The sequence below is a fragment of the Rothia sp. HMSC068F09 genome, from assembly GCF_001812775.1.
GTDB lineage: Bacteria > Actinomycetota > Actinomycetes > Actinomycetales > Micrococcaceae > Rothia > Rothia mucilaginosa_A.
This window is the reverse complement of record NZ_KV810430.1, coordinates 74,223-119,085: the sequence shown is the minus strand read 5'-3', so window position 1 is coordinate 119,085 and position 44,863 is coordinate 74,223. Positions and strand designations below refer to the sequence as shown.

Genomic DNA, 44,863 nt, shown 5'->3' with positions numbered 1-44,863 from the left:
GTAGTCGCGGTAGGGGTTGTCCTTGGAGGAACGGGACTCCTTGAACCAGGGGTGCTGGTCGGAGGTGTGGTTAGCGACCAGGTCCATCAGGATCTTGATGCCGTGCTTGTGAGCGGTTTCGAGCATCTCGTCAAAGTCTTCCATGGTGCCGAAGTCACTCATGATGGCGAAGTAATCGGAAATGTCGTAGCCGTTATCCACGTTCGGCGAATCGAACACGGGGGAGAGCCAGATGACGTTGATGCCCAGCTTAGCCAGGTAGGGCAGCTTCTCGGTGATACCCTTCAGGTCACCGATGCCGTCGCCGTTAGCGTCGTTGAAGGAACGGGGGTACACCTGGTACACCACGGCTTCCTTCCACCACTGGCGGCCTTCGTAGGAGGGAACCTCGTATGCTTCGGAGTTGCTCATAATTGCCTTTCTGTACCGGCGGGTTACGCCGAAGAGAAAAAAGGAGTCTGTGATTGAAGTATAGGGCGAGGGGGACCGGAATGTCTGTGCCGGATCCCCCTCGCGCATTACATTTTTGGGGCGTGCCTACTTAGCGTTGCCGAAGAGGTAAACCTTCGCCTCGTAGGGGCGCAGCAGGGTGCCCTCGTCGGTGAACTCGCGGTTCTCATCGCGGTAGTTCGAGCTAATCAGCTTCGGAGCGTTCTCGATAGCCTTCAGCTCGGTCGGGGAGAGGGCCTGCGAGTTGGTCAGCACCACCGAATCCAGGTTGCCGCCCGCGTAGTTCAGCTGCACGGTGTCGTCGGTGAAGTTGGCGACGACCAGCAGGGCGCGCTCGCCGGTTGCGGCTGCGTCCTCGTCGGAGTTCACGCGCAGGTAGGCGTAGACCTGGTCGTCCTCTTCATCCAGCAGGCGGTACTCGCCGGTCAGGATAATCGGGTGCTCGTGACGTAGCTTAATCAGGTCGCGGTAGTGGTAGAACACCGAATCCGGATCTGCCAGCTCGGACTCCGCGTTGATCTCGGGGTAACGCGGGTTCAGCTTCAGCCACGGGGTGCCGGTGGTGAAACCTGCGTTCTCGCCGGCGTTCCACTGCATGGGGGTGCGTGCGTTGTCGCGGCCGGAGGCGCTGATGTAGCGCAGCATGTCCTCGGGGGAGACGCGGCCCGACTCCTCAACGTACTTGCGCCAGGAGTCGTGAATCTCCAGGTCGTTGTAGTCCTTCACATCGTCGAAGAAGACGTTGGTCATGCCCAACTCTTCGCCCTGGTAGATGTAGGGGGTGCCCTGCATCATGTGCAGCACGGTACCCAGCATCTTGGCGCTGACGGTGCGGTACTCGGGGGAGTCGTTACCGAAGCGGGAGACGGTGCGCGGCTGGTCGTGGTTGTTCCAGTACAGGGAGTTCCAACCGCGGCCGTACAGGCCCTCCTGCCAGTGGGTGAGGACCTTCTTCAGGTCAACCAGGTCGAAGCGGCGGTCGGACCACTTACCGGTCACGCCGCCCTCGGAGGCGTCCACATCCATGTGCTCGAACTGGAAGACCATCTGCAGCTCGTTGCGGTCGAAGCCGGTGTAGAGAGCGGCGTCGTCCACGGTCACGCAGGGGGTTTCGCCCACGGTCATGACCGGGTACTTGCTGAGGACCTCGCGGTTCATCTCCTGCAGGAACTCGTGCACGCGCGGGCCGTTAGCGGCGACAGCCAGGGAGTTGTCCAGACCGCCAGCCAGGACTGCCGGGTCATCGGGGAAGGAGAGATCCTTGGAGATCAGGTTGATGACGTCCATGCGGAAGCCGTCCACACCCTTGTCCAGCCAGAAGCGCATGATGTCGTAGACCTCTTCGCGGACCTTCGGGTTCTCCCAGTTCAGGTCGGGCTGCTTGATGGAGAAGTAGTGCAGGTAGAACTGGCCGGTCGCCTCGTCCCACTCCCACACGGAGGGGCTGAAGCAGGAAATCCAGTTGTTCGGCGGGATCGGGTTGCCGTCCTCGTCGAAGCCCTTCGGGTCGCGCCAGATGTAGTAGTCGCGGTAGGGGTTGTCCTTGGAGGAGCGTGCCTGCTTGAACCATTCGTGCTCATCGGAGGTGTGGTTGACGACGAGGTCCATCATGAGCTTGATGCCGTGCTCGTGCGCGGTTTCGAGCAGCTTGTCGAAGTCTTCCATGGTGCCGAACTCGGTCATGATGGCACGGTAGTCGGAGATGTCGTAGCCGTTGTCGTCGTTCGGGGAGGCGTAGATGGGGGAGAGCCACAGCACCTGAATGCCCAGGTCGGCGAGGTACGGAATCTTCTCGGTGATACCGGGCAGGTCGCCGATGCCGTCGCCGTTGGAATCATTGAAGGAGCGGGGGTAAATCTGGTAGACAACGGGTTCCTGCCACCACTGGGTCTGGGTCGTCATTGTTCTTCCTTCCCTTGGGGTCTCGTAACTGAGTAGTTGCTATTTTCGCCGCCGGGGCGGTTAGGTTTTTGTCGTTTAGTGCAGCTGGTCGAGGGGCTTCAGGACGCTCTGCGGGGCCCAGCTTGCGGGGTCAATTTCCAGGAGTAGGCCGCTGTGATCGGAGATCGCCTCGGGGGAGTTATCCCGGAAGACCACCGCGTGGGAGGCCACGTCGACGAGACGGTCTGTGAACACGAAATCGATGCGCTTGGCGTCCGAGGAGCCCTCCCAGCCGGCAATCTCGCGGTGCACGGTGTTTTCACCCTTGGTGTGCTTCGCGATGGTGCGGGTATCGATTAGGCCGGTAGAGGTTACGAAGGCGTAGCCCTCGTCGGGCAGGTGCGCGGCGGAGTTGAAGTCGCCGCCGAGCAGTACGGGGGCGGTTTCGGCACATTCGGCCAGGGCCTGCGAGAGGCGGGTGAATTCCTGAGCGAAGAGGGGCTCACCGTCGAAGTCCCACCAGGACATGTGGGTGGTTGCGCACCAGAAAGGACCGGAGGGGGTCTCGATGAGGGCGGCCTGCGCGGCGCGGTGCTGCACCTGGAAGTAGGTGTAGTCGGGGGACATATCGATGGGCCTAATGCCGCGGATCGGCATGCGCGAGAGGATGGCCATGCACTCGTCGTAGCGCTCCCACCCGAGGTGAGTCTCGGTGAGGGTCCACTCGTAGCGGGCGCCGAGCGCCCCCAGCGCGCGCACGAGGAGTAGGGCGTAGTTGTCTTCGCGAACCGGGATGCCCGCGCCGCCGCGGAAGTGGAGGGGATGTTCCACCACGGGGGTGGAGGTCAGCTGGTTGACCTCCTGGAGGGCGATAACGTCCACCTGCTGATCAACGATGAACTGCGCGAGGGTGCGGATCTTGTCAATCTGATGGATTTCGCACCAGCTGTGGGTGTTGAGGGTGAGGAAACGCATATATATAAGTTCCGATTGGGTTTCGGGTAGGGGTACGGGGTGGGCACGTCGGATGGCTCTCCCTGTGGAAGCTCTGAGTGGTGGAGGGCGGTCTCCGGCCGCGCAAGTATGTTCATGCTATCGAGTCTGAGCCCCGGCAGACAGGGGAAAAGCTTGATTATTCTCCAGTATTTTTACCCGGTGCCGGGATATGTTTCAGGTTGTGAAAAACTCTTTCAGAACTGTCCTTCGGGTGCCTATGGGTCGGAATGAAGTGGCATTATTATTTCTGTCTAAAACACATTCGGCATTTAGCGCGCGCAGGTCGTGTGGTGTGCATCTCATACACTTTCAAGGGTGTTTATAAAGATGCGTTAGCCCAGGCGGGCAAAGACCGCCCGCCCCTTGCGCCCGCTCACTCGATACCCGAAAGGGCGTATAGCCTCATGATGGAAAAAGTACAGAGGTTCGGCTCTGCCATGCTGGCACCCGTTCTTCTCTTCGCATTCGCTGGCCTCGCGGTCGGTATTTCAATTATCGCGCAGAACGACCAGCTGATTGGTCTGGCTGCCGATAAGAACAACCTCTGGTCGCAGTTCTGGGCCGTGTGGGAGTCCGGCGCATGGACCGTCTTCAACCAGATGGAACTGCTCTTCGTGATCGGTCTGCCCATTGCACTGGCAAAGACCGCTAACGCACGTGCAGTGATGGAAGCTGCAATGGTCTACCTGACCTTCAACTACTTCGTCGGCACCATGCTCAAGGTATGGGGCAAGGGCGGCACCGGTTTCTTCGACCTGGACTACACCACCGACATCTCTGAGAGCGCGGCAGGTACCGGTCTGAAGATGATCGCCGGTATCAAGACCATGGACACCGGTATCTTCGGTGCAATCATCATCTCCGCAATCGTGGTGTGGGCACACAACCGCTGGTTCGACAAGAAGCTGCCCGACTTCCTCGGCATCTTCCAGGGTTCCCAGTACGTCTACGGCGTCTGCTTCTTCCTGATGATGCCCATCGCCTTCCTGTTCTCCTGGCTGTGGCCCTACGCTCAGCACGGCATCTCCTCCCTGCAGGGCTTCTTCATCGCATCCGGCGCACTCGGCGTGTGGGTTTACACCTTCCTCGAGCGCTTCCTGATTCCGACCGGTCTGCACCACTTCATCTACTCCCCGTTCGTCTTCGGTAACGTTGTTACCCCGAACGGTATTGCTAAGGACTGGCCGACCCACCTGACCGAGTTCGCAAAGAGCGACAAGCCCCTCAAGGAACTGTTCCCCGGCGGCGGCTTCGCACTGCACGGTAACTCCAAGGTCTTTGCACCCATCGGTATCGCAGCGGCGTTCTACACCACTGCTCGTCCCGAGAAGCGCAAGGAAGTTCTCGCTCTGATGATTCCCGTCTGCCTTACCGCAATCCTGATTGGTATCACCGAGCCCCTCGAATTCACCTTCCTGTTCCTGGCACCCCCGCTGTTCCTGGTCCACGCAATCCTGGCAGCATCCATGGCAGCAATCATGTACCAGCTGGGTCTGGTTGGTTACATGGGTGGCGGTTTGCTGGACTTCCTGTTCCAGAACTGGATCCCGCTGTGGGCAAACCACTCCGGCACCTACCTCATGCAGATTGGTGTGGGCCTGTGCTTCACCGTCCTGTACTTCGTAATCTTCCGCTTCATGATTCTGAAGTTCGACTTCAAGACCCCCGGTCGTGAAGAAGACGGCGGCGAGACCAAGCTCTACAGCAAGGCAGAGTACAAGGCTGCCAAGGCCGCTGAGAAGAACGGCGGCGCAGCCGCTGCCGGTGACGCAGAAGGCGCCGACCTCTACGCACCCCGTGCGGCTGGCTTCCTCGAGCTGCTCGGTGGCGCAGACAACATCACCACCGTGAACAACTGCGCAACCCGCCTGCGTGTCTCTGTGGCCGATGAGTCTCTGGTCAGCACCTCGGACGCAGAGTTCAAGAGCGCTGGCGCCCTGGGTGTTGTCCGTAAGGGCAAGGCCTTCCAGGTGATCGTCGGTATGGACGTTCCCCAGGTCCGCGAGCGTTTCGAGACCATGGTGAACAGCTCCAAGACCAACGTCTAGAGCCATCGCATTTGCTCGCCGCGTAGTTCGCGCATCGGGCAGTGAATAATCCGCTTCGCCGGCGGTACCGGATACATCCGGTGCCGCCGGCGAAGCTGTATCTTGGGTATCCTTGGCCCCGGTTGTGGGCCTCTCTCGAAAGGTTCTGCGTGAGCGGGAACAATATGGCAGAACCGGGCTGTGGAATCCGAAGCGTGTAATATTTATATATTGCTCACCATCGGATTCAGGAGCTCTGAGTGGATTTACAAGACGTCGTGAATGCGAATCAGCACCGGTTCAGCGAAACTGAACGGGAAATTTTGGCCTTCATGCTGGAGAACGAGGAATTCGTCGCGGAGTCGACGATTAATTCTTTGGCGCACAAAACCTACACCTCGACCAGTTCGATTATTCGACTGACGAAGAAGCTGAACTTTTCAGGATTCGCTGAGCTGAAGTACTTCATCAAGTCTTCCCTTAGCCGTAGTGAGCCCTTCAACCCCCGCTTCATCGAGAGCGGCCGCGAGGATATTCAGCGCACCTACGACTACCTCGACCACATGGAGTTGAGCGGTCTGCTTAAACGCATCTACGAGGCGCGCACCGTCTACTGCTTTGGCACCGGTTACGCTCAGCGCAACGCGGTGCAGGAGTTCGCCAAGTCCATGCAGGCCTGCGGCAAATTCTGCCACGTTATTCCGGCTCGCAACGAGTTCGAGAGCGCCATGAACACCATGACCCAGGACGATGTGGTGATTATCGTGTCGTTCTCGGGCCAGACCGAGAACATGCGCGAGCACATCAAGATGCTGTCGCTGCGCCGTATTCCCATGGTTGCGGTGACCGCGATTGGCGTGAACTACATGTCCTCGCACGCCGAGTACTCCCTGCACTACCAGGCGACCCCCACCCACATCAGCACCCAGCGCAAGCCCTACCACTCGTTCGTGGCTCTCTGGGTGGTGCTGGACTACGTGGTGCGTCGCTACATTGAGTACTCGGAAACCGCGCGCCGAGAATCCCTCAGCAAGCAGGTTGAGGATGCCCTCGACGGAGGCACCGAAACCACCCCGTAGTTGCGGGCGCTCCTGCCCGGAGCCAATTTATTCCCGCTGCCCTGAATCTACCTCCTGAACAGAACCCGAAAGAGACACCTTCGTGACCGCAATCCTGGCGCTGATTGATAACTCCGAGAAGATGCGTAAGTACCTTTTCTGGTACCTCATGATTATTCCGGCCCTCCTCTTCTTGTGGATTGCCGTGGGTGCGGCAAACTCCCAGATGAGCTTCCAGGACGCCATGAAGATTCCCTTCTTTACGGTTGCTTTCATGAACGGATGCTTGAGCCTGCTGCTGGGCGGTACCCTTAAGCTTGCGGGAATCGAGAATGAGCGCACCGAACGAGCCTATGCTCTGTATTTGATTATCTTGCTGGCCGTCATCGGTAACCTGCCCGGCGCGCTCCTGTCCTTCTTCCTCTTCCGTTCCCTGCGCTTCGGTAACCTGGAGGGTGAACTGGCCCCCAGGTACCGCCGGGTCCTGCTGGCGGCCGTGGCGTTTTATGTCATGGTGGCTTTGGTGCTCACCGTGGCTAATCTCTCGATGACGCTGGGCTAGGACGCTATCGTAGATTGAAGAACGCCTGAGCGCGAGGACCGCTCACGAAGCACCACCGGATTGCACGCCGTGCATCACACTGACATACAAGGATAGTCGAGACGTGAATCATACTCCTGATTCTGTTCACATGCAGAACACCGACGGAACCCCGAGCGATACCGCCGAGGTGCCCGTCGCATCGGCGACCCCCGAAGAACAGGCGCAGCTTGCCGAAACGACCGAACCCGAGATGAGCATCGCCGAGCTTCCCCCGCACCTGAACCCCGCCCACGAGGACTTCGACCCCTCGGCGGGGCTTGAGCGTTGGGCCGAACAGATGGACGTCTACACCGGCCCCGACGCGATGCTTGACTTCAACCAGGTCGACTACGTGCACATCGACCTGTCGGAGGCGAATCCCTCCGGCCTGGCTCAGCTACTTGCCGGACGTAAGACCCGCCTCTCCACCATCCTGCGCGAAAAGTCGCAGCTGGAGGCGGGCATGCGCTCCGCCCGCACCCTGCGCACCAAGATTTACGAGCTTGCCACCGACCATGGTCTGGACTCCGGCTACTTCGTGGCGGGCACCGCATCCTGGCTTTCGCACGACACCCGCGAGGCCGCCGCAGCCTACGAGAAGCGCTTCATCGCGCCGATCCTCATGGCGCCGCTGAGCATCACCCCGCACCCGAAGGATGACGACTTCGAGCTGCGCCTGGCCGGCTCCGCGCGCCTGAACCCCGCCATGGTCCGCCAGATCAAGCAGGAGTACGGCATCGACCTGGGCACCATGGACGTGGCCCAGCTGGCGAACTCCATGTCTCGTCTGGATCCGGAGCCGGTCATCGAGCGCATGCGCGCCTCGGCCGGCCGTATCCCGGGCATGACCATCGAGTCGAAGTACTTCATCTCGACCTTTGCCGACCTGAAGGAAAGCCTGGGCGAGCTGCCCCACACCGCCATCACCCCGCTCGTGCGTGACGTGGCGGCGCTGAAGGTGCCGGGCGTGAAGCCGCGCGAGCTGAACGCCCACAACCTGCAGCAGCCCCTGGACCAGCGCGACCCCGCCGAGGAGATGCTCCTGCTCGACGCGGACGCAAACGCCCAGGATATTATCGACACCGCGGTGAGCGGTTTCTCCTTCACCGTGACCGCGGCCCCCGGCACCGAGCCGCTGCGCACCGCCGTGAATATTGCCTCCGCCCTCATCGGCCGCGGCAAATCCGTGCTGGTTGTGGGCGAGAAGCGTTCGACGCTCGCCGAGTTCTCGGCCCTGCTCAAGCGCACCGGCATCGACAGCCTGCGCTACGACCTGCTGGCCGAACACGATTCGGAGGCGCAGCGAGCCGAATTTATCCGCGCCATCGTACGCAACGAAAGTGCCGAGGAGCCGAACTCCGAGGACCTCAACGAGGAACTGTGCGCCACCCGCCAGACCCTCATCGACCACACCCGCGCTCTGCTCACGAAGGACCCGCACTGGCAGATTTCGGTGTACGCCGCCCTGCAGCGTCTGGCCGAGCTGACCGCATCCGAGGACGGCCCGGCCACCCGCGTACGCTTCGACCGCCCCATGCTGGACTCCCTCCTGGAACGCGATCAGGTACGCGCCGAGCTCGTGCGCCTGGGCGAGATTGACGGATTCGCCGCGGCCTCGCGCACCTCGCCGTGGTACCGCGCCCGCCTGGTCAATGACGAGGAGGCCGCGGAGGCCTACGCCCTGGTCATTACCCTGAAGTCCTCCCTGCTGAATCTGCGCGAGGCCATGAACCGTATGGCCGCCATGCTGGGCCTGCGCCCGGGCCGCACGATTGCCGAGTGGGAGTCGCAGCTGGCGATCCTGATGCGCATTCGCGAGACGCTTAAGCGTTTCCGCGCCGATGTGTACGACCGCCCCGTGACCGATCTGATTGCCGCAACCGCCTCCGGTGCGTGGCGTCGCGAGAACGGCATCGAGATGAGCAGTATGCAGCGCTCCCGCCTGCGTCGCGCGGCGAAGGAGTACATCCTGCCCGGCGTGAACATCGGGGATTTGCACGAACAGCTCAAGATTGTGCAGACCGAACGTGCCGAGTGGATTCGCCATATCGAGGCACCCCGCACCCCGCAGATTCCGCAGAACCTGGATCAGCTGGCCGACGCCCTGAACTCCCTGGTGTCCGAGCTGGCGGGCTTGGGTATCGTGCTTGCCGATACGATCGACGGCACCGACTTTGTGCGCACCGACCTGGACGTTTTGGACGCCCGCCTGGACGCCCTCATGGACGACCGCGTCCTGCTCATGACCCTGCCCGAACGTGACGCACTCCAGCAGAAGCTTCACGAACGCGGCCTGTCCGAGCTGCTGGATGACCTGTACGCCCGTCAGGTACCGACCGAAGTTGTCGCGGCCGAGCTGGAGCTTGCCTGGTGGCAGTCCGCGCTGGAGTTCCTGCTGGAACGCCACGAGGGTAAACTGCTGGACGGTGACCGCCTGCGAGACACCGAATCCCGCTTCCGTCGCGCCGACTACGCCCACATGACCAGCGCTCCGGCCCGCCTTCTGGCAAAGGTCGCGCGCGTGTGGACCGACCGCATCGAATCCGAGCACGACCAGGCGGCCTACCTGAAGAGCCAGCTGCGCGGCTACGAGTTCGTGCTGGAGGAGCTGCTGACGCACGCGCCCGTCATGGCGCGCACCCTGCTGCCCCTGTGGACCGCCAGCCCCTTCGCCCTGGCCCGCAAGGTGCCGGCCTCGATGCGTTTTGACACGGCCATCCTGCTGGACTCTGAATCCACCCCGCTGGCGGCCAATCTGCCGGCTATCACCCGCGCCGACCAGGTGATCGCCCTGGGCGACCCGCACTCGGGATACCCCTCGCCGTTCATCGTGTCCGCACCGACCTTCGGAGCGCCGGACCCCGCCGATGAACAGCTGGACAGCACCTTCGACGTGCTCGCCACGGTACTGCCGAACCGCACCCTGGCCATGCTGCACCGCAGCATGGACCCGGTGATTCTCGACTACCTGAATCGCGAGTTCTACGATTCGCAGCTGCACGCCGCCCCGGTGAGCCGCGCCTCCTCGCAGCCGGCCGCAACCCTGACCGTGGAGTACATCGACACTCGCGGCAAGGTGAGCGATAACGCGAACCTTGATTCGCCCGGCGTTGAGGTCGAGCGCGTCACGAACCTGGTGCTGGAGCACGCCTACCGCACCCCCGACCGCTCCCTCGCGGTCGTGACGGCCAGCCCCAAGCATGCTCAGCGCGTGGCCGAATCGGTGCGTCACGCCCTGAACCTGTACCCGCAGCTCGCCCCGTTCTTTGCCGCCGGCGAGGAGTCTTTCCGCGTGGTCGACCTGACACGCGCCGAGACCCTCGAACGCGACACCGTAATCTTCTCGCTGGGTGTGGGACGCGCCCGCCTGGGCCAGGCCTCCTATGACCTGGGTCAGCTCTCCACCGAGCACGGCCGTCAGGGCTTTGTCGTGGCGCTAACTCGCGCCCGCCGGGCCCTGCGTATCGTCTCGTGTATCGACCCGACCGAGCTGGACCCGCAGAAGCTACACCACGGCGCGGTCGACTTCTACCACCTGCTGCGTGAGCACGCGGAACGCCAGGCCCGCGAAGAGGCCGAGGCGAAGGCACAGCGCGTGCCCGAGACTCTGCCGCGCAATGCCTTCCTAGCTACCGACGAGCAGGAAACCCCCGACCTGGGCGATTGGCTGCTCAACGATCTGGTGGCGCGTTTGCAGGCCCGCGGCGTACGCGTGACGCAGGGTGAAGGTGACATCGCGCTGATTGCGCACGCCCCCGAAAAGCTCGTGGCCGAGCCCGTGCCCGCCCTGGGCGTGGCTCCCGTGGTTTCCTCCGGCCCGAGCGCTCCCGCCGCGATGCCTCTGGTGGCTTGCTCCGACGGCGAGCAGAACTACGCGCGGGCCTCGGTGCGCGAGCGTACGCGCCTGCTACCCGAGCGCCTGAGTCGCACCGGCTGGAACTACATCACGCTGGGCACCCTGGAGGTCTTCTCCGACCCGGACGGCGTGGTGGCGCGCATCCTGCACTACCTGGACATGGACGAGGATGCTGAGGACCGTGGCTAACTATTCGCCCGTGCCCAAACCCCGACGCGGTAACCGCCGGGTGAGCGGGGGCGGAACCGTGGGAGGTGCCGAACCCCGTCTTGCGGGTCTGGACCCGTCGTCGGGGACCCCCGCTGCCGCGGTGCCCGGCGACCGGTCGGCCGCGCCAAAAACTGCCGATTCCGGCGGTGGCTCCGGCAGTAGCTCGCGGAAGAAGCGCACCGCCCACGGCGCCTCGAAGCCCCTCACCCCCGAGGAGAAGGAGCGCCTGGAGTGGATGCGCCAGCAGCGTCCCCCGCACTGGGGTAACAACATCGTCTAGGCTTCGGTGGCATGAGGCCGCGAGCCATCATCCAATACACGCTAGGGCGGCGGGTACCTGTTCGGTACCCGCCGCCCTAGCGTGTTATCGAACGCCGAGCCGGTCGGCGCTATCCATCCGTCGCGTTCTGCGACAGCTGGTTTGAATTCTTATTAGTTTGAGTTCTTATCGGTGCTGTAGAAGCCGGAGCCCTTGAAGGTAATGCCCACGGTGTTGTAGCGCTTGCGCAGGGTCTCCTGACCGCACTGGGGGCAGACGCGCAGGGCATCGTCGCTAAAGGACTGGCGCTGTTCAAATACGTGATTGCAATTCTTACACTGGTAAACGTAAACCGGCATAACTTCCTTCGCCCATTGATATTTCGTTGATTACGGTTAATTGCGTGGTTTGAGTGTACCGCTTTTGAATCGTGAGGGGTATTTTGTTTTCTTCCCACGACTAAAAGTAACGCGGCGTATTCGTTATGAGGGGTTCTGCGCGGTGCGTTCTGCCGGGCGGTAGGTTCCTTCTTCGGTCAGAATAACCGGCAGGATACTGTCCCAGCGGTCGTAGGGGACGGTTTCGTAGATTTCCTCGGCGAAGACGATGCCGAGGGTCTTCTCACGCAGTTGTTCCTCGCTCAGCAGGGGGATGATTCGGTCGTAGTAACCGCCTCCCTGGCCGAGGCGATGCCCGGTCGCATCGTAGGCGAGGGCGGGGATGAGGCGCACATCGGCCTCGACGAATGCCTGTACGTCGCGTTCTTCGCCCTCGGGTTCGGGGATTCCCATGGGGCTGCAGGGGTGGTCAATGGTGGGATCCCACTCAACCCAGGCGAGGGTTCGACGGGGACGGACGACCGGCACGATGATGCGGTGTCCGGCCTCGTGCAGGCGGGTAAGTGCCTCGGTGATGGGAGGTTCCGAAGGCGTGGGCAGGTACGCGGCAACCGTGCCGGGGGAGTGCAGACGCTCCCGCACCTCGCGCAGAATATTCTCGGTGAAGAGGTCCTGCACTCGCCGCTGTCCGGCGGGCCCACGCTCGCTGCGAGCGATGAGGCGTCGGGGACGAATCTGCGAGCGGAGGATGTTCTTATCCAGGGAGATATCCTCGGCGCTGGCGCCCGAATCGGAGGTGCTGGTGGCTACTGCGGTGTTGAAGTGCATGGGGGTCCCATCGTCGTTGCGGGGTGAGCGGTGTCTTGGACGTGAGGTACAGACTCGCGGCGTAGGCCCCAAATCTCGCGAATGGTGGAGATTTGTGAAGGGGCACACTTCCCTTAGTATAGGACGATTTAAAGAAAGAGCGGCGTGCCGATCTTTTGATATTTTCGGTATCTGCACGAGCCTGTATGCAGTTCATCACGTTAGGGATTTTTCACGTCATAGTTTCATCGATTCGACCTAAGTACTTTACAACTTAGGGTATTCTTGTGGCATGGCTACTGAAATTAAGTCTGTTACTAAGGCGGTTATTCCTGCCGCCGGTTTGGGCACCCGATTCCTGCCCGCCACGAAGGCCACCCCGAAGGAAATGCTCCCCGTCGTTGATCGCCCCGCGATTCAGTACGTGGTGGAGGAAGCTGTTCGTGCCGGCCTGCACGATGTTCTGATGATTACCGGTCGCAACAAGCGCGCTCTTGAGGATCACTTCGACCGTGTTCCCGTTCTGGAGCGTCAGCTCGCCGAGCAGGGTAAGGATGCTCTGCTGGCTTCGGTTCTTGAGACCAACGAGCTTGGCGGCGACCTGCATTACGTGCGTCAGGGTGACCCGAAGGGTCTGGGCCACGCCGTGTTGCGTGCAAAGCGCCACGTGGGTGACGAGGCTTTCGCCGTTCTGCTCGGTGACGACCTGATTGATGAGAAGGAAGACCTGCTCTCTCGTATGGTGGAGGTTCAGGAGCGTACCGGCGGTTCCGTCGTCGCTCTGATGGAGGTTCCCCGCGAGGCAATCTCGGCTTATGGCGCTGCCGCCATTGAGACCGTTGAGGGCGAAGATGGCTTCGTCAAGATTACCGGTCTGGTGGAGAAGCCTGCAGCTGATGAGGCTCCCTCGAACTACGCGGTGATTGGCCGTTACGTTCTGAGCCCGAAGGTGTTCGAGGTTCTGGAGAATACCGCTCCGGGCCGCGGCAACGAGATTCAGCTGACCGACGCCCTGCAGACCCTGGCTCAGGGTGACGGTGAGGGCGAGGGCGTCTACGGCGTGGTCTTCTCCGGCCGCCGTTTCGACACCGGCGATAAGCTCTCCTACCTGAAGGCTAACGTGATTCTTGCTTCCGAGCGTCCCGAGTTCGGCGATGACCTGCGCGTCTGGCTGAAGGAATTTGTGGCCGAGAACTGCTAAGGCCGTTCTTTCGTAACACCACCCCGGTTACGGGGTATCAATCACCTGATACGCTGAGGGAGGCGTTCCTTGTCGGCTTGCCGAGCGGGGGCGCCTTCCTCAATTTATTTGGTCGTTCCGTCCGTTGGGGAGACGGAGTGACTAATATGCGCGCGATATTGCGCATAACGTTGTGTATGCCGTCCGGGGTATATGCGCTCATCCATCCCATTTCTACCTTTTATGGAAAGAAATGGGAATATAAGGGTATGATTAAAGTCTAGGGATTTAGGGACGATAGAGGGCGACCTAACATGACGTTGTTGAACACCTCGGGTGTATTGGTAATTCTGACCGTGATTTTGCTGCTGTGGTTTGTGCCCAGGAGCCTGCGTCGCGCGCCCGCCGGCCACACGGTTGAGCCCGAACGACCCCTGATTAGCGCCGAACGCACCGCTGAGGATATTCTCGCCTCCGCCGGCGTGCTGCTGAATGAATCGGAAGCCTATCAGTCTTCTGATCACGCCGTGGCGCCGGGTACCCCCCTGCCCTCTTCTGCTCTTCCGCGTTCCTCTTCCTCCTCGCACGCGGTGGGGGACGGCGCGGCACCGCAGACGGCGTCCATTTCGCAGATTCGTGATTCCTCCCCGGTGGCCCCGTACACGGATGAGATTCCCGTGGTGGAAGAGCCCAAGCAGTCCCTGCTCTCCTCCCTCGATACTTCAACCCCCTCTGGTGTGGCTTACCTGGTCGCCGCCGGAGCAGGCGTTGCCGCCGTGCTGTGCCTGCTTCTGGCCCTCTTTGGTCTGTTCTCCTGGGCATGGTTCGTGATTTTCGCCGTGCTGGGTGGCCTGGCCGGGGCCGCAGGCCGCTTTGGCCTGGCAGATACCTTGAGCCAGCGTCTCGCTCACCGCGAGGGCGACGATGACGAAGACGAGCGCTCCGAGGTCGACTTCGATGATGAGCAGCTTGACCGTGAAGCCGAAGAGTCTGCTTCGGCTGCTGAGGCTCACCCCGCGCCGGCTCCCGCCCCCAAGTCTCCCGTCGCACAGCCCGTCCGACGTGAGGGTTCCACTGAGGCTTCGTCCCCGAAGACTTCGGTGCCTGCAGCCGAGCGTCGTGACGCTGAACCCCGTACACCCGAGCCCCGAGTGCATGAGTCTCGAGTACATGAGTCCCGTGCCGCTGAGAATGTCGATTCTGTGCAGGAGGCGCCGGCCCACCGACGAGCAGAGGGCCGTCCCGCGGCTTCGCGCCACGCACAGCATCCGCAGCGCCGCCCCCAGCGCCCGAGCCGATTCCAGCCTATCCGCCGCGGTAGCGTGCTCTTCGATCAGGAGAGCGGTGGTGGGGCGACCCCTCAGCCCGCACCTCGAGCTGCTGAACCCCAGCCTTCGGCCGAGCGAGCGGTAGCGGCTCAGCACACGCAGCCCGTGCAATCCGCTCAGCCCCACCCCGCACAGCAGGTTCCGCAGGCGGCGCCTCAGCATACGGCCTCTCAGCAGACCCCGCGCGTTGCTCCCCGGGCCGACTCCGCGGAGCAGTCGGCTGTGCACCAGGCTGCCCCCGCTCGCGAGCCCGCGCCGCGTGTGTCGACCGAGTTCTCCGCACCTCGCCCGGCCGCCACTTCGCAGGAGCGCCCTGCGGCTCAGCAGGCTCCGCAGACGGCGCGCCCGAACCAGTCGAACCAGGGTCAGCCGCGTCCGGCCCTGCGCGACGGTTCCCCGGTGCGTCAGGCACCTCAGCCGGCGCCCGCACCGATTCCGGAGGAGATCCCCCTGCCGGACGTTCTGGACGATTCTGAGTTCGACGCCCTGGATATCGCCTCGTTGAACAACCCCGCAACCCAGCCTGGTTCGTCGCTCGGCGCATCCCGTCGCGCGGGAAGCCGTCATCCCGGTGGTGGTTCCTCGTTTGAGGCGGTCAGCAACACCTGGAACCCCGTGCAGTTGCCCAAGCCTCTGAGCGCCCTGCACCGCGAGAACGACGAGAAGAACTCCAAGAAGTAACTGGGCAGGAACCTGCGGGATACCGCCGGTTGCGTGCATTGCCTTGATGCTCCCATGAACGAATGTCCCGAAGGATAGAGTCCTTCGGGACATTCTGCGTATTCGGCGGCGTATCACCGTGATTATTCGGCGGGGGAGTAGCGGAGACAAAAAAGAAAGGGAGCCCCGTCAATGGGGCTCCCTTTCCAGCATCACACACAGGAAGAAAGTCTTCTAGACCGATCGGGGAGGCCTTCCCACAAGGCCAGCCCCATTCGGTAATAAAAATATAACCTAATTCGAGAGGGTGCACAAACTGAAAATAGCGACGGTCTGTCACTAAACTAAGGTTGCCCTAAATAAAATCCGCGCCATTGCTGGGAAGAGCGAGGCATCGAGGGTGCATAAAAATCTTTAAAAAAATTTTCGGGAGGCCGCTCGAAGCTCGTTGGGCCATATCAGAAAGGTATACACCGTCGGAAAACGTTGCTCGCCGAATCGCCCTTGGGCACTCGTCTGAGCTTCGCGAGGCTCATCCCCGATGCGTGTCACGGAATAGGCATATTCGCGCTCGGGGAGGACTGGCGAATCTGTTCGTGAGAGAATAGCCGGGTGAAAGAATGGATTAACTCTCTACCGATTGAGGTTGCCCTACTCTTCATGTGGATTGTGGGAATCGTCCGCACCAGCCTGGTCTACTGGGTGGCGGCCCTGGCCGCGAAGGGGAGCGCGCGCCTCCACCGCATCCGCGAGGCAATGGAACGTCCCCTCTACCGCAAGGCCCGCGCCTTCATTAACCGATGGGGCGTTATCGCCGTGCCCCTGTGCTTTCTGACCGTGGGTTTTCAGACCGCAGTCATCGTCACCACCGGCTTTACCCGCATGCCCCTACGCCGCTGGATTCCCGCAATGCTGGTTGGCACCCTCATGTGGGCCGGCATCTACACCACGATTGGTTTTGCCATTCTCGCCGCCCTGGGCCTGGAACCCTGGATGTTCCCCGTAGCCCTGGCCTTTGTGGTGGCCGGGGCGGTTATCATCTCTGCGGTGCGCGAGAAGCGCCTAGACCGCGCGGCCGAGAACCTCAACGACACCGACGCTTAGCCTCGGACCCTCACCCAGCGCGACTAGTTTCGCCAGACGAATGTGTTAGCGTGGAGGGATGAGTTCAACCGACACCTCCACCGCAGGCACCCCCGAGCAGCCTCTCGCAGCTCCCGCAGAGCACCGCGAGAATCATGCAGAGCAGACGGCACCCCTTGAGGCGGCCAGCGCCGAAGCGCCCTCCGAGGCTCCCACCCGCGTGTACCTGCACCCCGAGCAGCTGGCCACGATTCAGACCCCGGAGGCTCTACCCGTGCCGGTTCTGCAGCGCTCGGCCCTGCGCGTGAGCTACGTGCCCGGCATTATGCCCGGCAAGTGGTTCAACCGCTGGCACGAACGCTACGGCGACCGCGTGCCCCTGGCCGAGGTGCCCGTGCGCGAGGCGCGCGGACTGGACTCCCTTCACCAGAACCTGCAGCTGATCGACCCGGAGTCTGCGGAAGGCTCCGAAACGGCAAGCCCCGCAGAAAACGCAGAGCCCGCACCTATCGAGCGAGTGGAGGTTCCCGAGAACCCCTTCGCCCACATGAGCATCCTGCGCCCCTACCGCGAGCCGGCCAGCACCGACGGCGAGAAGTACCACAGCATCCGCCTTTACGAGGAGCTGCCCGTGGTCATCCTGCCGACGGACCACGTTCTCACCGTGCTCGACGAAGTGCCCGTGGCCGAACTGGCCGAGGAGTTCCTGCTTCAGCCCGCCTCCGATATTCCCGCCTACGAGGAGGTTTCCCGCTCCTGGCGTGAAAGCTCCGGCCGCATTGTGCCCGAGGGGTTGAATGACCAGGAGACTATCGATTTGGTGGCCGCCGGCGTGGGCCTGTACATCGTGCCCATGTCCATCGCGCGTTTCTACCACCGCAAGGACCTCACCTACCGCCCTGTGCCCGATCTGGACACCTACCCGGTGCACCTGGTCTGGCCGCGCGCGCCCAAGGGGGAGCCGCGCCCCGAGGAGCTCGAGGCTCTCCTGCAGGACTTTATCGGCATCGTGCGCGGGCGTACCGCCAGCAGTGACCGCGGCACCGAAACTCGCCAGGCACGCGCCGAACGCGTTGCCGCGGAAAAGGCCAAGGCCAAGGCGAAGGCCCGCGCCGCTAACGCACGCCGCGAGGCACGCGATAAGAAGCGCGCCAACGCCAAGAAAAACGGCAACGCCCGACAGCACGCCCGCCAGACCTCCAAGGCGGCCTCGGCGCGCCGGGGCAAGAAGCGCTAGGCGGTAAAATCGAACCATGGCATTATCAATGGAAACCCGACCCGCGGCCTACGCGGTCATCATCGAGCAGGGTAAGCTGCTCATGACCCACTGGGTGCCCGAAGACCGGAACCTCAGCCCCCTCTGGTCGCTGCCCGGCGGCGGCATGGAACCTGGCGAACAGGCCGACGAAACGGCGCTGCGCGAGACCCTCGAAGAGACCGGATACAGCGTCGCTATTGAGGACATCCTGGGCGTGCACGCCGGTCATTTCCCCGTGCGCTCGGCTCAGGCTCAAAAAGACCCGGAGGCGCTACCCTTCTGCGCCCTGCGGGTGGTTTTCCGTGCCCACATCGTCACCGGCGAACTGCGCCACGAGGTGAACGGCTCCTCCGACACCGCGCGCTGGGTGCCCATCGCCGAGCTCGACACGATTCGCTACGGCACGCTCATCGACGAGGTGGCCTCCATGATGGGGTACACCAACGCCGCAAGCTGGGCCCGAGAATACCGCGAATTTCTCGCCGATGAGAACGCTAGGAAGCTCACCTCATGACCCGCCGCACCCTAACCCGCCGCGCCCTGCTGGGCTCCGCGGCGCTTGCCCCGCTACTGGTCGCCTGCGCCACCCACGACGCGATGCCGCAGGTCGACCCCTCCGCCCCCACCTACGGCACCCTGCGCATCGGCTACGGTGCCCTGCGCGAAATACACGCCGTGGCCCACGTGTATGCTCAGGCCCTGCGGAGGGTCGGCTACACCGTCGAATTGGTTGAAACGGGCCACAGCCGCAGCCTGGCCCTGCGCGCTCTCCTCGCGCCCTCGGGACGCCAGGAAAGCACCGGAACCGAATCGACCACCCCCGAGGTGAGCGAGGCCGAAGCCACCGCCGCCTACGAGGCGCTACCCGTGGACCGCGGGGCCGCCTCCGTCGAAGCCCAGGACGTTGACCCGCTGGATATCGTCATCGACTACAGCGGCGACCTGCTGCTCTACCTGACCGATGATGGCAAGCTCAGCCCCGCCGCCGTACAGAACGAGCGCGTGGCGGCCTCGGTGACCGCCTCCGCGGCCGCCGCCGGCGTGACCCTGCCCCCGGCTCCTACGCAGAGCCCCACCCCGAGCGATACGGCCTCCGGTAGCGGAGCGACCGGAGAGGCCTCCGGCACCGCAAGCCCTTCCGCGGATTCCTCGGCCGACCCGACGGCCAGCGCCTCCGCGACCCGTTCGGCGGATCCCATCAATCTGCGCGCCATGACCACCACCGACATGACTAACGCCATCTCGCGCATCCTACCCGAGGGGCTGAACCTGCTGAACGGCGCCAGCGCCACCAACAAGGATGTGCTGGTCACCACCCGCGCCGTCAGCGCCCGCTACAAGCTCACCTCGCTGGTCGGCCTGCGCGATGTGCAATCCACCCTGGGCTTCTCCATTCCCGATAGCTACTCGGTCGGGACCTACGGCATTGAGTCGTTGCGCAGCCTCTACCGCTTCACGGCCCGCGCCGTCACGCAGCAGAATGACCCCGCCGAGCGCGTGCGTGCCCTCACCGACGACAGCGTGCAGGTGACCCTGCTGCACAGCGTGAACCCGGCCATCGACGACAACCGCCTGGTCGTGCTGGAGGACCCCTCCAGTGCCATGTTGCAACAACAATTGGTGCCGATTATTCGTCGCACCCTGCCAGATAGCGCTCGCAACGCGGTTAACCGCGTATCATCTACATTAGACACGGGTAACCTCTCGTTCCTGCTGCAGCTCACCAGCGGATCCAACCCCATCGCCGATGACGACGCAGCGCAATTCATTTTGGATCACCCTAGAAAGTAAATCATCATGACGAAGTACCGCCAGTCCTCCCGACTGAACAACGTCCACTACGATATTCGCGGACCGATTCTGGATGAGGCGAACCGCATGGAAGCGATGGGCTACCGCATCCTTAAGCTGAACATCGGTAACCCGGCCCCCTTCGGTTTTGAGGCGCCGGACGCGATCATGATGGATATTATTCGTCACCTGCCCGAAACCCAGGGCTACTCCGATTCCCACGGCCTGTACTCCGCACGTACCGCCATTGTGCAGCACTACCAGAACCACGGCATCATGAACCTGGACACCGAGTCTATCTACTTGGGTAACGGTGTGTCTGAGCTGATCCCGATGACCCTGCAGGCACTATGCGAGACCGGCGACGAAATCCTGGTCCCCATGCCCGACTACCCGCTGTGGACCGCATCCACCGCGCTGGTGGGCGGCAAGCCCGTGCACTACCTCTGCGACGAGGAAAACAACTGGTACCCCGACATCGAAGACATTAAGTCGAAGATTACCGAGCGCACCAAGGGCATCGTGGTGATTAACCCGAATAACCCGACCGGTGCCGTCTACCCGCGCTCGATTCTGAAGCAGATCGTGGATTTGGCTCGCGAGCACGGTCTGGTCGTGTTCTCCGACGAGATTTACGAAAAGATCACCTACGACGGTGCTGAAGCCATCAACATGGCAACCCTCACCGGCGACGACGTGCTCTGCCTGACCTTCTCCGGCCTGTCTAAGGCCTACCGCGTGTGCGGTTACCGTGCGGGTTGGGTCGCAATCACCGGCCCGAAGAAGGACGCCGCAAGCTACCTCGAGGGCATCCACCTGCTCGCCTCCATGCGCCTGTGCTCCAACGTCCCGGCACAGCACGCAATCCAGACAGCGCTTGGCGGCTACCAGTCCATCAACGAGCTGGTTGCTCCTGGCGGCCGCCTGTACGAGCAGCGCACCCTGGCCCACAAGATGCTCAACGAGATTGACGGCATCAGCTGCACCCCCGCCGACGGTGCGCTGTACCTGTTCCCGAAGATTGATATTGAGCGCTTCGACATTACCGATGACGAGCAGTTCGCTCTCGACCTGCTCAAGAGCCAGAAGATTCTCTTCAGCCACGGCCGCGCCTTCAACTGGAAGGACCCCGACCACTTCCGCCTGGTGTACCTGCCCGATACGCAGACCCTCACCAGCGCCCTGGAGCGTCTGGGTAACTTCATGGCCGACTACAAGCAGAAGCACTAGCGAGGGATATCTCGCCGGCCGCTTAGCGAACCCTACCGGAATATAAACGGCCTGCCCCGCAGTTCTGATGAGCTGCGGGGCAGGCCGTTTGTAGTTAGTCGCTATAGCTAGCCGGACAAGCCGGGGAGGGGCGCGCTAGTTGGCCGTGGGTTCCTGACCGCCCTGCTCGCCGCGCACCGCGTTCAGGCGCTCCTGCGCGCCCTTCAGCCACGCCTCGCAGCGGGCGGCCAGGGCCTCGCCGCGTTCCCACAGGGCAATAGAGGTTTCCAGATCGCTGGTGCCGGACTCCAGCTGACGCACGACCTGCTCCAGCTCGGCGCGGGCCTGCTCGTAGCCGAGGGTTTCGACGGGTGCGCCCAGCTCGGCGCTGTTGAAGCTAATGTTCTCGCTCATTGAGGAACCTTTCAGGGGTAAAAACTGGGGGTGAAACTTAGGGGTATCGAGGTTTAGGAGATGTTCGAGGGATTCGTGGAGATCACGGCCGCCTGCGCCGAACCGGTCGCCGCGCGCACCGTAATCTGCTCGCCCTCGTGCAGCACCGAGGCGTCACGCACAATAGCGCCCGCAGAATTCTGAACGATGGAATAGCCGCGGCTGAGGGTCTGGGCGGGGGAGAGGGACCGCACGCGCGCAATCGTGTGTTCCAACGTTCCCGACTCTCGCTCGATGCGGTGCTCGGTGGCCCGCAGGGCGCGTTCGCGCAGGCGATTCACCTCGTCGGCACGCATGAGCAGCGCCGAATCGGGATGGGTGAACACCGGGCGGCTCCGCAGCTGCGCGATGTAGCTCATCTGCATGCCCACATAGCCGAGTACCGCGCGGTCCAGGCGGGCTCGGGCCTCGGCGATGCGGGCCGCCTCCTCGGAGATATCGGGCACGATGCGCTTGCCCGCATCCGTGGGCGTGGAGGCGCGCAAATCGGCCACCGCATCGAGGATGGGGGAGTCCGCCTCGTGGCCAATCGCCGAGACCACCGGGGTGACGGCAGCCGCGACGGCTCGGATGAGGGATTCTTCAGAGAAGGGGAGCAGGTCCTCGAAGGAGCCGCCGCCTCGGGCGATGACGATGACGTCCACCTCGGGGTGGGCATCCAGCTCCGCGAGCGCGGCGATGACCTCCTGAGCCGCACCCTCACCCTGCACGCGGGTGTTGCGCACCTCGAAGGACACGCCGGGCCAGCGCAGGGAGGCGTTGCGGATGACGTCCTTCTCAGCATCGGAGTCGCGACCGGTAATCAGGCCCACGCGGTTGGGAAGCATGGGCAGCGGCTTCTTGCGGGTGTCGGCGAACAGCCCCTCGGTGGCAAGCTGCTCACGCAGACGCTGTAGCTGCTCGTGCAGGTTGCCGGTGCCGACCGCGTACACCTCCTTGCCGATGAGGGAGAGCTTACCGTTCTTCCACAGGCTCGGCTTGGCGCGGGTAACGATGCGCGAGCCCACGGTCACGTCGGCGGCGAGGCCGCTACCGGCGCGGCCGAAGAGCGCGAGGGTGAAGGAAAAATCCTCCTGAACGTCCTTGAGCTCCATGAAGACGTTGCCTCCGCGGCCGTTGAGCGAGGCGACCTGCGCCTCAACCCACAGCTCGGGAACCTTGTCCACATAGTTTTTGAGGTTCTGCGCGAGCAAAGCCAGCGGCCAGGGGTTGGTGGCGGTGGTTTCCTGCGATTTCGCGGGAAGCTGCCGCTCGTGCACGGGCGGCACCACGAGCGTCGGCCGTGCTGCGGAGGGGTTGTAGAAGTTCATGTTCCTATTGTCGCCGATACGCCGAATTTCTGCCCGCCGAACGGTGACGGGCTCCGGGCGAGCGGAACGGGGAGCCGGCGAATCCCTCAGCTGATGGCACATTCTCATCGAGTCGCCTCGTGACCTTAAGGTTGAGGCGGTACGCTAGGCTCATGCGTTCACCAGATCATCACAACGCCACCCGCAACCTGGACGAGGAAGAGACCTCGCTCCTGCAGCCCACGCGCGCGATGCCGGCATCGGGCTATCCGGCCGGCGGCTTGCCGAGCCCCGCCGCACAGTCCGCGGCGGCCCCTCCCGCGCACGCACCCGTTGCGGCGGGTTTGCGTACGGTTATTGCCCTCCTGTTGAGCCTGCTCTCGGTGCTGTGCGCCCTGGGCGCCACGGGCGGCGCCTGGGTGAGGGCAAATATCGCCTCCGAGACCGGCTTTTCGGAGATTTCAGCGAACCTGGCCAGCGACCAGCAGCTGGCCACCCGCATCGCTGACGGCGCGGTCGAAGACCTCATGAAGAGCGAAGCTATGACAACCTTCCTCGACGGAACCAAAGCAAGCGGCCTATACTCCATTCTGGTGAAGCCCACCGAAGATGGGATCCGCTCCATGCTCAACCGAGCCGCCGGTGAGCTCTCAAAAACTGACGAATACCGGAGCCTCTGGCGCGAGATCGCGGAAGAGACTCGGCGGTACAACCTGAGCCACGACGGGCCCGCCGTTATCGTGCTCACGCCCTTCTACCGGGCCCTGGACGAGAAGGTCGGCTCGATCGGCCCCTTCGACCCGGACCTGACGAAGCTCGGCCCCGAAACCCTGAACATTGACAGGGTCCGGGACGGCGCGGCCCAGGGGAGCGCAACGCAGGATAGCGATTGGGTGGTCCACTCGGCGATTAAACGCGTCGCCGCAATTGGGCAGGCCACCGGAACCCTGATTGTTCTGGCGGCAGTTCTGCTCTTCGTAGCCGTCCTGGTTGCGCCTCGCCGCCGCGTGCTGGTGCCGGCCCTCTCCGCCCTGCTGTACGCCCTGTCCTGCTGGGGCGCCGCCTCCTGGCTGGGGGCCCAGACCCCCGCCTCCCTGGGGATTACCAGCCGTAGCGCCGCCGGAACCGCGTTTATCGATGGGGCGTGGAACGTAACCCGGCCCTTGGCGACGTCCCACCTGGGAGCTGCGGCAAGCTACGGTCTCGCCGCGGCGGTCATCCTGTTGCTGGTGGGGATTCTCGTGCACCTGGTCCACCTGGGCCGCGCCACTGCGAGCGATGCCACAGTCATCACACACTAGAAGTCCGAATAACCTAGGATAGTAACCATGTCCACTGAAACTATTGCCCTGGGCCTGCCGCCCGTTCCTCGCGAACGTCGCAGCCGCGCCGACATCGAAGCCGCCGCGCCCGTGAACGGCGAGAAGAAAGTCCTGCTGGCCACTCCCCGTGGTTACTGCGCCGGCGTTGACCGCGCCGTGATTGCCGTTGAGAAGGCGCTGGAGCACTACGGCGCGCCCGTGTACGTGCGCAAGCAGATTGTGCACAACCGCCACGTGGTGGAGACCCTCGAGAAGCAGGGCGCCATCTTCGTGGATGAGGTGGACGAGGTTCCCGAAGGCTCCGTGACCGTTTTCTCCGCCCACGGCGTGTCCCCCGCGGTGGTTTCTGCTGCCGGCGAGCGCTCGCTGAACACGATTGATGCGACCTGCCCGCTGGTGAACAAGGTGCACCGCGAGGCTGTGCGCTTCGCCAAGCAGGACTACGACATTCTGCTCATCGGCCACACCGGCCACGAAGAGGTCGAGGGTACCGCCGGCGAGGCGCCCGAGCACATCCAGATTGTGAACTCGCCCGATGAGGTGGATCAGGTGACCGTCCGCGACCCCGAGAAGGTCGTGTGGATTTCCCAGACCACCCTGTCGGTGGACGAGACCCTGGAGACCGTGGCGCGTCTGCGTGAGCGTTTCCCCTCCCTGCAGGACCCGCCCTCGGATGACATCTGCTACGCAACCTCCAACCGCCAGGGCGCCATCAAGGAGATCGCTCCGCGCGCCGACCTGGTGATCGTGGTGGGTTCAGCGAACTCTTCGAACTCCGTGCGACTGAAGGAAGTTGCCCTCGAGTACGGTGCGAAGCGCGCCGAGCGCGTGGACTTCGCGCACCAGGTGGACGAGTCCTGGTTCGAGGGCGTGGCGACCGTGGGCCTGACCTCCGGCGCGTCGGTGCCCGAGGTGCTGGTTCAGGAGGTGCTGGCTCTGCTGGCCGAGTACGGTTACACCACCATTGAAGAGGTGGAGACCGCGAAGGAAGACATTCTCTTCTCCCTGCCGAAGGAGCTGCGTTCCGCCCTGAAGAACGACGAGAACGTGGGCCGTCAGCTCGGTGGCCGCGGCGCTAAGCCCAACCGCTAAAGGCTTGCTCAAGAACTTATTAATCCCCGTATCTTCTCCCGCTTGGGAGCGGATACGGGGATTTTTGTATCTGCTGTGCGGGATACATGGGTAGGGTAGCTACGCAGCTTCACGGTCACGCTATGCGGGGTCTTTCGCGCCTGAGGATGCACGGGTAGAGACGCTTGTGCAGCTTCGCGGTCACGCTACGCGGGGGAGTGCCCCCTCTTCAGCGCCTGGGGGCGCTTCGAGGACGGAGCCCCCGCTGCGCGTGACCGCCTCCGCAGCTTCGCAGTTTCCGCTCGTGGGGGAGTGCCCCCACCGCGGCGCCCCAACAACGATTGACACCGGCGCCTTGAGGACGGAGCCCCCGCTGCGCGTGACCGCCTCCGCTACTGAAATTACCGCGTCGTAACAGCCCCTCCGCGAACTCATGACATTTGTCATGTGCAGGTCATGACACTCTGTACCGCAGCGGCGCGAAAACCGGCGGTGTAATAGAAACATGAACACCGCAGCACTTCAGAACAGCAAGCCCAGCACCGCAGAAACCGTCATTTCCGCCCGCTCCCTCAGCCAGGTTTTCACCACCCGCGCCGCCGGTAAAGTCGTAGCCGTCAACTCGATTGACCTGACCGTCAAGCGCGGCGAAATCATCGCCCTGCTCGGCCCCAACGGTGCAGGCAAGACCACCCTCATCGACATGATTCTTGGTCTGACCCAGCCCAGCGGCGGCGAGTTGAGCGTCTTCGGTCGCAACGCCTCCGAGGCGGCACGCGCCGGTCTGCTCGGTGCGGTGCAGCAGACCGGTGGCCTGCTCAAGGACCTCACGATCCGCGCTACGGTCGAGATGATTGCGGCGCTGTACCCCAAGCCCATTGACGTGGATGAGGTACTCGCCGGCGCCGATCTGACCGATATCGCCAAGCGTAAGGTTGGCAAGTGCTCGGGCGGTCAGCAGCAGCGTTTGCGTTACGCCCTGGCGACCATGCACTCGCCGGAACTGCTGATCCTGGACGAGCCGACCGCCGGCATGGACGTGAATGCGCGCCGCACCTTCTGGGAGCGTATGGAAGCCATCGCAGAACGAGGAACGACCATTCTTTTTGCGACGCACTACCTGGAAGAAGCACAGAACTTCGCCCAGCGTATCGTGCTCATGGAATCCGGCTCCATCATCGCTGACGGCTCCTCCGATGAGATTCGCGCCCTGACCGGCCACCGCCACCTTTCCTTCCTCGCAACCGCACCCATCACCGACCTGGATGTGCCGGTCGAGGTGACCGAAGAGTCCGGAGGGTACCGCCACCGCATCTCCGTGCTGGAGATTGAGCAGGTACTGCGCACTCTGCTGAACAACTACAGCATCAGCGACCTGGAGGTCACCAAGCCCTCCCTGGACGAGTCCTTCACCCTGCTGACCGAGCAGGCCGCCGCCTCCAAGGCATCCGACGCCTAAACATCAGACCGCCTAAACACCACACCATCTAAACGCTACGCCGCCGCTACACACCTCAAGGAAAACATCATGCTCCGCTACGCACTCTACGACATCCGCGCTTCTATCCTCTCGACCGACCGTTTCTTCTTCGGCGTGGCACTGCCCATCGTCTTCTTCCTGCTCTTCGGCGCGATGCAGGACTACTCGTCCCAGCCGATGGGCGACGGCAACGTAGCGGCCTACGTCATGATTGGCATGGCGCTCTACGGTGCGGTTCAGAACACCGTGGCGATTAGCGGCAGCACCGTCACCGAGCTCTCCAGCGGCTGGAACCGCCAGCTGGCGCTGACCCCGCTGACCACCGGCAAGTACCTGGGCGCGAAGGCGCTGACCGCCCTGGTGATTTCTGCGGTGCCGGTGATTGCGGTGAACATTGTGGGCATGTTCACCGGTGTTGAAATCCCCGTGAACCAGCAGCTTGCAGCCGGCGCGCTGACGGTGCTGTGCGGTCTGGTGTTCGCCTTCTACGGCATCATGATGGGTCTGCTGATTCGTAACGAGAACGCCGTGTCCATTGCGAACGGTCTGCTGGTGATTATGAGCTTCTTCGGTACCGTGTTCTCCCCATTGAGCACCGACCTGCTGAAGTACGCACGCTTCACCCCGCTGTACGGTGCCGCCGAGATTGCCCGCTACCCCTTCAGTGCAGGTCAGACCATTATTTCGGGCGGTGAGAACTGGTTCGTCACCGAGCCGCTCTGGTACGCCGTGGTGAGCCTGGCAGTGTGGGCGGCTATCTTCCTGGGTGTTTCTGCCCTGCTGATGCGCCGCGCAACCCGCCGCTAAATGATTCTTCCCGCCGCAGTCTCAAGGGTTCCGTAGTATCGGGGGCTCCCGAGGCTGCGGCGGAAGCCGTATCCACTCACACTGCTCCTACTAACACTGCCGCTACTGACACCGCCGCACCGGTGGCATCTGCACCCGCGGCACTCGCACGTTAGGCTAGAACCATGACCGAAACCCACACCCATACCCATTCCTACGAGAACGAACACCCCCACACGGAGAACGAGGCGGCACCCTCCGCCGCGAAGCGCACCCTGGGCAAGCACCGCTTCCGCTTCCTCTACCGTGAACGCCGCGGCAACGTGAACTGGCTGGCGCTGGGCTTTAGCGCCCCGTGGCTGGTGTTTCTGCTCATGCCGCTGGACAGCTTCCTCACCACCCCGGAGTTGGGGCCGGTGCGCTGGGCCGGTGTGGCGCTGGTGGCACTGTTTGCGGTGGTGAACTGCTCGGCGTACGCGGTGCCGTGGCTGGTGCCGGTCGCCTCCACGGTGCGTCGAAGCGTCATCTGGACGCTACTGATGGCGCTGCCTGTGGCTGGCCTGACGGCGCTGCGGTTGGAATCGGCGTATATGGTGTTCTTGTCGTTCAGCATGTACTTTGTGGCGTTCTGGATTTTTGGCACAATCGCCCCGTACCGCCTGCGCTTGGGCGTAGCGGCGACGATTGCCCTGGCCTGCTGGCTAATTTTTATGGCGAGCATCGGCTTTGATGTCACCGCGCGCGGTGGTATGGCCCTCTTTATTGGTGCGCCGATGGTGGGCATGCTGGGCTTCTCCTACCTGATTGAGCTGGGCGAACGCGCGGACGTGGCGCGTGCCTCCCTGGCGCTCTCCGAGGAACGTGAAGAGATTGCCCGCGACGTGCACGACGTGCTCGGACACTCCCTGACCGTCATCACCCTCAAAGCGGAGCTGGCCCAGCGCCTGCTGGAGATTGACCCCGCCCGCGCCGGCGCCGAGATGGAGGCTATCGCGCAGCTGTCCCGCGCATCCCTGGCGGAGGTTCGTTCAACCGTGACGCGCCTGCGCGTGCCCGACTTCTCGGGTGAGATTGAGGGTGCGGGTCGTGCCCTGCAGACCGCCGGTATTCGCGCCGAACTGCCGGAAGCTCAGAACGCGCTCGCGGTGGCCGGTGTGAACGCGAAGCTGTTCTCCTGGGTTCTGCGTGAGGCGGTCACGAACATGGTGCGCCACTCGGGCGCGAACGCGGCGCGAGTGCGTCTGAGCGCAACCGGCCTGGACATCCTCGATAACGGTGTGGGTGTGGGCGATGCGCGCGGTAACGGCCTGACGGGTATGGCTCAGCGTGTGGCGGCGTCCGGCGGTAGCGTGGTGATTGAGGCGGCGCCCGAGCAGTGGCTGGCGGAGAACCCTGGCGGTGGGGTGGGTACGCGCATCCGTGTGAGCATGGACGGTGACACCTCACTGCTGTAAATAGGTGCTGTAGATTGTGGAACTTGGCGCCGCGCCCTGGACGGGGGAGCTACCCGCCCCTGTATGGTGGTGGTAGACAACCTCACGCGGTTGTTCCGCCCGCCGTTATCACCCCGTCTTCGCCCTTTGGGAGGTTCCCATGATTCGTGTTCTGCTCGCTGACGACCAGCAGCTCATCCGTGAGGCTCTTGCCGCTCTGCTGGGTCTGGAGGTTGACCTGGAGATTGTGGGTCAGGTCGGTAGCGGTGACGAGGTGTTGGGCGCTGTCGCTCTGTTGAAGCCGGATGTGGTGCTGCTGGATGTGCAGATGCCCGGCACCCTGCTGACCGACGGCATTGAGGCGGCCGCCGCGATTCGCGACGCGGGCGCGCTGAGCGAGTCGGGTGAGCCGGTGCGCACCCTGATTGTGACGACGTTTGGTCGCCCCGGGTATGTGCGCCGCGCCCTGGAGGCTGGTGCGAGCGGTTTCGTGGTGAAGGATACGGGTGCTCGCCAGTTGGCGGAGGCGATTCGTCGTGTGCATGCGGGGTTGCGTGTGGTGGATCCGTCGTTGGCGGCGGATTCTTTGGTGACGGGTGCTTCTCCGTTGACGGAGCGTGAGGCGCAGGTGCTGCGTGAGGCGGCGTCGGGTGGTACGGCTCAGCAGATTGCGTCGGCGTTGTTTTTGTCGGCGGGTACGGTGCGTAATTATTTGTCGGCGGCGATGGCGAAGACGGGTGCGTCGACGCGTCAGGATGCGGTGCGTATCGCCACGGAAAACGGCTGGCTCTAGCCCCCTGCTTCTCATCTCTTTCTCATTGACCCCGGCGGGGGAGCGGTGGCGCTTCCTCGCCTCATTTTTCGCCTCCACTTTCTCCTTTTCAGCGCCCCGGGCAGTGCCGCTCTTGTGCCTTCGGCGGTGTCTAGCATGCACTCAGGGCGGCTCCTGCCCGAACACGGTAGAATGATAGTGTCTATGCCCGCAGGCGCCCCGCACCCGTTTCTTCCCGAGACCGACGGTGTTGCGCTTGGAAGCGGGCACCATTTTCGCCCTGTGCCCGCCCGCACCCGCCGCATCACGTACGCGGCGCATCCTGAACGTATGGCGGCACATGATTCGAAGGAAAACTTGTGGCTCTAACTATCGGCATTGTTGGCCTGCCTAACGTGGGCAAGTCCACCCTGTTCAACGCTCTGACCGGCAACACTGTGCTGGCGGCTAACTACCCGTTCGCGACCATTGACCCGAACGTGGGCGTGGTGAGCCTGCCGGATGCGCGTCTGAACCGTCTGGCTGAGATTTTTGGTTCGGAGCGTATTCTGCCTGCGACTGTTTCGTTCGTTGATATTGCGGGTATTGTGAAGGGCGCTTCTGAGGGTGAGGGCTTGGGTAACAAGTTCCTCGCGAACATTCGTGAGGCGCACGCTATCGCCCAGGTGGTGCGTGCGTTTGATGACCCGGACGTCATTCACGTGGACGGCAAGGTAGACCCCGCCTCCGATATGGAGACCATCAATACCGAGCTGATTCTGGCTGACCTGCAGACTCTGGAGAACGCTATTCCGCGCCTGGAGAAGGCCGTGAAGATTAAGAAGGGTGACGCCGCTCAGCTGGAGACTTATAAGGCTGCGCAGAAGATCCTGGAGGATGGTGAAACCATCATTTCTCGTGCGAAGGACGCGAAGCTGGAGCTGGCTCACTTGAAGGAGCTGAACCTGCTGACTGCTAAGCCGTTCATTTACGTGTTCAACGCGGATGAGGGCATTCTGGCGTCTGAGGAGAAGCAGCAGGAGTTGCGCGACATGGTGGCGCCGGCTGAGGCTGTGTTCTTGGATGCGAAGCTGGAGGCTGATCTGGTGGAGCTGTCTGAGGAGGAGGCTCGCGAGATGCTGGAGATGAACGGTCAGGATGAGTCCGGTCTGGACCAGCTGGCTCGCGTGGGCTTCTCGACTCTGGGCCTGCAGACTTATCTGACTGCTGGCCCGAAGGAGGCTCGCGCCTGGACCATTTACAAGGGTGATACTGCGCCGCAGGCTGCTGGCGTGATTCACTCTGATTTTGAGCGCGGCTTCATTAAGGCTGAGGTTGTGTCGTTCAAGGACCTGGATGAGGCCGGCTCCATGGCGGAGGCGAAGGCTCGCGGTAAGGTCCGTATGGAGGGCAAGGACTACATCATGCAGGACGGCGACGTAGTCGAGTTCCGCTTCAACGTCTAAATCTGACGGGTCGATAGGACTTTGAGAATCCGGTGACGGAGGGATGACGAAATTCATCTCACTGTCACCGGATTTTTTGTACCCTTAGATCGTAATGTAAACCGCTAATTGAAATTTATGTAGGGATTACTAAAATATCGCCTAGATGAAATTCTTTATTAGCTTGATTCTTTTATTTGGAGGATAAAATGAATGAATCTCCATTTTCTTTTGCTGAAAAGGGCGAATGGGTTGGTCATTGGTGGCTTCCCGAAAATCCTGATAACAAGGTTGCAGGAACCCTTATTTACGATGGTGAAGGGGGACTGAACCTCAAATTGGATAATCATTTTGATGGGTATAATCCTGATGAAGTTGGGGAGATAGATGAAGATGAGAGTGGGAATCTAGGTCGACTCGTTAGGGATAAAGATTTAATTTTCTATGATGTGATTTATGGTGTCGCTGATGGAATAAATATTACCATCATGGATGCAATGGATAAGAGCCCTTGGAAGCCTTGGGGGCGAATTGGTAAAAATTATATAAGTAATTGTAAGATTAGTGCGGAGAAGCTGATTCTAGGACGGCATGTAGAAAATAAGGATAGTAAAGTATTTGGTGGTCTTAGGGTTTCTGTTGATAATTTAGGTTTTTGGTATTTGTCAGCGGAAGAGAAAAAGGAAATTGATTTTGAGGGGCGGTATATTGAGCTATGTAATGTGAATGAAATTGAAGCCTCTGACGGGGACGACTTGTTCTGTCGAATTCTTGTAAATGACGGTGTCTCGCTGGAAGAGGGGCTCGAAGAAGCGCATGTTATTCAGAATTTTATTTCCTTTGTTACGAACCAACCTTCAGGCATTGTTTGGCTTCAGCTTGAGGACGCTGAGGATGTTTCAAATTCTGATAATAAATGCGTGAGTATTATTTGTTCTCGAATGAAGATTGGAAAAGGGTATAGGTGGGCCGGTAGCAATAGCGATGCTCGGCTTGTCTCCGAAGCATTTCCTTTTGCTGAGTCTCTCGCGAAATGGTTTAAACTAGTGGCTGATGCCAGGGCAGCGGTGAACATGGTGATGGCTATACAGCTTGAAGATATGCCCTTCATCGAGAACGATCTCTTGGCGGTGACTGGGGCGGCTGAAGTGTTGCATCGTAACCTTAATATTAGATCTCATATGTATGATGCTGCAGAGTTTAAAAAGATGAAAAAAGAGATAATGAATGTAGTTCCTGCTTGGTATAAAGAAACTGCAATGTCAAATCTGCGTAATGACCCGAGTCTTCGAATTAGACTTATAGATCTTGCAGATTCAGCGGATAAGGATAGTATTTTATACCTTGTCCCTGATGTTGAATACTGGGCGAAGAAAACCGTAAAAGCTAGAAATGATCTTACCCATAAAGGGGTGGCTCCTAAACAAAGTGCTGATGAGTTGCTTGCCATCGTTGATGCCACAAAAGCAATTATCAGGTTGGCTATTATGGACCGCCTTGGCGTTTCGAAGGAATATCAAAACGAGATTGTAAAAAATTATCGTCAATACATTACTGCTGCTCGTCGTGCGGGGGAATGGCTCACGCCTCCGCCGGAAGAAATAACTAAGGAAAAGCAAAACAATACTGATGCATGATGATGGAGTAGCGGAGCTCTGCTTCAACGTTTAGGAGGTAAGAAATGATAGTCGACTGGTGGCATTCCCTTGTAGCTAAATGGTCGTGGGATGACCCGATGCTTCTCTTGGCTTTAGCATCCTTTGTGGCCACTGCATTTATCCCCATTGTGCTATGGAGGGTGGGAGCGAAACAGGCAAAACGTGATAGCGAATTGCAAGCCAAAATCCTCGCTCGTCAAACGTTAGTTTCTCAACTCCAACGACGCGATGCGCTACTGGGGATTGTTACTCAAGCCTCAGACCCCAGGTATCTGGAGGCGCTATGGAAGGAGATTCTTGAGTACAAGGAAGAGGACCGGGACTTCCTTCTCGCTCATCTCCGTGCTAATCCTGCTCTTGCGCTTCCTGGAACGTCCACCGGTGCGAAGGTACAAGATAACCTGACTGATGCTGCTGTGAGTAATTATGTTGACGGGTTTGAGCGCCGCTATGCAGAAAGCGAAGGGTATCTACCGTATCCCGGATTGCTCAAATTTATTGCGGAAGTAGCGAGACAGGGTTTAAAGGTTGAGGCTTCGAGTATCGTCGCACTTGTTACGGGACCGACTGCAGAAAAACATCGTCCAAGTCACTCTTTCTACCGGAAGCTGGTCCTTGCTCTTCCCCAGGCAGCGGGTCCTCTTCTTTATGCGGTTGAGAGGATTGATTCTCGTGCTCCCGATGGTCTTAAACTCAATGTTCTGACAGGTGTCCTTCTCGCAGTCAAAGACCTGGAAATGGGGCGCCGAGGTCCGATATTGAACGCGGATGAGATGGAGGAGCTGAAAGTAAGTATTGCGGATGCTCTCGCCTATCTGCTGCATCGAGATGTCCTACGCTCGTTTGACCGGTGGGAAATTAAGGGCTCGACCGACAGTGTCACTGCTACAGCTGCCTGGCTCATCAGAGCGGTTGGATGGGCTACCGATGCTGATAGTCATCTAGCGATGCGGATGATTCAAAACCTAGCTTTCGCAATTGAATCAGTACCTGAATCGGACAGAAGAGGAGGCTGGGGAATTGATGACGTCGATGTCCGTCAGGGATTCGAATGGATGAGTGAAAAGTGCCCTAAATTGTGGGAAAACTACGGGGAAGAACTGGAGGCGGCTGCCACGAAAATTGGGTCGTGGAAGGAGGACCCCACCTCGTAGGGTGCCGCTTACTCCGAAACTCTGATTTACACCGTAACGTTTACACCGTAACGTAGTCGAGTTCCGCTTCAACGTCTAAGCGATAAAAACATAAAAGCGGGGCCCCGCACTGTACACACAGTGCGGGGCTCCGCTCTATTAACCCTCGCGCGCCACACAAGGCAGCCGCCCGGGTTTAAATCTTATCGACCGGGATTAGTGGTCAGCACCAACCATCACGTTGGACGCCTTAATCACTGCGTATGCAGTCTCGCCAACCTTCAGGCCCAGCTCCTTGATGGACTCGTTGGTGATGGACGCAGAGATAACAACCTCGGGAGCAATCTCAATCTTAACGATACCGTTAGTCGCACCCTCGGTAATCTCAACAACCTTGCCAGCGAACTGGTTACGTGCGGAAAGCTTCATGAAGCCGTGCCTTTCACTACTCAAAACGTACAAATACTCTAAGCACTCTACACGCCGCAGTCACTGAGAACCATCTTCCAACCAAAATATTACGCACAAACCATGCGAATTTTATTTTCGGCTTCATACACGCCCCACACCCGCTCCAAAAGACCGGCAAAAACCAGCCCCACACATGCGGTTCGCATCCGCCAAATGGTATAGTCAGCACGAACGCGAGAATCCTCGCAACCCACCACCGTCGCACCCCGCCCTCGCTGACGCGCGCCCACACGCCGCAGCACCACTGCCCAGCACCGTGGTAATCAGGGTGCAGGGGAGCGGCGCATCCGCACAGACAGAAGAAGGAACCATGAGCGAAAACCTCAACGAAATCGAAGCACCCGCCTGCCCCGAATGTAGCGAGAACTACACCTATGAGATGGGCGAGCTCTGGGCCTGCCCCATGTGCGGCCACGAATGGGAACGCACCGCAGCAGGCGAAACCGAAGAGGAAGCCGGTACCAAGGTCCTGGACTCCGTCGGTAACGAGCTCGTCGACGGCGACTCCGTCACCATCGTCAAGGGCCTGAAGGTCAAGGGCGGCGCAGACATCAAGGCAGGCACCAAGGTGCGCGGCATCCGCCTGCTCGAATCCCCCGTGAACGGCCACGACATTGAGGCGAAGGTCCCCGGCGCGGGCCAGATGTACCTGAAGTCCTCCGTGGTTAAGAAGGCATAAGCCAAGAAGGCGTAACGAAGAAGCTATAAAGCGCCTCGCACAAGACGTAGAAAGGCGGCACCTCCCAAGCTAGCTCACGCTAGGGGAGGTGCCGCCTTTGTTGATATAAAACTCAGGAGTCCGTCTGGTTTGGGGGTTATTTCTTGCCGGTCATGCCCAGGTATAGGGAGATGGTCAGCATCGCTGCGAAGACCGAAAGAATCCAGCGCATCCAGTCGATGCCTGCGGTGGCGGCGACGCCCAGTTGGGTTGCCGCCCAGTTGCCGACAGCCGCGCCGATAGCGCCGCAGACAATGGTCCAAAGAATCGAAATGTTCTGGTGGCCTCGCATGAAGAAGCGCGCAATCACACCGATAATTGCACCGGTAATAACCATAGTGATAAGAGCGTCCATCGTTGTCTCCAAGGGTCGTGCACCTGCCGCTGTGACAGGTGGGCTTTACCTCAAGTGTAGGCAATGCCGGTTACGGGAGGCTTAACAACAGGTATGTTAAGGTGAACGGCACCTCGATGTTTTACGTGTAAAACACCGAGGTGCCGTTGTTCTACGGCGTATGTACTACTTGGAACGGCGCCAGATCTTCAGCGCGCTGCAAATCAGCGGCAACTGCAGGGGCAGGCGCGCATACGCGATAGCCTTACGCTGAGCGGACTGCTTACGTGCATCCAGAGCCATCTGAATATTCGCGGGGAACACCGCCACGAACAGTAGCGTGGCCAGCAGACCACCGGCACGGCGGGTCTTATCGCTCGACAACAGGGCAGCGGTACCCAGCTCAGCCACACCGGAACCGTGCGTGTACGCATGCGGAGGACCCGGCAGGCACTTCGGAATAATCGAATCGAAGGGCTCCGGGATAATGAAATGCAGCGCGCCCATCACAGCAAGACCGCGCGCCATACGAGTCGCCGAACGCTCGGCGCTGTACTCTTTCTTCTTAAAAATACTCATGCCCCCAGTATCCTCCCCAACGAAGAGGAAACCGCTGACCTTCACGGCGAGTCCCGAAAATATCCACCGTCGGAAGGGGAAGCCCAGAAGCCACCGCAACCGGGCGAGGTCCAAATCCGACCTCTCAGGAGGAAAAGACCCGTCAAACAGGGTATGATGTGAAGCATGGCACCGCGTGCGGTACCGACCGACGAGTGGCTCCCCACGAGCCGACGCCGATCAGGACGGACCGGGTGCACCATACCAAAAATCAAAGGAGTAACCCCATGAAGAAGATTCTGTTCATCGCAGCACTCGCAGGCGCCGCATTCTTCATCTACAAGAAGAAGGCAGCCTAAGGTATCTCGCCCCGCAGGACGTAATAATCCTAAGCATAAGAAGCCCGCCCCTCGAAACATTCGAGGGGCGGGCTTCGTCGTATCCGCAGAATTTACGGACGGAGCGGTGAACCTACTCGCCGCTGGGCGGAACCTCGCCGCTCATCACGACCTTATTCTGAGAAGAGCTCCACGTGAACGTAGCCGTCGTGCGGCCGCTCGCGTTGGCGGGGCTCTCATCGTCCTTCATATAGCGGTAGGTCACGCTAATTGAATTATCGGAGGTACGGGTAATGGAGGGCGAGAACGAGTAGGGCTCGTAGGTTGCCGTACCAATAAACTTGCCGTAGTGGAAGAGCAGGATGTGATGGGCCATCGAGGAGATGCAGCACTCATCTGGGGAGGAGCCCGGAATCGCGTCAATCCAGGACAGCTCGGCGCAGGGATCAAAACCCTCGTACGTGCGGGAAACGTTCGTCCACTGGTTCCACTTGCTCTTGTTCTTCATATCGCTCAGAGCCTTCGAGACCGTGGACGAAGCCGACACGTTGGAGCAGCTGGAGCTCTTCTTATCGCCCGAGGAGTCAGACTTCGCGGGAACGGTCGTCACGCTCGGCTCGGGGTTCACCGTAATCGTCACCACTGACGGAGCCGGGGCAGGCGAAGACGCAGAGGCAGAAGCGGAAGGGCTCGCCGAAGCCGTGGGGAAGATAGCCGAGGCGGCGCTCGAGGAGGAGCTCGGCGAAGCCGAAGCGGATGCGCTCGCCGAGGCGGACGAAGACACAACGGTACCGGAAAGCGCCGAATCGGTGCTTGCCGAGCAGGACGAGACGGCCAGGGCCACGGCCGCGCCCAGGGCGGGCAGGGATAGAGCGGAGCGGGTCAAACGCATGGGGACTCCTCGCGCGATGCGGCGGCGCATCGCAAGCTGATGTATGTGAACAGTGAACTCGTCCAGTATAGAGAAAAAGACGCATTGACGTGGTGCGGGGCGTCAGCGCCGTTCATTACCGTAGCCTTTTTCCATTGCCGGTAGGCGGCAGAAAACCGGTTAGCAGACCTTATCGTCGGTCAGGTAGTGCACCAGCCAGGCGCGCCTCGCCGTCGCAATACGTGCCGTAACCCGCGGAAAAACCCACAGGCTGATAGCGCCCTGAGCCCCCAAGATCAGCGAAAACAGTAGCGGCCGGAACGCAATATCGCGCGGATCCACGCCGGGGTTGAGAAGGCGCGCGAGCGCATCCGACAGGAAAATCGACGGGAACATCAGCGACATCAGTACCGTACCCAGTACCCAGCCCGGCCCAAAGCAGAGCAGAACCCAGCGGGCACTCATCCGCAGGTTCTTGCGGTGCGCCCAGCGGAACTGCCAGCCGCGCAGACGGTACGGATAAATCACGCCCAGAATCGAGCCCAGGGACACCACAATAGCCGGCACCACAAAGAATGACAGGGACATCATGAGCGTGGGGGTCAGGTTCTTGTCCTGATTGTGCAGAATCAGCGCCAGCAGGGTGCCTGAAACACCCGTGATGATGCCAATCGCAATAGCCTTTGTGCGCACGAACAGGTGCAGGGCGTGCGGGTCGCTACTGCGCAACGCACGCAGCGCATGCTCCTCATCGTGACCCATCAGGTTTGTGGAGGTTACGTCCGCAACCATCCAGCCGACCATCACCAGGGCGAAACCGGCCGGGCCCTTAAACTCGCTAAACAGCCACGAACGCCAGGCTTCCGGCAGCAGATACCAGCAGATTGCCGCCAGCAGGGCGTTACACATGAGCGTCTGCGTTTCCACCGGGAAAGGGCGAGTGAACATGCGGCGCAGCTCAGCGCGCACACTCGGACGGTACGTATTCTGCGGATCAACGAGGGCACGACCCTCCACCCGCTGACGGCGCAGGTCCCGGCGGAGGGCCCTGAAATTCGTCACGGGGTGCGCCAGCGGCGCAAGGCGGGAAGATACGTGCCTCAAAATGCTCACCTGCCCATTGTAGAGGTGCCGCTGAGGCGAAGCGGCACCGCAGAAAATCAGCTATGCGGAAACTCCACCCACTAGAGCCCGCATCTCCTTGCACACCCGCCGCATCCGGGGGACAATGAAGGCATGGCTGAAGTAACTCTACAGAATGAACTCGTAATCCACACCAACGGCGACCTGCCCGCAGTCGGCGCAAAGCTGCCCGAATTCTCGGTTCTCGCGGCTGATCTCTCTGAGATTTCCTCCGCAGATTTCGCAGGTAAGAACCTGGTGCTGAACATCTTCCCCTCCGTCGACACCGGTGTTTGCGCAAACAGCGTCCGCACCTTCAACAAGCAGGCTGCAGGCCTGGAGAACACCGTCGTGCTGTGCGTCTCCAACGACCTGCCCTTCGCAATCGGCCGCTTCTGCGCAGCCGAGGGCATTGAGAACGTTGTGACCTCCTCCGCTTTCCGCTCCTCCTTCGGTGAGGACTTCGGCGTAAAGCTCGTGGACGGCCCCCTGGCTGGTCTGCTGGCACGCTCCGTGGTCGTCGTGAACCCCGAGGGCGAGGTCGTCTACACCGAGCTGGTTCCCGAAACCACCAACGAGCCCAACTACGAGGCAGCACTCGCCGCCATCAAGTAGTTTCCGTTTCGTTCGCCTCGCGAATGAGCAATTGATTCTCAACGCCCCGGCGCGCATACCCCTGGTTTGCGCCCGGGGTGCTTTAAAATAGTGATAACCGCCGCGCGATTATTTCTCTCGCGCGGTGCACGACACAACAGATACGAACGCTACACCGCACGAGTACGGTCTCACCCCACACATGCGGCTGGCGACAGCATTACGCTCCGCCCACCCGATATCACGGGTGGGCGGAGCGTTTTAACGATGCATTAGGCAGAGTGCGAAGGGCCGGTATGCCCCCCCGGTACCTAGCGCGTCTGCTCGGAGCCGCCGTCGTGGTCGGCCACAAGCATGTGCTCGGGCAGGGTACCGCGACGCTTTTGCACCGCGTAGCGAGCCACCAGCAGGCTTAGGTAGACGACCATGGACACCACAAGCATGGACTGCGGGGCGATCAGCAGGCCCGCGGCCGCGGCCACCAGCGCGATGACGGCGGTCAGACGGTCCTTCGATTCGCGGTACGCATCCACGGTCAGGATCGCGAAGAGCGCAGTCATCACAAAACCCAGACCCTTCAGCTCGCTCAGGAAGCTGACGCCCAGCACGTAGCCCAGCAGAGTACCGCAGATGACGGACACCTGCATGCCTGCGTGAATCCACAGGATGCGGGAGCCGCGCAGCGTGTGGCGGTCGGGGCCGCTATTGAGGACGTACGCCTCGTCGGTGAGCGTGTACACGCTGTAGAACTTCGCGAGAGGATGGCGCACACGCTCAATCGGGTAGGAAAGGCCGTACATGAGGTGACGCGAATTCACGAGCAGAGTCATGAGCGCAATCGACACCAGCGAAGCGTGCAGAGACATCATGTCCAGCAGCACGAACTCCACGGAACCGGCGAAGACAATGCCCGGCAGGACGACCGCCAGCCACATCGGGAAGCCGTAGCTGTGAATCACCACGCCCAGGCCGATACCCACGAAGAACAGGCCCGCCATGACCACGCCGGCGGTGCGCATCGCCTCGGCAAAACCGCTCACGCGTGGCTGCTGGGAGTCCGAAGAGTCCTTGGGTGCCTCGACCACGGGAATAACGCCGGTCAGCGGAAGGGCGGAGGCGATCACCTGATCCACCTGCTCCGGGCTTGCCTGGCTGGGTTCCGCCCGTTGGTGGGGTGCCTGCTGCTGCACGCTACGGTCGGGCGCGGTACGGTGGACCGACTCGACGATGGGGGCGGAGGCATCCGCCGGGTGACGCTGAGAATCCTGAGATGAAGTCATGACGCCCCCTAGAAAACCCAGTTAGCCAGCACAACACAGGTGACGGTACCCGCCACCATGCTCAGCACCATATTCTTACGCCACAGGTGCACACCCACGGTCACCACCAGGCCCGCCAGGTACGGTGCCGCCGTTTCAACGGAAGAATAATCAATCTTCGCCACCGCATAGATAGCAAGTAGCGCGACTGCGCCGAGCGGAATCCAATGGCTGAGTGCATCGAGCAGCTCGGAGCCGGCGAGCGCCTTCTTCAAACCGAAAGGCAGAAGACGCAGCATAAAAGTAATACCTGCAGCAACGAACACCGCAGTCAAAATATATCCGGCAGTAACTTCGCCGTTCATGAGGGTTGTCTCTTTCTGCGCCACTCAGAAAACCCCGGAGGCGAAAGACACACGGTCGAACGGTTAAAGTCTTCAAAGCAACCGCCGAGAGCCGGGTCTGCCCGAGGAAACGGGGGAGTAGTGCGATAGGTACGTGAATAGATGAAAGCCGCGAACAACGAGGCGGAGGGACGTTCCTCCCGCATGAGACTAGTTTTCGGCGCGGGTAGTTGCGCGCGGCAGTAGTTCTCGTGCGTGACCTCGGGTGATGCCGCTCCCGGTGCGGTGTTACTCCGGGGCGGCACAGCGTTCTGCGTCGCTAGTTTCCTTGGCGGTATCTTTCATCTGCATGTGGTACCTCAAATCTGTGGGCGGCGGCTCACGAGATGGCGCCTGGAAAGGCGAATCGCGGCCGGTTCCGCGTGAAACAGGAAAGAGAAGGGCGGGCCGAATAGGCGGCTCGCACTTTTTATATTAACGGTTTTCCGAGCCGCCGCGTAACACCCCGGCGGAACCCCCATTATCCTCGGAAGCGGACCCCGTTACTTCGCTTGTCTTCTGCTCCGAGTGGGCAGGCAGGGTGCCGCGGCGCTTCGCCACCGGGAAGCGCGCCAACAGCAACACCACGTACGAACCCAACGCCACCACCAGGAACGACGAAGGCGCAAAAATCAGCGCAATCGCGGCCGAAACCGCAACGAAGAGCGCCGTCACGCGATCCGGGTTAGCGCGGTAGCCGTCCATGGCGAGAACCGTGAAGATTGCCACCATCACGAAATCCACGCCCTTCAGGTCGTTTAGGAAGCTCGCGCCGAGTACGTATCCGAGCACCACGCTCAGAATCCACGACACGTAAATCAGCGTGTTAACCCACAGGATGCGGGCGCCGGAACGCTCATTGCGATCAGGACCGGAGTTGAGAGCAAACGCCTCATCGCAGAGAGTGTGAACCGCCAGGGTCTTAGCCCAGAGACCCTTTACCCTGTGCAGAGGGAAGGAGAGGCCGTACACCAGGTGGCGAGCATTCACGAGGAACACGGTCAAAGCAATCGAGGCAACCGACGCGCCACCGCTGATCATGCCCACCATGAGGAACTCCACTGAACCGGCAAAAACTAGGGCAGATAGCAGCGGTGCCGTCCAAATCGGCAGGCCGTGAGCGTTGAGGATAATACCCAAACCCAAACCCAACACAGCGATACCGAGCATCACCACGGAAGAATCCGCAACAGCCAAGCGGAAATCATTCTGCGTGCTCGTACGCCCAGTGCCGGGACGCCCAGTGCCGGGGGTCTGTGCCATAAAAGAAGTTCCTTGTGTATGTTGTGCTCTTCAAAAAATCTACTGTGTGCGTGAGGGACTTCGAAGCTCCGCCGCGGCTTTCCAGTGTATAGGAGCAAGCGGTTGACCGACGAGAAAAAGAGTCCGGGAATAAAATGATGAGAAACACGCTTATAGTGAATGACGCTAAACAACGCGGTGCTGAATAACCTAGCGACCGCGCAGACAACCCGAAAGGAACCTCAATGACCGAGCAGAACAACGCTGAGCAGAGCAACGCCGTGCAGACTGCAGAAGAGCAGAAGAAGGTGTACTCGCGCCAGCAGGAACGCCGCGAACTCGACAACTACCGCCAGACCAAGATTGAGCGCATCGACCGCTTGCGCTACCGTGCCCACGGTGCCAACGGCGCAACCCTCGATTTTGGTGTGGGCGAGGGCCTGCTGACCCCCGTCGAGCTGCTGCTCGCCGCGATTGCCGGTTGCTCCTCCGTGGACGTGGACGCGGGCACCTCCCGCCGCTCCACCCCCGAGGTATTCGAGGTGCTCGCCTCGGCGCTGAAGCAGACCGAAGACGGCGCGGTGCGCCTCGACGACGTTGAGGTGGACTTTGATGTGCGATTCCCCGAGGATGAGCAGGGCGCCAAGGCCCAGAAGTTGGTGGACCGCCTGATTCAGCTCAGCGAGCAGAAGGACTGCACCGTCTCCCGCACCGTGGAGCACCCCACGAAGGTTTCGTTCCACAACCTGGCGAACTAGAAAGGCTAGACGGACTAAACGCCCGGAGAGATAGCCTGACTTGAGGCCCTCCCGTGCCGCTCGTGATGGAGCGGCTCGGGAGGGTTTTTCTGTGTTTTTGTGGGTTTGGGGTGGAAAAGAGCCCGGAAAGCGGGTAGGATTGACCCTCAGATTAGGAAAACTTACGGTACGTAAGAAATCCTTAAGATTGAAGAATTTCTTGACCTAGGCACAAACCTTCGGCAGCCGCATCGACGGCAGGGCTAGACTGGACAGCACACAATCCCCCTAGCAAACGCACGAAGCAATAGCCTCAGAAAGAAGACCTGACATGGCACAGCCTACAGAGACTTCCGGCACTGCATCGGAAGCCACCCCCGCAGAGGGTGAACTGAAGCGAGGCCTCTCCGCCCGACACATGCAGATGATCGCAATCGGCGGCGCAATCGGCACCGGCCTCTTCGTTGCCTCCGGTAAGACCATCTCCACCGCGGGCCCCGGTGGCGCAATCCTCGCCTACGCCCTCATCGGCGTCATGGTGCTCTTCCTCATGCAGTCCCTCGGCGAGATGGCCGCGCACCTGCCTGTGCCCGGCGCCTTCCAGACCTACGCCGCGCGCTACGTGTCCCCGTCCTTCGGCTTCGCCATGGGCTGGAACTACTGGTTCAACTGGGCGATTACCGTGGCCGCCGAGCTCGTCGCGGTTGGTGAGGTGATGAGGTACTGGTTGCCGGACGTGCCCTCCTGGGTGTGGGCGGCGGGATTCCTCGTGCTACTGACCGGCATCAACGCCCTCTCGGCACGCTCCTACGGTGAGAGCGAGTTCTGGCTGGCCACCATCAAGGTCGTCACCGTGGTCGTCTTCCTCATCGCCGGTATCGCCATGATCTTCGGCATCCTGGGCGGTAGCTCCCCGGGCGTTTCCAACTGGACCGTGGGCGAGGCACCCTTCGTGGGCGGTGCCCCCGCCGTCCTGGCCATCTTCATGGTGGCAGGCTTCTCCTTCCAGGGCACCGAAATGATTGGTGTGGCAGCGGGTGAGTCCAAGAACCCCCGCCGCGACGTGCCCCGCGCGCTCACCAGCGTGTTCTGGCGCATCATGCTCTTCTACATCGGCGCGATGGTCGTCATCGGCTTCCTGATTCCCTACACCGACCCGAACCTGCTGACCGCAGCGGACGGCAACGTGAACATCTCCCCGTTCACCCTCATCTTTGAGCGCGCAGGCATCGCCTTCGCGGCGGCCGTCATGAACGCCGTGATTCTCTCCGCCGTGCTTTCGGCGGGTAACTCCGGCCTGTACGTCTCGGCTCGTATGCTCTTCTCCCTGGCGCAGGAGGGCAAGGCACCGAAGATGTTCACCCGCATCAACTCCGGCGGCGTGCCCATGAACGCGCTGCTGGCTACCGCAGCTATCGGCGCGGTCGGCTTCATCGCCGCGCTGCTCTCGCCGGATGGTGCGTACCTGTGGCTCGTGAACGTGTCCGGTCTGGCGGGCTTCATCACCTGGGTGGGCATCGCCGTGGCGCACTACCGCTTCCGCCGCGCCTACCTGAAGCAGGGGCACAGCCTCAAGGAGCTGCCGTACGTGGCGCCGTTCTTCCCCGTGGGCCCGATCATTGCATTCCTCATGTGCCTGGTCGTGATTGGCGGCCAGAACTACGAGGCCATCATCAGCGGCGACTGGTTTGGCGTTCTGAGCTCCTACATCGGCCTGCCCGTCGTGGTGGCCGTGTGGCTGGGCCACCGCATCGTGACCCGTGACCGCCTGATTCCGCTGGAAGAAATGGACGTGAGCGGCCTCGAGGTGGGCGAATCTAAGTAGGTCAGCGCACCGCTCATCAACGCGCTGAGTGAGCCGCCGGTTCCCCCTGACCGAGGGGAGCCGGCGGCTCTTTGCTATCCGCAGTTTATTCCGCACGGGAGAGCTAGGCTGTAAGCCCTGCAGCTCTTAGGAGCGGCGGCGCGAGCGCAGAACGCTCAGGCCAAGACCCGCACAGATCGCGGCAACGCCAATGCCAACAATCACGCCAACGCTGGATGCGCCGGTGTTCGCCAGGGTAGCCTTCTTGGGGCTGCTCTCCTGAGCCAGATGATCCTTAGCGGGGCTGTCCTTTGCCGGGCCGTCCTTAGTCGGAGTGTCCATAGCCGAGCGGGCGGCGGTCACCGGAGCCTCCTGAGCTGGCTTATTCTTGGGATGCGCCACGGTTGCGTCCTCCAGCTTGTCAGCGTTGGGGGTCTTATCGGCAACCGGTGCTTCCGGCAGTGCAGGAACCGTCGGTGCGTCGGTCGGGTTCACGCCAACGGTTGCTTCCGGCAGGGGCGCCACGGTGGGCGCATCGGTCGGGTTTACACCGATAGTTGCTTCGGGCAGGGGTGCCACGGTGGGTGCATCGGTTGGGTTCACGCCAACGGTTGCCTCGGGCAGAGGAGCCACGGTC

General features: G+C 61.3%; 41 protein-coding genes. 25 read left to right on the top strand and 16 right to left on the bottom strand.

Annotation, left to right across the window (positions count from 1 at the left end; genetic code table 11):
* The 3 genes from HMPREF2874_RS07315 to HMPREF2874_RS07305 all read right to left on the bottom strand — a co-directional run.
* Positions 1-411, bottom strand: a 411-nt coding sequence (locus HMPREF2874_RS07315; RefSeq protein WP_246823798.1) for an alpha-amylase family glycosyl hydrolase, incomplete at its 3' end; no start/stop codon positions are given.
* Between the two features lie 126 nt (positions 412-537).
* Positions 538-2,352 (bottom strand): glycoside hydrolase family 13 protein, encoded by a 1,815-nt coding sequence (locus tag HMPREF2874_RS07310; protein ID WP_070649797.1) that lies wholly within the window; start codon positions 2,350-2,352, stop codon positions 538-540.
* 75 nt (positions 2,353-2,427) lie between these two features.
* Positions 2,428-3,306 (bottom strand): endonuclease/exonuclease/phosphatase family protein, encoded by an 879-nt coding sequence (locus tag HMPREF2874_RS07305; protein ID WP_070649795.1) that lies wholly within the window; start codon positions 3,304-3,306, stop codon positions 2,428-2,430.
* Between the two features lie 425 nt (positions 3,307-3,731).
* Here HMPREF2874_RS07305 and HMPREF2874_RS07300 point away from each other — a divergent pair, with 425 nt between their 5' ends.
* From HMPREF2874_RS07300 to HMPREF2874_RS07280, 5 genes are all read left to right on the top strand, one after another.
* Positions 3,732-5,375 carry an alpha-glucoside-specific PTS transporter subunit IIBC gene (locus HMPREF2874_RS07300; protein ID WP_070649793.1) on the top strand — a complete coding sequence of 548 codons (1,644 nt, stop codon included), beginning with the start codon at positions 3,732-3,734 and terminating at the stop codon, positions 5,373-5,375.
* 239 nt (positions 5,376-5,614) lie between these two features.
* The gene (locus HMPREF2874_RS07295; protein ID WP_049331998.1) at positions 5,615-6,433 is read left to right on the top strand and encodes a MurR/RpiR family transcriptional regulator; all 819 of its coding nucleotides are present in this window, start codon (positions 5,615-5,617) and stop codon (positions 6,431-6,433) included.
* Positions 6,434-6,515: 82 nt separating this feature from the next.
* Positions 6,516-6,974, top strand: a complete 459-nt coding sequence (locus HMPREF2874_RS07290; protein ID WP_070649791.1) for a cell shape determination protein CcmA — start codon at positions 6,516-6,518, stop codon at positions 6,972-6,974.
* Between the two features lie 232 nt (positions 6,975-7,206).
* Positions 7,207-11,040 (top strand): DEAD/DEAH box helicase, encoded by a 3,834-nt coding sequence (locus HMPREF2874_RS07285; protein WP_371440552.1) that lies wholly within the window; start codon positions 7,207-7,209, stop codon positions 11,038-11,040.
* Positions 11,033-11,341 (top strand): hypothetical protein, encoded by a 309-nt coding sequence (locus HMPREF2874_RS07280; protein ID WP_141754243.1) that lies wholly within the window; start codon positions 11,033-11,035, stop codon positions 11,339-11,341. The genes HMPREF2874_RS07285 and HMPREF2874_RS07280 overlap by 8 nt, the downstream gene beginning before the upstream one ends.
* Before the next feature lie 152 nt (positions 11,342-11,493).
* On the opposite strand, the gene HMPREF2874_RS07275 is transcribed toward HMPREF2874_RS07280, so the two are convergent.
* Positions 11,494-11,679: an FmdB family zinc ribbon protein gene (locus HMPREF2874_RS07275; protein ID WP_049332007.1), complete on the bottom strand. Its 186-nt coding sequence runs from the start codon at positions 11,677-11,679 to the stop codon at positions 11,494-11,496.
* Positions 11,680-11,802: 123 nt separating this feature from the next.
* Complete coding sequence (locus tag HMPREF2874_RS07270; protein WP_070649785.1) at positions 11,803-12,486, bottom strand: 5-formyltetrahydrofolate cyclo-ligase; 684 nt, start codon at positions 12,484-12,486, stop codon at positions 11,803-11,805.
* Between the two features lie 271 nt (positions 12,487-12,757).
* Here HMPREF2874_RS07270 and galU point away from each other — a divergent pair, with 271 nt between their 5' ends.
* The 7 genes from galU to HMPREF2874_RS07235 all read left to right on the top strand — a co-directional run bounded on the left by galU (position 12,758) and on the right by HMPREF2874_RS07235 (position 20,995).
* Complete coding sequence (gene galU / locus HMPREF2874_RS07265; RefSeq protein WP_070649783.1) at positions 12,758-13,666, top strand: UTP--glucose-1-phosphate uridylyltransferase GalU; 909 nt, start codon at positions 12,758-12,760, stop codon at positions 13,664-13,666.
* 293 nt (positions 13,667-13,959) lie between these two features.
* Complete coding sequence (locus HMPREF2874_RS07260) at positions 13,960-15,654, top strand: hypothetical protein (RefSeq protein ID WP_070649781.1); 1,695 nt, start codon at positions 13,960-13,962, stop codon at positions 15,652-15,654.
* A gap of 591 nt (positions 15,655-16,245) precedes the next feature.
* Positions 16,246-16,737 carry a DedA family protein gene (locus tag HMPREF2874_RS07255; RefSeq protein ID WP_070649779.1) on the top strand — a complete coding sequence of 164 codons (492 nt, stop codon included), beginning with the start codon at positions 16,246-16,248 and terminating at the stop codon, positions 16,735-16,737.
* A 58-nt stretch (positions 16,738-16,795) separates the two neighbouring features.
* Positions 16,796-17,953 (top strand): LysR substrate-binding domain-containing protein, encoded by a 1,158-nt coding sequence (locus tag HMPREF2874_RS07250; protein WP_070649776.1) that lies wholly within the window; start codon positions 16,796-16,798, stop codon positions 17,951-17,953.
* 28 nt (positions 17,954-17,981) lie between these two features.
* Positions 17,982-18,488 carry an NUDIX domain-containing protein gene (locus tag HMPREF2874_RS07245; RefSeq protein ID WP_049332014.1) on the top strand — a complete coding sequence of 169 codons (507 nt, stop codon included), beginning with the start codon at positions 17,982-17,984 and terminating at the stop codon, positions 18,486-18,488.
* Positions 18,485-19,765, top strand: a complete 1,281-nt coding sequence (locus HMPREF2874_RS07240; protein ID WP_070649774.1) for a glycine betaine ABC transporter substrate-binding protein — start codon at positions 18,485-18,487, stop codon at positions 19,763-19,765. Before HMPREF2874_RS07245 ends, HMPREF2874_RS07240 begins: the two co-directional genes overlap by 4 nt.
* A gap of 6 nt (positions 19,766-19,771) precedes the next feature.
* Positions 19,772-20,995: a pyridoxal phosphate-dependent aminotransferase gene (locus HMPREF2874_RS07235; protein ID WP_070649772.1), complete on the top strand. Its 1,224-nt coding sequence runs from the start codon at positions 19,772-19,774 to the stop codon at positions 20,993-20,995.
* 135 nt (positions 20,996-21,130) lie between these two features.
* Here the strand turns inward: HMPREF2874_RS07235 and HMPREF2874_RS07230 are convergent, their stop codons facing one another.
* On the bottom strand, positions 21,131-21,388 hold the full coding sequence (locus HMPREF2874_RS07230; RefSeq protein ID WP_070483711.1) for an exodeoxyribonuclease VII small subunit: 258 nt from the start codon (positions 21,386-21,388) through the stop codon (positions 21,131-21,133).
* Between the two features lie 53 nt (positions 21,389-21,441).
* Positions 21,442-22,737: an exodeoxyribonuclease VII large subunit gene (gene xseA / locus HMPREF2874_RS07225; RefSeq protein ID WP_070649770.1), complete on the bottom strand. Its 1,296-nt coding sequence runs from the start codon at positions 22,735-22,737 to the stop codon at positions 21,442-21,444.
* 152 nt (positions 22,738-22,889) lie between these two features.
* Here xseA and HMPREF2874_RS07220 point away from each other — a divergent pair, with 152 nt between their 5' ends.
* From HMPREF2874_RS07220 to HMPREF2874_RS07180, 9 genes are all read left to right on the top strand, one after another.
* On the top strand, positions 22,890-24,017 hold the full coding sequence (locus tag HMPREF2874_RS07220; protein WP_070649768.1) for a dehydrogenase: 1,128 nt from the start codon (positions 22,890-22,892) through the stop codon (positions 24,015-24,017).
* A gap of 27 nt (positions 24,018-24,044) precedes the next feature.
* The gene (locus tag HMPREF2874_RS07215; RefSeq protein ID WP_049332024.1) at positions 24,045-25,130 is read left to right on the top strand and encodes a 4-hydroxy-3-methylbut-2-enyl diphosphate reductase; all 1,086 of its coding nucleotides are present in this window, start codon (positions 24,045-24,047) and stop codon (positions 25,128-25,130) included.
* 484 nt (positions 25,131-25,614) lie between these two features.
* Entirely contained in the window at positions 25,615-26,568 is a 954-nt protein-coding gene (locus tag HMPREF2874_RS07210; RefSeq protein ID WP_070649766.1) for an ABC transporter ATP-binding protein, read from the top strand.
* A 69-nt stretch (positions 26,569-26,637) separates the two neighbouring features.
* Entirely contained in the window at positions 26,638-27,396 is a 759-nt protein-coding gene (locus HMPREF2874_RS07205; protein WP_070649764.1) for an ABC transporter permease, read from the top strand.
* A gap of 164 nt (positions 27,397-27,560) precedes the next feature.
* Positions 27,561-28,829 carry a sensor histidine kinase gene (locus HMPREF2874_RS07200; protein WP_070649762.1) on the top strand — a complete coding sequence of 423 codons (1,269 nt, stop codon included), beginning with the start codon at positions 27,561-27,563 and terminating at the stop codon, positions 28,827-28,829.
* Positions 28,830-28,968: 139 nt separating this feature from the next.
* Positions 28,969-29,601, top strand: coding sequence for a response regulator transcription factor (locus HMPREF2874_RS07195; protein WP_049343349.1), 633 nt, complete (start codon positions 28,969-28,971; stop codon positions 29,599-29,601).
* A gap of 338 nt (positions 29,602-29,939) precedes the next feature.
* A complete protein-coding gene (gene ychF, locus HMPREF2874_RS07190; RefSeq protein WP_070649760.1) occupies positions 29,940-31,025 on the top strand; it encodes a redox-regulated ATPase YchF in 1,086 nt (361 codons plus the stop codon).
* 188 nt (positions 31,026-31,213) lie between these two features.
* A complete protein-coding gene (locus HMPREF2874_RS09240; RefSeq protein WP_141754242.1) occupies positions 31,214-32,641 on the top strand; it encodes an ApeA N-terminal domain 1-containing protein in 1,428 nt (475 codons plus the stop codon).
* 44 nt (positions 32,642-32,685) lie between these two features.
* Positions 32,686-33,816: a hypothetical protein gene (locus tag HMPREF2874_RS07180; RefSeq protein ID WP_246823796.1), complete on the top strand. Its 1,131-nt coding sequence runs from the start codon at positions 32,686-32,688 to the stop codon at positions 33,814-33,816.
* Between the two features lie 195 nt (positions 33,817-34,011).
* Here HMPREF2874_RS07180 and HMPREF2874_RS07175 read toward each other — a convergent pair whose 3' ends face one another.
* Entirely contained in the window at positions 34,012-34,224 is a 213-nt protein-coding gene (locus HMPREF2874_RS07175; RefSeq protein ID WP_005505155.1) for a TOBE domain-containing protein, read from the bottom strand.
* A gap of 352 nt (positions 34,225-34,576) precedes the next feature.
* Here HMPREF2874_RS07175 and HMPREF2874_RS07170 point away from each other — a divergent pair, with 352 nt between their 5' ends.
* Entirely contained in the window at positions 34,577-34,945 is a 369-nt protein-coding gene (locus HMPREF2874_RS07170) for a zinc ribbon domain-containing protein YjdM (RefSeq protein WP_070642857.1), read from the top strand.
* Positions 34,946-35,081: 136 nt separating this feature from the next.
* Here HMPREF2874_RS07170 and HMPREF2874_RS07165 read toward each other — a convergent pair whose 3' ends face one another.
* The 4 genes from HMPREF2874_RS07165 to HMPREF2874_RS07145 form a co-directional block, all read right to left on the bottom strand.
* Positions 35,082-35,339 carry a GlsB/YeaQ/YmgE family stress response membrane protein gene (locus HMPREF2874_RS07165; RefSeq protein ID WP_070649756.1) on the bottom strand — a complete coding sequence of 86 codons (258 nt, stop codon included), beginning with the start codon at positions 35,337-35,339 and terminating at the stop codon, positions 35,082-35,084.
* A 165-nt stretch (positions 35,340-35,504) separates the two neighbouring features.
* Entirely contained in the window at positions 35,505-35,897 is a 393-nt protein-coding gene (locus tag HMPREF2874_RS07160) for a DoxX family protein (protein WP_070649754.1), read from the bottom strand.
* Positions 35,898-36,347: 450 nt separating this feature from the next.
* On the bottom strand, positions 36,348-37,106 hold the full coding sequence (locus HMPREF2874_RS07150) for an LppP/LprE family lipoprotein (protein WP_083309868.1): 759 nt from the start codon (positions 37,104-37,106) through the stop codon (positions 36,348-36,350).
* Between the two features lie 159 nt (positions 37,107-37,265).
* Entirely contained in the window at positions 37,266-38,147 is an 882-nt protein-coding gene (locus HMPREF2874_RS07145) for a hypothetical protein (protein WP_141754241.1), read from the bottom strand.
* A gap of 174 nt (positions 38,148-38,321) precedes the next feature.
* Between HMPREF2874_RS07145 and tpx the strand changes: the two genes are divergently transcribed.
* Entirely contained in the window at positions 38,322-38,822 is a 501-nt protein-coding gene (gene tpx, locus HMPREF2874_RS07140) for a thiol peroxidase (RefSeq protein ID WP_049343857.1), read from the top strand.
* A gap of 290 nt (positions 38,823-39,112) precedes the next feature.
* Here the strand turns inward: tpx and HMPREF2874_RS07135 are convergent, their stop codons facing one another.
* From HMPREF2874_RS07135 to HMPREF2874_RS07125, 3 genes are all read right to left on the bottom strand, one after another.
* Positions 39,113-40,081 carry an AzlC family ABC transporter permease gene (locus tag HMPREF2874_RS07135; RefSeq protein WP_049332054.1) on the bottom strand — a complete coding sequence of 323 codons (969 nt, stop codon included), beginning with the start codon at positions 40,079-40,081 and terminating at the stop codon, positions 39,113-39,115.
* A gap of 8 nt (positions 40,082-40,089) precedes the next feature.
* Positions 40,090-40,425, bottom strand: coding sequence for a branched-chain amino acid transporter permease (locus HMPREF2874_RS07130; protein WP_049332056.1), 336 nt, complete (start codon positions 40,423-40,425; stop codon positions 40,090-40,092).
* A 453-nt stretch (positions 40,426-40,878) separates the two neighbouring features.
* Positions 40,879-41,706 carry an AzlC family ABC transporter permease gene (locus HMPREF2874_RS07125; RefSeq protein ID WP_070649748.1) on the bottom strand — a complete coding sequence of 276 codons (828 nt, stop codon included), beginning with the start codon at positions 41,704-41,706 and terminating at the stop codon, positions 40,879-40,881.
* A 224-nt stretch (positions 41,707-41,930) separates the two neighbouring features.
* On the opposite strand from HMPREF2874_RS07125, the gene HMPREF2874_RS07120 reads away from it, so the two are divergent.
* Entirely contained in the window at positions 41,931-42,443 is a 513-nt protein-coding gene (locus HMPREF2874_RS07120) for an OsmC family protein (protein WP_210397989.1), read from the top strand.
* A gap of 310 nt (positions 42,444-42,753) precedes the next feature.
* Positions 42,754-44,247 (top strand): amino acid permease, encoded by a 1,494-nt coding sequence (locus HMPREF2874_RS07115; protein WP_070649746.1) that lies wholly within the window; start codon positions 42,754-42,756, stop codon positions 44,245-44,247.
* A gap of 126 nt (positions 44,248-44,373) precedes the next feature.
* On the opposite strand, the gene HMPREF2874_RS07110 is transcribed toward HMPREF2874_RS07115, so the two are convergent.
* On the bottom strand, positions 44,374-44,863 hold a 490-nt coding region (locus tag HMPREF2874_RS07110), incomplete at its 5' end, for an LPXTG cell wall anchor domain-containing protein (protein ID WP_141754254.1).

Bases quoted from the DNA above. Each gene is read 5' to 3' on its own strand.
- HMPREF2874_RS07120 (WP_210397989.1), top strand. From the start codon at position 41,931: ATGACCGAGCAGAACAACGCTGAGCAGAGCAACGCCGTGCAGACTGCA.
- HMPREF2874_RS07135 (WP_049332054.1), bottom strand. From the start codon at position 40,081: ATGACTTCATCTCAGGATTCTCAGCGTCACCCGGCGGATGCCTCCGCC.
- HMPREF2874_RS07215 (WP_049332024.1), top strand. From the start codon at position 24,045: ATGTCCACTGAAACTATTGCCCTGGGCCTGCCGCCCGTTCCTCGCGAA.
- HMPREF2874_RS07180 (WP_246823796.1), top strand. From the start codon at position 32,686: ATGATAGTCGACTGGTGGCATTCCCTTGTAGCTAAATGGTCGTGGGAT.
- HMPREF2874_RS07230 (WP_070483711.1), bottom strand. From the start codon at position 21,388: ATGAGCGAGAACATTAGCTTCAACAGCGCCGAGCTGGGCGCACCCGTC.
- HMPREF2874_RS07235 (WP_070649772.1), top strand. From the start codon at position 19,772: ATGACGAAGTACCGCCAGTCCTCCCGACTGAACAACGTCCACTACGAT.
- HMPREF2874_RS07200 (WP_070649762.1), top strand. From the start codon at position 27,561: ATGACCGAAACCCACACCCATACCCATTCCTACGAGAACGAACACCCC.
- HMPREF2874_RS07250 (WP_070649776.1), top strand. From the start codon at position 16,796: ATGAGTTCAACCGACACCTCCACCGCAGGCACCCCCGAGCAGCCTCTC.
- HMPREF2874_RS07310 (WP_070649797.1), bottom strand. From the start codon at position 2,352: ATGACGACCCAGACCCAGTGGTGGCAGGAACCCGTTGTCTACCAGATT.
- HMPREF2874_RS07305 (WP_070649795.1), bottom strand. From the start codon at position 3,306: ATGCGTTTCCTCACCCTCAACACCCACAGCTGGTGCGAAATCCATCAG.
- HMPREF2874_RS07115 (WP_070649746.1), top strand. From the start codon at position 42,754: ATGGCACAGCCTACAGAGACTTCCGGCACTGCATCGGAAGCCACCCCC.
- HMPREF2874_RS07160 (WP_070649754.1), bottom strand. From the start codon at position 35,897: ATGAGTATTTTTAAGAAGAAAGAGTACAGCGCCGAGCGTTCGGCGACT.
- HMPREF2874_RS07220 (WP_070649768.1), top strand. From the start codon at position 22,890: ATGCGTTCACCAGATCATCACAACGCCACCCGCAACCTGGACGAGGAA.
- HMPREF2874_RS07240 (WP_070649774.1), top strand. From the start codon at position 18,485: ATGACCCGCCGCACCCTAACCCGCCGCGCCCTGCTGGGCTCCGCGGCG.
- HMPREF2874_RS07260 (WP_070649781.1), top strand. From the start codon at position 13,960: ATGACGTTGTTGAACACCTCGGGTGTATTGGTAATTCTGACCGTGATT.
- HMPREF2874_RS09240 (WP_141754242.1), top strand. From the start codon at position 31,214: ATGAATGAATCTCCATTTTCTTTTGCTGAAAAGGGCGAATGGGTTGGT.
- HMPREF2874_RS07165 (WP_070649756.1), bottom strand. From the start codon at position 35,339: ATGGACGCTCTTATCACTATGGTTATTACCGGTGCAATTATCGGTGTG.
- HMPREF2874_RS07195 (WP_049343349.1), top strand. From the start codon at position 28,969: ATGATTCGTGTTCTGCTCGCTGACGACCAGCAGCTCATCCGTGAGGCT.
- galU (WP_070649783.1), top strand. From the start codon at position 12,758: ATGGCTACTGAAATTAAGTCTGTTACTAAGGCGGTTATTCCTGCCGCC.
- HMPREF2874_RS07300 (WP_070649793.1), top strand. From the start codon at position 3,732: ATGATGGAAAAAGTACAGAGGTTCGGCTCTGCCATGCTGGCACCCGTT.
- HMPREF2874_RS07285 (WP_371440552.1), top strand. From the start codon at position 7,207: ATGAGCATCGCCGAGCTTCCCCCGCACCTGAACCCCGCCCACGAGGAC.
- HMPREF2874_RS07205 (WP_070649764.1), top strand. From the start codon at position 26,638: ATGCTCCGCTACGCACTCTACGACATCCGCGCTTCTATCCTCTCGACC.
- HMPREF2874_RS07245 (WP_049332014.1), top strand. From the start codon at position 17,982: ATGGAAACCCGACCCGCGGCCTACGCGGTCATCATCGAGCAGGGTAAG.
- tpx (WP_049343857.1), top strand. From the start codon at position 38,322: ATGGCTGAAGTAACTCTACAGAATGAACTCGTAATCCACACCAACGGC.
- xseA (WP_070649770.1), bottom strand. From the start codon at position 22,737: ATGAACTTCTACAACCCCTCCGCAGCACGGCCGACGCTCGTGGTGCCG.
- HMPREF2874_RS07150 (WP_083309868.1), bottom strand. From the start codon at position 37,106: ATGCGTTTGACCCGCTCCGCTCTATCCCTGCCCGCCCTGGGCGCGGCC.
- HMPREF2874_RS07275 (WP_049332007.1), bottom strand. From the start codon at position 11,679: ATGCCGGTTTACGTTTACCAGTGTAAGAATTGCAATCACGTATTTGAA.
- HMPREF2874_RS07130 (WP_049332056.1), bottom strand. From the start codon at position 40,425: ATGAACGGCGAAGTTACTGCCGGATATATTTTGACTGCGGTGTTCGTT.
- HMPREF2874_RS07175 (WP_005505155.1), bottom strand. From the start codon at position 34,224: ATGAAGCTTTCCGCACGTAACCAGTTCGCTGGCAAGGTTGTTGAGATT.
- HMPREF2874_RS07125 (WP_070649748.1), bottom strand. From the start codon at position 41,706: ATGGCACAGACCCCCGGCACTGGGCGTCCCGGCACTGGGCGTACGAGC.
- HMPREF2874_RS07210 (WP_070649766.1), top strand. From the start codon at position 25,615: ATGAACACCGCAGCACTTCAGAACAGCAAGCCCAGCACCGCAGAAACC.
- HMPREF2874_RS07170 (WP_070642857.1), top strand. From the start codon at position 34,577: ATGAGCGAAAACCTCAACGAAATCGAAGCACCCGCCTGCCCCGAATGT.
- HMPREF2874_RS07270 (WP_070649785.1), bottom strand. From the start codon at position 12,486: ATGCACTTCAACACCGCAGTAGCCACCAGCACCTCCGATTCGGGCGCC.